This window comes from Aeromonas sp. FL131, from assembly GCF_049860615.1.
Lineage (GTDB): Bacteria > Pseudomonadota > Gammaproteobacteria > Enterobacterales > Aeromonadaceae > Aeromonas > Aeromonas hydrophila.
In genome coordinates this window covers 2,932,173-2,988,772 of record NZ_CP187595.1, presented here as the reverse complement: position 1 = coordinate 2,988,772, position 56,600 = coordinate 2,932,173, and the positions used below count along the sequence as shown (strand labels likewise).

Annotated in this window: 45 protein-coding genes, 2 tRNA genes and 3 pseudogenes (2 of these 50 cut by a window edge); 19 read left to right on the top strand and 31 right to left on the bottom strand. The window is 63.7% G+C overall.

The window, feature by feature from the left end; all coding sequences use genetic code 11:
- Positions 1 to 628 (bottom strand): annotated as a pseudogene (locus ACPW75_RS13715) (RidA family protein) (its annotated part extends 341 nt beyond the left edge of the window); the annotation flags it as partial.
- 825 nt (positions 629 to 1,453) lie between these two features.
- On the opposite strand from ACPW75_RS13715, the gene hchA reads away from it, so the two are divergent.
- Positions 1,454 to 2,317 (top strand): glyoxalase III HchA, encoded by an 864-nt coding sequence (hchA, locus tag ACPW75_RS13710; RefSeq protein WP_077096077.1) that lies wholly within the window; start codon positions 1,454 to 1,456, stop codon positions 2,315 to 2,317.
- A gap of 239 nt (positions 2,318 to 2,556) precedes the next feature.
- Here the strand turns inward: hchA and ACPW75_RS13705 are convergent, their stop codons facing one another.
- Both ACPW75_RS13705 and ACPW75_RS13700 read right to left on the bottom strand, forming a co-directional pair.
- On the bottom strand, positions 2,557 to 3,660 hold the full coding sequence (locus ACPW75_RS13705; RefSeq protein WP_077096078.1) for an anhydro-N-acetylmuramic acid kinase: 1,104 nt from the start codon (positions 3,658 to 3,660) through the stop codon (positions 2,557 to 2,559).
- 248 nt (positions 3,661 to 3,908) lie between these two features.
- The gene (locus ACPW75_RS13700) at positions 3,909 to 5,219 is read right to left on the bottom strand and encodes a peptidoglycan DD-metalloendopeptidase family protein (RefSeq protein WP_077096079.1); all 1,311 of its coding nucleotides are present in this window, start codon (positions 5,217 to 5,219) and stop codon (positions 3,909 to 3,911) included.
- Positions 5,220 to 5,333: 114 nt separating this feature from the next.
- On the opposite strand from ACPW75_RS13700, the gene tyrS reads away from it, so the two are divergent.
- On the top strand, positions 5,334 to 6,533 hold the full coding sequence (tyrS, locus tag ACPW75_RS13695; protein ID WP_005303305.1) for a tyrosine--tRNA ligase: 1,200 nt from the start codon (positions 5,334 to 5,336) through the stop codon (positions 6,531 to 6,533).
- Between the two features lie 78 nt (positions 6,534 to 6,611).
- On the opposite strand, the gene ygjK is transcribed toward tyrS, so the two are convergent.
- The 4 genes from ygjK to ACPW75_RS13675 form a co-directional block, all read right to left on the bottom strand.
- Entirely contained in the window at positions 6,612 to 9,092 is a 2,481-nt protein-coding gene (gene ygjK, locus ACPW75_RS13690) for an alpha-glucosidase (protein ID WP_252410851.1), read from the bottom strand.
- A gap of 183 nt (positions 9,093 to 9,275) precedes the next feature.
- Positions 9,276 to 10,088: a helix-turn-helix transcriptional regulator gene (locus ACPW75_RS13685; protein ID WP_252410850.1), complete on the bottom strand. Its 813-nt coding sequence runs from the start codon at positions 10,086 to 10,088 to the stop codon at positions 9,276 to 9,278.
- Between the two features lie 11 nt (positions 10,089 to 10,099).
- Complete coding sequence (locus tag ACPW75_RS13680; RefSeq protein ID WP_024944127.1) at positions 10,100 to 10,636, bottom strand: YbhB/YbcL family Raf kinase inhibitor-like protein; 537 nt, start codon at positions 10,634 to 10,636, stop codon at positions 10,100 to 10,102.
- 214 nt (positions 10,637 to 10,850) lie between these two features.
- Entirely contained in the window at positions 10,851 to 12,107 is a 1,257-nt protein-coding gene (locus ACPW75_RS13675; RefSeq protein ID WP_029304166.1) for an adenylosuccinate synthetase, read from the bottom strand.
- Positions 12,108 to 12,294: 187 nt separating this feature from the next.
- On the opposite strand from ACPW75_RS13675, the gene ACPW75_RS13670 reads away from it, so the two are divergent.
- On the top strand, positions 12,295 to 13,203 hold the full coding sequence (locus ACPW75_RS13670; RefSeq protein WP_011706900.1) for a LysR family transcriptional regulator: 909 nt from the start codon (positions 12,295 to 12,297) through the stop codon (positions 13,201 to 13,203).
- Between the two features lie 70 nt (positions 13,204 to 13,273).
- On the opposite strand, the gene ACPW75_RS13665 is transcribed toward ACPW75_RS13670, so the two are convergent.
- Both ACPW75_RS13665 and ACPW75_RS13660 read right to left on the bottom strand, forming a co-directional pair.
- Positions 13,274 to 14,662 carry a TAXI family TRAP transporter solute-binding subunit gene (locus ACPW75_RS13665; protein ID WP_077096082.1) on the bottom strand — a complete coding sequence of 463 codons (1,389 nt, stop codon included), beginning with the start codon at positions 14,660 to 14,662 and terminating at the stop codon, positions 13,274 to 13,276.
- 261 nt (positions 14,663 to 14,923) lie between these two features.
- Positions 14,924 to 16,060, bottom strand: a complete 1,137-nt coding sequence (locus tag ACPW75_RS13660; protein ID WP_039215611.1) for a MalY/PatB family protein — start codon at positions 16,058 to 16,060, stop codon at positions 14,924 to 14,926.
- A gap of 161 nt (positions 16,061 to 16,221) precedes the next feature.
- Here ACPW75_RS13660 and ACPW75_RS13655 point away from each other — a divergent pair, with 161 nt between their 5' ends.
- Positions 16,222 to 17,394 carry an MFS transporter gene (locus ACPW75_RS13655; RefSeq protein WP_005303290.1) on the top strand — a complete coding sequence of 391 codons (1,173 nt, stop codon included), beginning with the start codon at positions 16,222 to 16,224 and terminating at the stop codon, positions 17,392 to 17,394.
- Positions 17,395 to 17,458: 64 nt separating this feature from the next.
- Here ACPW75_RS13655 and ACPW75_RS13650 read toward each other — a convergent pair whose 3' ends face one another.
- Together ACPW75_RS13650 and ACPW75_RS13645 are read right to left on the bottom strand one after the other, a co-directional pair.
- Positions 17,459 to 18,343 (bottom strand): LysR family transcriptional regulator, encoded by an 885-nt coding sequence (locus ACPW75_RS13650; protein ID WP_077096083.1) that lies wholly within the window; start codon positions 18,341 to 18,343, stop codon positions 17,459 to 17,461.
- 99 nt (positions 18,344 to 18,442) lie between these two features.
- Complete coding sequence (locus ACPW75_RS13645; RefSeq protein WP_016351568.1) at positions 18,443 to 19,198, bottom strand: YciK family oxidoreductase; 756 nt, start codon at positions 19,196 to 19,198, stop codon at positions 18,443 to 18,445.
- A gap of 233 nt (positions 19,199 to 19,431) precedes the next feature.
- Here ACPW75_RS13645 and sohB point away from each other — a divergent pair, with 233 nt between their 5' ends.
- On the top strand, positions 19,432 to 20,439 hold the full coding sequence (sohB, locus tag ACPW75_RS13640) for a protease SohB (RefSeq protein WP_077096084.1): 1,008 nt from the start codon (positions 19,432 to 19,434) through the stop codon (positions 20,437 to 20,439).
- Between the two features lie 85 nt (positions 20,440 to 20,524).
- Here the strand turns inward: sohB and astB are convergent, their stop codons facing one another.
- Positions 20,525 to 21,862 carry an N-succinylarginine dihydrolase gene (gene astB, locus ACPW75_RS13635; RefSeq protein WP_077096085.1) on the bottom strand — a complete coding sequence of 446 codons (1,338 nt, stop codon included), beginning with the start codon at positions 21,860 to 21,862 and terminating at the stop codon, positions 20,525 to 20,527.
- Between the two features lie 361 nt (positions 21,863 to 22,223).
- Between astB and topA the strand changes: the two genes are divergently transcribed.
- Together topA and ACPW75_RS13625 are read left to right on the top strand one after the other, a co-directional pair.
- A complete protein-coding gene (gene topA / locus ACPW75_RS13630) occupies positions 22,224 to 24,845 on the top strand; it encodes a type I DNA topoisomerase (RefSeq protein ID WP_077096086.1) in 2,622 nt (873 codons plus the stop codon).
- Positions 24,846 to 24,959: 114 nt separating this feature from the next.
- Entirely contained in the window at positions 24,960 to 25,127 is a 168-nt protein-coding gene (locus ACPW75_RS13625) for a hypothetical protein (protein WP_005303277.1), read from the top strand.
- A gap of 15 nt (positions 25,128 to 25,142) precedes the next feature.
- Here the strand turns inward: ACPW75_RS13625 and ACPW75_RS13620 are convergent, their stop codons facing one another.
- The 11 genes from ACPW75_RS13620 to ACPW75_RS13570 all read right to left on the bottom strand — a co-directional run bounded on the left by ACPW75_RS13620 (position 25,143) and on the right by ACPW75_RS13570 (position 41,640).
- Complete coding sequence (locus tag ACPW75_RS13620) at positions 25,143 to 25,499, bottom strand: MGMT family protein (RefSeq protein ID WP_024944134.1); 357 nt, start codon at positions 25,497 to 25,499, stop codon at positions 25,143 to 25,145.
- A 67-nt stretch (positions 25,500 to 25,566) separates the two neighbouring features.
- The gene (locus ACPW75_RS13615; RefSeq protein ID WP_077096088.1) at positions 25,567 to 27,120 is read right to left on the bottom strand and encodes a methyl-accepting chemotaxis protein; all 1,554 of its coding nucleotides are present in this window, start codon (positions 27,118 to 27,120) and stop codon (positions 25,567 to 25,569) included.
- Positions 27,121 to 27,336: 216 nt separating this feature from the next.
- Complete coding sequence (locus ACPW75_RS13610; RefSeq protein WP_029299458.1) at positions 27,337 to 29,205, bottom strand: beta-N-acetylhexosaminidase; 1,869 nt, start codon at positions 29,203 to 29,205, stop codon at positions 27,337 to 27,339.
- A gap of 160 nt (positions 29,206 to 29,365) precedes the next feature.
- Positions 29,366 to 30,238 (bottom strand): BadF/BadG/BcrA/BcrD ATPase family protein, encoded by an 873-nt coding sequence (locus tag ACPW75_RS13605; RefSeq protein WP_043163593.1) that lies wholly within the window; start codon positions 30,236 to 30,238, stop codon positions 29,366 to 29,368.
- Positions 30,231 to 31,964: a glycoside hydrolase family 9 protein gene (locus ACPW75_RS13600; RefSeq protein WP_077096089.1), complete on the bottom strand. Its 1,734-nt coding sequence runs from the start codon at positions 31,962 to 31,964 to the stop codon at positions 30,231 to 30,233. Before ACPW75_RS13600 ends, ACPW75_RS13605 begins: the two co-directional genes overlap by 8 nt.
- A gap of 102 nt (positions 31,965 to 32,066) precedes the next feature.
- Complete coding sequence (locus tag ACPW75_RS13595; RefSeq protein ID WP_077096090.1) at positions 32,067 to 33,059, bottom strand: ABC transporter ATP-binding protein; 993 nt, start codon at positions 33,057 to 33,059, stop codon at positions 32,067 to 32,069.
- Between the two features lie 11 nt (positions 33,060 to 33,070).
- Positions 33,071 to 34,093: an ABC transporter ATP-binding protein gene (locus ACPW75_RS13590; RefSeq protein ID WP_077096091.1), complete on the bottom strand. Its 1,023-nt coding sequence runs from the start codon at positions 34,091 to 34,093 to the stop codon at positions 33,071 to 33,073.
- On the bottom strand, positions 34,090 to 35,010 hold the full coding sequence (locus ACPW75_RS13585; protein ID WP_011706884.1) for an ABC transporter permease: 921 nt from the start codon (positions 35,008 to 35,010) through the stop codon (positions 34,090 to 34,092). Before ACPW75_RS13585 ends, ACPW75_RS13590 begins: the two co-directional genes overlap by 4 nt.
- A gap of 1 nt (position 35,011) precedes the next feature.
- On the bottom strand, positions 35,012 to 35,995 hold the full coding sequence (locus tag ACPW75_RS13580) for an ABC transporter permease (RefSeq protein ID WP_011706883.1): 984 nt from the start codon (positions 35,993 to 35,995) through the stop codon (positions 35,012 to 35,014).
- A gap of 119 nt (positions 35,996 to 36,114) precedes the next feature.
- Positions 36,115 to 37,800 carry an ABC transporter substrate-binding protein gene (locus ACPW75_RS13575; protein ID WP_011706882.1) on the bottom strand — a complete coding sequence of 562 codons (1,686 nt, stop codon included), beginning with the start codon at positions 37,798 to 37,800 and terminating at the stop codon, positions 36,115 to 36,117.
- A 402-nt stretch (positions 37,801 to 38,202) separates the two neighbouring features.
- Entirely contained in the window at positions 38,203 to 41,640 is a 3,438-nt protein-coding gene (locus ACPW75_RS13570; protein WP_264098422.1) for an ATP-binding protein, read from the bottom strand.
- 249 nt (positions 41,641 to 41,889) lie between these two features.
- Here ACPW75_RS13570 and ACPW75_RS13565 point away from each other — a divergent pair.
- Together ACPW75_RS13565 and ACPW75_RS13560 are read left to right on the top strand one after the other, a co-directional pair.
- Positions 41,890 to 41,965: transfer RNA gene (locus ACPW75_RS13565), tRNA-Gly, on the top strand.
- Between the two features lie 55 nt (positions 41,966 to 42,020).
- Positions 42,021 to 42,094 (top strand) — tRNA-Cys (locus ACPW75_RS13560).
- 63 nt (positions 42,095 to 42,157) lie between these two features.
- On the opposite strand, the gene ACPW75_RS13555 is transcribed toward ACPW75_RS13560, so the two are convergent.
- A complete protein-coding gene (locus tag ACPW75_RS13555; protein WP_011706880.1) occupies positions 42,158 to 42,451 on the bottom strand; it encodes a hypothetical protein in 294 nt (97 codons plus the stop codon).
- Between the two features lie 214 nt (positions 42,452 to 42,665).
- Between ACPW75_RS13555 and ACPW75_RS13550 the strand changes: the two genes are divergently transcribed.
- The 9 genes and pseudogenes from ACPW75_RS13550 to ACPW75_RS13510 form a co-directional block, all read left to right on the top strand.
- A complete protein-coding gene (locus ACPW75_RS13550; protein ID WP_011706879.1) occupies positions 42,666 to 42,866 on the top strand; it encodes a YbfA family protein in 201 nt (66 codons plus the stop codon).
- A gap of 358 nt (positions 42,867 to 43,224) precedes the next feature.
- A complete protein-coding gene (locus ACPW75_RS13545) occupies positions 43,225 to 43,488 on the top strand; it encodes a BufA1 family periplasmic bufferin-type metallophore (RefSeq protein ID WP_016351554.1) in 264 nt (87 codons plus the stop codon).
- A 71-nt stretch (positions 43,489 to 43,559) separates the two neighbouring features.
- Positions 43,560 to 44,408 (top strand): DUF692 domain-containing protein, encoded by an 849-nt coding sequence (locus ACPW75_RS13540; protein WP_077098201.1) that lies wholly within the window; start codon positions 43,560 to 43,562, stop codon positions 44,406 to 44,408.
- Positions 44,401 to 45,156, top strand: a complete 756-nt coding sequence (locus tag ACPW75_RS13535; protein WP_077098199.1) for a DNA-binding domain-containing protein — start codon at positions 44,401 to 44,403, stop codon at positions 45,154 to 45,156. Before ACPW75_RS13540 ends, ACPW75_RS13535 begins: the two co-directional genes overlap by 8 nt.
- A 5-nt stretch (positions 45,157 to 45,161) precedes the next feature.
- Positions 45,162 to 45,605, top strand: a complete 444-nt coding sequence (locus ACPW75_RS13530) for a DoxX family protein (protein ID WP_077098197.1) — start codon at positions 45,162 to 45,164, stop codon at positions 45,603 to 45,605.
- A 78-nt stretch (positions 45,606 to 45,683) separates the two neighbouring features.
- Positions 45,684 to 46,145: a GNAT family N-acetyltransferase gene (locus ACPW75_RS13525; protein WP_077098195.1), complete on the top strand. Its 462-nt coding sequence runs from the start codon at positions 45,684 to 45,686 to the stop codon at positions 46,143 to 46,145.
- Positions 46,146 to 46,338: 193 nt separating this feature from the next.
- Complete coding sequence (locus tag ACPW75_RS13520; protein WP_179101542.1) at positions 46,339 to 47,634, top strand: methyl-accepting chemotaxis protein; 1,296 nt, start codon at positions 46,339 to 46,341, stop codon at positions 47,632 to 47,634.
- Positions 47,635 to 47,762: 128 nt separating this feature from the next.
- Positions 47,763 to 48,383 carry a DUF3332 domain-containing protein gene (locus ACPW75_RS13515; protein WP_077098193.1) on the top strand — a complete coding sequence of 207 codons (621 nt, stop codon included), beginning with the start codon at positions 47,763 to 47,765 and terminating at the stop codon, positions 48,381 to 48,383.
- A gap of 87 nt (positions 48,384 to 48,470) precedes the next feature.
- A pseudogene (locus ACPW75_RS13510) lies at positions 48,471 to 48,809 on the top strand (metal-dependent phosphohydrolase); the annotation flags it as partial.
- Positions 48,810 to 48,837: 28 nt separating this feature from the next.
- Here ACPW75_RS13510 and ACPW75_RS13505 read toward each other — a convergent pair.
- Positions 48,838 to 49,755: an IS5 family transposase gene (locus ACPW75_RS13505; protein WP_024946304.1), complete on the bottom strand. Its 918-nt coding sequence runs from the start codon at positions 49,753 to 49,755 to the stop codon at positions 48,838 to 48,840.
- A gap of 78 nt (positions 49,756 to 49,833) precedes the next feature.
- Between ACPW75_RS13505 and ACPW75_RS13500 the strand changes: the two are divergent.
- Positions 49,834 to 50,904 (top strand): annotated as a pseudogene (locus ACPW75_RS13500) (HD-GYP domain-containing protein); the annotation flags it as partial.
- Between the two features lie 70 nt (positions 50,905 to 50,974).
- Here the strand turns inward: ACPW75_RS13500 and ACPW75_RS13495 are convergent.
- The 6 genes from ACPW75_RS13495 to ACPW75_RS13470 form a co-directional block, all read right to left on the bottom strand.
- Positions 50,975 to 52,033, bottom strand: a complete 1,059-nt coding sequence (locus tag ACPW75_RS13495) for an FUSC family protein (protein ID WP_077097296.1) — start codon at positions 52,031 to 52,033, stop codon at positions 50,975 to 50,977.
- Positions 52,034 to 52,097: 64 nt separating this feature from the next.
- Positions 52,098 to 53,843: a bifunctional molybdopterin-guanine dinucleotide biosynthesis adaptor protein MobB/molybdopterin molybdotransferase MoeA gene (locus ACPW75_RS13490; RefSeq protein ID WP_077097294.1), complete on the bottom strand. Its 1,746-nt coding sequence runs from the start codon at positions 53,841 to 53,843 to the stop codon at positions 52,098 to 52,100.
- Entirely contained in the window at positions 53,840 to 54,478 is a 639-nt protein-coding gene (mobA, locus tag ACPW75_RS13485) for a molybdenum cofactor guanylyltransferase MobA (RefSeq protein WP_077097292.1), read from the bottom strand. The genes ACPW75_RS13490 and mobA overlap by 4 nt, the downstream gene beginning before the upstream one ends.
- On the bottom strand, positions 54,450 to 55,145 hold the full coding sequence (locus ACPW75_RS13480; protein ID WP_005303221.1) for an energy-coupling factor ABC transporter ATP-binding protein: 696 nt from the start codon (positions 55,143 to 55,145) through the stop codon (positions 54,450 to 54,452). The genes mobA and ACPW75_RS13480 overlap by 29 nt, the downstream gene beginning before the upstream one ends.
- Positions 55,146 to 55,260: 115 nt before the next feature.
- Positions 55,261 to 55,962 carry an ABC transporter permease gene (locus tag ACPW75_RS13475; protein WP_016351543.1) on the bottom strand — a complete coding sequence of 234 codons (702 nt, stop codon included), beginning with the start codon at positions 55,960 to 55,962 and terminating at the stop codon, positions 55,261 to 55,263.
- 67 nt (positions 55,963 to 56,029) lie between these two features.
- Positions 56,030 to 56,600 carry the 3' portion of a substrate-binding domain-containing protein gene (locus ACPW75_RS13470; protein WP_042065688.1) on the bottom strand. 272 nt of this gene lie beyond the right edge of the window, so 571 of the gene's 843 nt are visible here — the last part of the coding sequence; its start codon lies off the right edge, out of view; the stop codon is at positions 56,030 to 56,032.

Below are 56,600 nucleotides of genomic sequence, written 5' to 3'. Positions count from 1 at the left end.
ACGGCACATCGATGCTCTCCAGCACGTGCTTGATGTTGCGCAGGCACTGCTCCGCCTGCTGCTGGATGCCACCGGCGACCAGCTGGCCCGATGCGGCATCGACCGGCAGCTGGGCACCGATATTGTTGTAGTGGGAGAAGGCGACGGTATGGGTCGAGAGCGGATCCTGCGGCGCCTTGTCGCTGTTGCGGGAGAGCTTCAGCAAGGGGCAGGGAGCCTGCGGGAAGGTGCCTTCACCGTTGGAGATGAGCGCGTCCATCTGCACGGCGGCGCCGAGCGGCAGACCGGCCACCGCCAGCACGGTACGGGTCGGCAGCAGGCGCGGGAAGAACTCGCGATAGACGGCGTTGACCGCGTCGAGATCGGCAATCTCTTTGAGAAACACCGTGATTTTGACCACGTCATCCATCACATGATCGATGCTCTCGACGATGGCCTTGATATTGGTGAGGCACTGTCTGGCCTGCGCCTTGATATCCCCTGCGACCAGCGCGCCCGTTTTCGGGTCGACCGGCAGCTGGGCGGAGATATTGTTGTAGTGGGAGAACGCCACGCTCTGGGTGCTGGGGCTCAGATCCTGCGGTGCATTGGCGGTATTTCTGGCTGACTTGATGATGGTACCACTCATGGCGATACTCCTTTTTCGTTTTTGATGTAGGGTCAGGCCGCGTTGCTCTTCCCTGGCCAATGTGCCACGCAGGGCGATACCCATGATGGCGGCAACAGTTGCCCGTTCCCGCCGCAGGGCGACGGGGGCAGGGGACCATGGTCATCACTGTGTAAAGCCTTGTGCCGGTGCCGCCGGCGCGTGCAAACGGATAAGGGAGAAATAAATCGGCTTGATGATTCAGACGGGAGGATTCTAGGGGGCGTTCGCCAGCGGATGCAAACCGGGATCCGGTTTCTATGAGGTGGCTCAACAGAGTGAAATATATTCACTTTGCTATTCAATGCATGACCAGAATGGCCAGTAAAGGTGATGGGGCTCCCACTTTTTGCCATGCAGACGGCTGATGGCACCTTTATTGGCGTCGATTCAGGTTACCAGCTGTAAATCCCAGGTTAATGATTCTGACCAACTTGCAGGATATTATCCCGGTTTTGCATAGCTATTTATTTTTCGGCCTGGTGAAGGGCTTTTCATAAGGCCAAAAATATGCCTGAAGTGAGCCGCAAGAGAGCCATTGAAATAACATTCAGCCCATCTGCATGGTAATAAGCTGGGGTGGCAGGAGCGGATGGAAATGAGGGGCGCTGTTCACTGCCGGATGCGGCAACCAGGCGGGCAGGACGCCACCCGGCATATGCCATATATTTTCAGCGCTGCGAACATGGCCTTAGTGCGCGGGCGTCGTGCGTCAGCGCCCTGTCAGAGGGAAGGGCGCTGCGCATTTACCCGGCCCCTGGCAGCCAATACTGTGAGAGCGAGTCAACCCATGATGGAGAGAGTCCCATGACCGAGAAGCTGATTGACGACAAGCAACCGACCCCGGATCCGGCAGAGCAGAATGCCTTTTTCCCTTCCCCCTATTCATTGAGCCAGTTCACTTCGCGCAAGTCGGATCTGGCGGGGGCCGACTATCCCGCCCCCTATCGCGGTGGCCGCTGGAAGATCCTGCTGATCGGGGCCGATGAGCGCTATCTGCCCACCGACAACGGCACCCTGTTCTCTACCGGCAACCATCCGGTGGAAACTCTGCTGCCCATGTATCACCTCGACAAGGCGGGCTTTGCCTTTGAAGTGGCCACCCTGTCGGGCAATCCGGTCAAGTTCGAGTGGTGGGCCATGCCGACGGAGGATGAGGCGGTGGTGGGGCTCTATGGCAAATACCAGGGGCAGTTCCGCCAGCCCGCCAAACTGGCGGATCTGCTGGCCCAGGTGCAGGCCCCCGACTCGGACTACCTCGGTGTGTTCATTCCCGGCGGGCACGGCGCCCTGCTGGGACTGCCCGAGAGCGCCGAGGTCAAGGCGCTGCTGGAGTGGGCGATGGCCCACGAGCGTTTCATCATCACCCTCTGCCACGGGCCGGCGGCCTTGCTGGCGGTAGCCAATCCGCACACCTTCGCCGGCTACCGGATCTGCGCCTTCCCCGATGCGCTGGATGAGCAGACGCCGGCGATCGGCTACATGCCGGGTCGGCTCACCTGGAAGTTTGGCGAGCGGCTCAAGGGGATGGGGTTTGAGATCGTCAACAGCGGCATTTCGGGGGAGGTGTGCCGGGATCGCAATCTGCTGACCGGTGACAGCCCGCTGGCCGGCAATCCGCTCGGCAAGCTGGCCGCCACTACCCTGCTGGAGGCGGTGAGCCGCCAATAGCGTCACGCCCCTCGCAAGAGGAACTGGCAGATCAGGCAGGAAATCAGGCAGGAAATCAGGCAGGAAATCAGGCAGGAAATAAAGCAGGGCCGTCGCGTGACGGCCCTGCTTTATTGGGTCTGGACCAGGTCTGGCTCAGGCGGGATAGAGGGCACCCAGCACGGTGGGGCGGCTGGCACCGGCGTATGGGAGGGCAGGTTGCCCTCCTTGTTCAGGGAGCGCCTTGGGGCAGGCCTGACTCAGGCAGGATAAAGGGCACCCAGTATCGCCGGGCGGCTGGCACCGGTGACAGCCGGCAGGTTGCCGGGTTGACGGTGAATAAAGCGCTGCGCCAGCCAGGCAAACGCCGCGCCCTCCATCCAGTCGGGGGCGATCCCCAGCTCGGCCGTGTTGGCGATGCGCCAGCCGGGCAGCAGGCTGACCAGTTCCGCCAGCAGCGGGGCGTTGTGGGCGCCGCCGCCGCAGACATACAGCTCGGGCCGGCTCTGCGCATCAGCCAGTACGGGCAGCTGGCGGGCGATGCTGTGGCAGGTGAGCGCCTGCAGGGTGCGTTGCACATCCGCCGGGGCATGGGAGTGGCCGGCCAGCTCGCCATCGAGCCAGTCGAGGGTGAACATCTCCCGCCCGGTGCTCTTGGGGTGGGGGGCGGTAAAGTAGGGGTGAGCCAGCAACTGCTCCAGCAGTGCAGGGATAAGCTGGCCGCTGGCCGCCCACTGGCCGCCGGCATCGTAGCCGGCTCCCTTGGGGTGATGACGGCGATACCAGCCGTCGAGCAGGGTGTTGGCCGGGCCGGTATCAAAGCCATAGACGCCGTCCGCCTGGCCCGGCAGCACCGAAATATTGGCGATGCCGCCGAGGTTCAGCACCACCCGCAGGGCGCCGGAGTGGGCAAAGAAGGCCTGATGGAAGGCGGGCACCAGCGGCGCCCCCTGGCCGCCGAGGGCCATGTCCATGGTGCGAAAGTCGGCCACCACATCGATGCCGGTCAGCGCCGCCAGCAGGGCCGCGTTGCCGATCTGCAGGGTAAAGCCGAGCTGGGGGCGGTGGCGGATGGTCTGGCCGTGGCTGCCGAGGGCGCGAATATCTTTGGGAGTCAGCCCCGCTTTGGCCAGCAGGGCGTGGGTGGCGGCGGCAAACTCGCGGGCGACCAGGTTGTCGGCCACCCCCATGCGGTCGATCTCGTTGTCGCCCGGGGTGCAGAGGGCGTGCAGCTCGTGCGCGGTGGGCCAAGGGTGGCTGAGAGCCGCCTCGACCCGCAGTTCATCCCCCTCGATCAGCACCAGCACGGCGTCGATACCATCCATGCTGGTACCGGACATCAAGCCTATATAGCGTTCAGTCATGGGGCTTCCTTACTTGCAGCGCGGGAAAACGTACGTGAGAGAGGGAGCGGCCTCGATCCCATGCCGTATTCTGGTACCGGACATCAAGCCTATATAGCGTTCAGTCATGGGGCTTCCTTACTTGCAGGTCGGGAAAAAGTACGTGAGAGAGGGAGCGGCCTCGATCCCATGCCGTATTCTGGTGCCGGACATCAAGCCTATATAACGCTCGCTCATGACTGCTCCTTGTGGGTCTCTGGCATGGTGGCTCAGCTGCCGCCGTTGGCCCGCTTGTTCTGGGCCAGCTGCAGCTCCGGGCTGTCCAGCTTGGCCAGCTGGGGCATGGCCTGCGCCTTGAAGTTGGCCAGCGCCCGTCCGCTGAGAGACTCCGCCTGGGGGAGGTTGAGGGTACGCGGGTTCTTGTGCACGCCGCCCACCACGAACTCATAGTGCAGATGTGGGCCGGTGACCCGGCCGGTGCCGCCGAGCAGGCCGATGGTCTGGCCCTGCTTGACTCGCTGCCCCTTGTTGACGGTGCGCTTGGAGAGGTGCAGGTACTTGGTCACGTAGTTGCCAGCGTGCTTGATGAAGACGTAGTTGCCGTTGAACTGGTTGTAGCCGGCGGCCACCACGCTGCCGCCGCCCGCCGCCATGATGGGGGTCCCCACCGGCGCCACGTAGTCGATGCCGTTGTGGGGGCGCACCTTGCCGGTGACCGGGTGCAGCCGGCGCGGATTGAAGTTGGAGCTGATGTATTTGAAGTTGACCGGCGCGCGCAGGAAGCTCTTGCGCATCGCCTTGCCATCCGGGGTGTAGTAGTTGCCGTCCTCGTTCAGCACGGCGCGATAGGTGGCACCCTGGTTGACGAACTCGGCGGCCAGGATGTCGCCGGAGGCAACCCGCTCGTCATCCTGATACTTCTCTTCGTAGACCACCCGGAAGCTGTCGCCCGGCTGCAAGTCCTGGGCGAAGTCGATGTCCCAGCCGAAGATGGCGGCGAGATCCATGATCTGATCCTCGGTCATGCCGGCGTCGACGGCGGCGCCCCAGAAGCTGGAGCGGATCTCGCCCTTGGCCACCTGTTCGCGGGTGTCGAGTTCGAGCTTGACCGGTCTGGCCACGAAGCTGTCGGCCTTGCGGCTCACCTTGAGCGCCTGCTCCAGGCTGTGGGGGTAGTAGAGGCTGTGCAGCTCGCCGTCCTTGGTGAGCTTGAAGGTGAGCTCCTGGCCTGGCTTGAGCAGGCGCAGGGTATCCGTGCCCTCGAGCTGGTCGATGAGGTGCAGATCCGTGGTGCTGAGGCCGAGGCGCTGGAAGATGACCCCCATGTTGTCGCCGCTGCGTACCTTCACCTGTTTGGTGATGTAGCTCGGCTTGGGCGGGGCGACGGGCTTGGCTTCGGCCAGCAGCGCCTCCTCGTCGACCTGCTGCTCCATGGCCAGCTCGTTGCCGTTGTCATCGACCCGGGTAGCGACCGCCTGTTCGCTGGGCCAGGCCGCCAGCATCATCACCATGATGCTCAGGATCAGCACCATTTTTCGGTGCCAGTGAGGGAGAGAGTTGAAGGCGTGCCAAATGACCATGAGAAGCAGACGAAGTTGAGCCGGGAAGAATGTCGGAGTTTACCGCCTTTCCAATTGGCCCGCCATTCCAGTAATATGTCTGGCCCTGTGGAATCGTGATTGGAGAGTCAAAAAATGTCCCAGCTCGAGGTGGCGCTAGCCGAGATCAAGCGCGGAGCGGAAGAAATTCTGGTGGAAGAAGAACTGGTCGCCAAATTGAAGGAAGGGCGCCCGCTGCGCATCAAGTTGGGGATGGACCCGACGGCTCCCGACATTCATCTGGGTCATACCGTGATCCTCAACAAGCTGAAGACCTTCCAGGATCTGGGCCATGAAGTGATCCTGCTGATCGGTGACTTCACCGCCATGGTGGGTGACCCCTCCGGCAAGAACGCCACCCGTCCGCCGCTCTCCGAAGAGGCCATCAAGCACAACGCCCTCACCTATGCCGAGCAGGCGTTCAAGATCCTCGATCCCGCCAAGACCCGCATCGAGTACAACTCGACCTGGCTGAGCGAGCTGGGCGCGACCGGCATGATCAAGCTGGCGGCCAAGCAGACCGTGGCCCGCATGATGGAGCGCGACGACTTCAAAAAGCGCTACAGCAACGGCCAGTCCATCGCCATTCACGAATTTCTCTATCCGCTGCTGCAAGGCTATGACTCGGTCGCGCTGAAGGCGGACGTCGAGCTCGGCGGTACCGATCAGAAGTTCAACCTGCTGATGGGCCGCGAGCTGCAAAAAGATGCCGGCATGGCGACCCAGTGCGTGCTGATGATGCCGCTCTTGGTGGGCCTGGACGGCGTCAAGAAAATGTCCAAGTCCGCTGCCAACTACATCGGCGTGCACGATGCCCCGGGCGAGATGTTCGGCAAGATCATGTCCATCACCGACGATCTGATGTGGAACTACTACGAACTGCTCTCCTTCCGTCCGCTGGCTGAAATCGAAGAGTTCAAGGCAGGTATCGCTGCCGGCACCCTCAACCCGCGCGACGTGAAGATCTGGCTGGCCAAAGAGATCATCGCCCGTTATCACGACGAGGCGGCGGCCGAAGCGGCCCACGAAGATTTCACCCAGCGCTTCTCCAAGAACGCCATTCCGGACGAAATGCCGGAAGTCGAGCTGGCTTTGGAAGGCGAAGGTCTGGCCATTGCCAACCTGCTCAAAGACGCCGATCTGGTGGCCACCACCTCCGAAGCGCTGCGGATGATCAAGCAGGGCGCGGTGAAGGTTGATGGCGAGAAGCTGGACGATGGCAAGGCACTCATCGGTGCTGGCACCGCCGTCTACCAGGTCGGCAAGCGCAAGTTTGCCCGGGTGACCGTCAAGTAAGTCGCCACCACCGGCGCCGCCATAAGAAAGGCCTCCCTTGCGGAGGCCTTTTTGTTTGCTCATTCCTGCAAAGAGGGATCAACCCTCGGTTTTCAGGAAGTTGCGATAGAGCATGTAGAGGTGGGCCGAGCTCCAGCTGAAGTTGCTGGCCCCCTGCATGGCGCCGGTCTCCGGGTTGTAGTTTTCGCGGATGGGGCCGCTGCCCGCCAGCCCCTCGGCGTTGGCAAACAGCTTGTTGACGAGCTGTTGGGCATCGCTGCGATAGCCGTAGTTCTCCAGCCCCTTCACCCCGAAGTAGAACTGATCCAGCCAGACCCGGCCGCGCCAGTAGATGTCGGGGTCGTAGGCCGGGTTGGTCAGTGCCGCCGTGCCGAGCGGCACCTTGGTGTTGAACTCCTGGGCATTGAGCATCACCTCGCGTACCCGCGCCGCCTTCTCCTTGTCCGCCACCTCGGCCCAGAGCGGGCTCCACCCTTCCGGGCCACGGCCGCGGGCGGTCAACAGCTTGCCGACGCAGCCGTTGGCGTCGGGCAGATCCCCCTGGGCTATCTGGCGGTCGTAATAGAAGCCGGAGGCCTCATCGAACAGGCAGCTGTTGATATAGCCGGCCAGCTGGGTTGCCCCTTCGCGATAGCGGCTCGCCTCGTCCGGCTTGCCGAGCAGTTCGGCCATGTCGGCCAGGATGCGTTTCTCCTTGGCGAGGAAGGCGTTGAGCTCCACCGACTCCTGATCGATGGAGAAGCCGATGAGGCTGCCGTCGTCCTGATGGTTTTCGAAGAAGAAGACGTTCCAGTCCTGGCGCGCCTTGGCCATGTCGCCGCCATAGGTCTTGTCGGCATAGCGCTTGAGCTGATCCGGCTCGATAAAGCCGAAGCGGGCGGCGTTGTCCATGCCGGACTCCCAGCCGGCGCCGTGCTGGGCGCCGATATCCATGTCGGCGTAGCCGCCAACGCTCAATATCTGCTGATAGAGCGCCATGCCGGCGCAGCCATACCAGCCATCTCCCTCATCGGTACAGCTCGACAGATCCAGCCCGACCGGTGCTCCCGTCGGGTATTGCACCTTGAAGGTGATGTTGCCGAACTCGTCGTTGTGCTCGACGTGGCGGGTGGCGCCATATTCGATGATGCCGTTGCGGTTGTTGTCCCGCGCCCGATACCACCAGTCGTGATAGGCCTGGATCTTCGGATACATCTCGGCGATGAAGGCCTTGTCCTGGGTGGCGCTGTAGATCTCCCAGATGGCCCAGGCGGAGAGAGGCGGCTTGGTGTCGCGCTCGTTCCAGTTGCCGCCGTCGCCACCGCGATCGGCGAGCTTGTTGTAGAAGACGGCGTCGATCACCATGCCGGCATCCTGTGGCCGGACCGGGTCATCGGCCTGGATCTGGTAGTCATACATGGCGCGCACGTTGTTCTTGGCTACCTCGGGGTTGAAGTGGGCCATGGCGTAGGCGTGCTTCCAGCTGTCCCAGGCCCAGACCCCGTCGAACCAGCGGGCGGTGTTGGAGGGGGTCACTCCGTCGTGCAGGATGGCACCGGCCGGTGAGCGCCAGTTGCCGTTGAGGGTCTCCATCGCCTTGACCGCGATGCGCCGTTCCGATTCCGGGATCCCCTGATTGGAGAGGCCGCGCGCCAGGTAATCCTCCCAGCGGCGGATGGAGTCGCCGAAATGGCTGGCGGGGTCGGCCAGCAGCGCCTGGCGGCTCTGCTCGAAGCGGTCGGCGTCAGCACGGCTGTGGACATAGCTCTGCAGGGTGTAGATATCCTGCTGGCCCTTGGCGGCCAGGGTGAGGCTGGCCTCGCTCACGTAGCCGAGCCCCTGCTCGTCGAGGGTGGTGCGACTGGGCAGGGTGCGATCGATGCGGTAGCTGGCGCTGCCGCTTTGCATGATGTTCCAGGTGCTGCGCAGTTTGCCGAACTGGAATGCCACGCCGCGCTCGGTCTGGCTGATGGTGCGGGTCCAGGCGGGGTACTGCTCGGCGACCGTCTTGTTGGCATCCCACTGGTTGAGCAGCTCCCCCTGCCAGTTGAGCTTGAGGGTGAGGGGGGTGTCAGTGTGGTTGATGAGACGGGTACGAACCAGTGCAGTGCGGGCATCGCCGTAGCGCAGCTCCAGCTCTAGGGTGAAGGGGTCAAATTCGAAGCGCTGCACCAGCGCCCCCGGGATGGCGTACAGCGCCTGCTTGTTGGCGCTGGTGAGTGGGAAGGCGCGGCCGCTCTCGTCGCTCAGGGTCAGCTTGTCCAATTCGCTGGCGAAGAACAGGCTGTACTCCTCGGCGATGACCATGGGGCCGGTAAAGCCACCCCATTCGCTGTCGCTGGCGGGCAGCAGGAAGCCGTGCCAGGCGCCGAGATCGAGCAGCGGGTTGTATTTGAGGTTGGAGTAGCTGTCAAAGTCACGGAACTGGAGCGGGGTGCCGCTGCGGTCGATCACGTTCTGATACTGGTTCGCCAGGGTGGCGCTGGGGGCGGCCGGGCTGCTGGAGTCATTGCCGTTGCAGGCTGTGAGGCCGAACAGGGCAACGCTCAGGGTGACGGATAGTAAACTTTTACGAAACATCTCTCGCTCCAATGACAGTTTTTGTAGGTTAAGGAAGGTGTTTTTTAGTGTTTATTTTAGTGAAAGCGTTTGCGAGAGCCATTATAGGGTGATTTTGACGGGATTATTGGCGCTGCGTCACAGTGCAGGAGGGGCTGGTGTGAGCCGGATCACCCGGTTACACGAGGTTACATAATTCGATATTTAGTAACTTTTTACTTGTCTGGCGGCAGTCAGCGAGAGGGAGGAGGGGCAGGTACGCAGGTATTGATAGGGGGTCAGGCCGAACTCCTGCTTGAAGCGGGCGGCAAAGCGGCTGGGGGAGTCGTAGCCACAGGCGAGGGCCGTCTCCAGCGGCGCCAGACCCTGCTGCAGCAAGGTGAGGGCGTGGCTCATGCGCACCTGAGTCAGCAGCTGGCGAAAGCTGCGTCCCTCGGCGGCCAGCTTGCGCGCCATGGAGGCACGGCTCATGGCGAAGTGCGGTGCGACCCCCTCCAGGGTGTGATCGGCGCCCGGCTCCACCCCGAGGTAGCGGGCCAGCCGCTCGCCGAGGGTCATGGTGTGGGCGGGAAACAGCAGATCGAGCCCGCCAGCGGCCTGCAGCTCGGCATAAAAACCCTGCAGCAGTTGGGCCTGGGTGGCCTCATTGAGCCGCCGATCCGCCATGGAGCAGACCAGCTCGAAACAGAAGGCCAGTGCCGGACTGACCGTCAGGCGCGGCTCTCTGAGCGGGCCGGCCTGGGCGGCGCTGAGCCATTCGACGGGGGGCGGGGTCAGCAGGGTCAGCGCGCGGGAGCGAAACTTGCCCTGCTCCGGCTGGTTGACGAAGGTGAGCTGGTGACCGGCCGGGATCAGCAGCCAGCTCGCCTGATCGAACGCCAGACGCTTCTCCTGCCACCACAACTGCTTGTGACCCTGCTCCACCCAGATGATGGTGGGGGCATAGATGAGCACCCGGTGCAGCGGCTGCTGGCGGATCCCGAGATAGTGGTGCAGTTGCAGCAGTGGCGTGCTCATCCGGCTGGCTCCTAGGGGGTGACGAAGGTGGCGGTCAGGGTGGCCTTGCCAAGGGCCATGCTGTTGAGCATGTAGCCTACCATGGCGGGCGGGGTGTCTGCCTTCACCTCCAGGGGCTGGGGCAGGGCCCAGGCGGTGAACTGGTAGCGGTGCATGCCGTGGCCGGCGGGCGGGCAGGGGCCGCCGTAACCCTGGCTGCCAAAGTCGGTCTTAAGCTCCAGCCCCTGCTTGAGCTTGCCGGAGGCGTTGCTCGGTAGCTCGCTCTGACTGGCCGGCAGGTTCACCACCAGCCAGTGCCACCAGCCGCTGCCGGTGGGGGCGTCGGGGTCATAGGCGGTGATGGCGACGCTCTTGGTGCCGGCCGGCAGATCCTGCCAGCTCAGCTGGGGCGAGCGGTTGTCGCCGCTGCAGCCAAAGCCGTTGAAGCTGAAGGCCTTGTCCATCAGCTGGCCTTCGTGGATGTCGCTGCTCTTTAGGGTCATGGCACTGGCGGGCAGGGCCGCCACGCACAGCAGGGAGAGCAGGGTGGTACGCTTGGCAATCTTCATGGTGAGGCTCCTCGGTGGATGATGGGATCAGTCTAGCGAAGAGGGGGAGAAGGTGAGTGACCAAACCGCTCAAAGTGACCTGCTTACTGCCATGACATGAGTCGTTGTGTTGATTGATGGTGAGCGCTGCGAAAGAGTGGTGGCGCGTCCGGGCATAAAAAAACCGGCATCATGGATGCCGGTTTTTTACTGTGCTGACAGCTGATTACGCGACTTAGCGCAGGATCATCTCGTCACGGCCCGGGCCGACGGAGACCATCGGCACCGGTACGCCCAGCAGCTCTTCGATGCGCAGTACGTACTGCTGAGCCGCTTTGGGCAGCTCGGCGAAGGTACGGCAGCCGGTGATGTCTTCGCTCCAGCTTTCCATCACTTCGTAAACCGGCTTCAGACCGGCAGTTTGCGGCCAGATCGGGTTCTCGGTGTGGGCACCTTCGTAGGCGACGCAGATCTTCAGATCCGGCAGACCGGTCAGGCAGTCCAGCTTGGTCAGCGCCACTTCGTTGGCAGCCTGCAGCTCGACACCGTTCTTGGTGGCAACGGCGTCGAAGTAGCCGACGTCACGGGGACGACCGGTGGTGGCGCCGAACTCGTTGGCGATCTTGCGGAACTCGTCCTGGTTCTCCATGGCGGTCAGCAGGGTGCCGGTACCGACGGAGGTGCTGAACGCCTTGGCGACAGCGATGATGCGCTCGGGACGCAGACCCGGCAGGCCGCCACCGATGCCGGCATAGGCGCCGGAAACGTGGGAGGAGGTCACCCAGGGGTATTCGCCGTAGATCAGGTCACGGCCGGCGCCCAGCTGGGCTTCGAACAGCAGGGTCTTACCTTCGGCCTGCAGCGCTTTGAGCGGCATGCTGACGTTGCAGACGGAGTCGATCCAGGGGGCGGACACTTCCAGCAGCCAGTCGGCCATCTCCTGGGCGGTCTGGTTGAATTCGAAGGTCGGGTAGAGCGCTTTGAGCTGCGGCAGTTTCCAGTCGAGGAAGAATTGAATGCGCTCGACCAGTACTTCCGGCTGTTTCAGCCAGCCCACCAGGATCGCTTTCTTCATGACGCGATCGCCATAGGCGGGAGCGATGCCCTGACGGGTGGAACCGTAGGCGCCGTCGCCCAGGCGCTGCTCTTCCAGGGTATCTTCCATGGCGTGCAGCGGCAGGCAGAGGGTGGCGCGATCAGAGATGGCCAGCTTGGGAGTGACGCCGGAGGCTTTCACTTCGTCCAGCTCGACGGTCAGTTTCTCGGGGCTGATCACCATGCCAGGGCCGAGCACGACCAGGCAATCCGGGTTGAACACACCGCTCGGAACCTGGTGCAGCTTGAAGGTGCCAAGGTCGTTGACGACGGTATGGCCGGCGTTGTTGCCGCCCTGGAAGCGAATGCTGGCGCCTGCTTGGCCTGCCAGATAATCCACGATGCGGCCTTTGCCTTCATCACCCCAGTTGGCACCTACGACTACGATAGACGACATGACTCTTTCTCCTAAGACGTTAGGCGATCATCCTAGGAGGCTCAGGAGGATTAGAAAAATTAATTATCTTTATAATTCCGATAAGAGAGTCATATAATTACGGTGAATTTATCGGCAAACCGCCCCGCTGCCATGCCGGCATCCCTGTCAGGGGCCCGTGCGGCCGTGGCGGCACAAGAGGATCCCCATGCTGGATATTCACTGGCTGCACACCTTCGTCACCCTGGCCCGGCTGCAGCACTTCGGCCAGACCGCTACCGAACTGCACATGACCCAGCCCAATGTGAGCCTGCACCTCAAGAATCTGGAGCAGGCCACCCGGGTCAAACTCATCGAGCGCAGCCCGTTTCGGCTGACCCAGGCCGGCGAGCGGCTGCTGCAAAGCGCCGAGCGCGCCATCGCCGAGCTGCAGCTCTGCCAGTCCGACCTCAACGCCCTCAACCAGCTGAGTCAGGGGACGCTGGCCATCGCCGCCAGCGACATCATCTCGCGCCTGCTGCTCATTCAGCCCTTTCAGCGCTTCAAACAGGAGTTTCCCGGCATCGATCTCACCCTGTTCAATACCACCTCGGATCAGGCGGCGGAGCTGGTCAAGGCGGGCAAGGCGGATCTGGGCTTCGTGATGGCGCAAAAGCGCAGCGAGCCGCTGTTCTACACCGAGCTGCAGCAGGTGACCTGGTGCGCGCTGGGCCACGGTCTCGCCCGCTGGCAGGCGCGGGCGAAGGCGGGGGAGAGCGATCCCCTCGACGAGCCGACCCTGATCCTGCTGGGGCATGACACCCGCACCCGGGCGCTCATTGACCCCTCTTTGCCGCTGCTCGGTCTGCCCAGCTGCCGCATCATGGAGGTGGGCAGCGTGGATGCCCAGCTCGACTGGGCCGAGGCGGGTTTCGGGGTGGCCATAGTGCCGGACTTCTCCATTCACCCGCGGCTCAAGCTGACTGCCCCGGTGACCCGGCTCACCGACTTTCCCGGCACTAGCTTAGGGTACGTGGTGCGCCAGAACCAGGTGCTGTCGCGGGCCATCAAACAACTGCTGCACTGGGTGGAGCAGGAGATCCAGCGCCCGCAGCCGTTGCCGGACGCCAGGGCTTGAGCCCACCCAATATCGAAACAAAAAGAGGCCACCCTTGGGTGGCCTCTGTCGTTGTGGCTGTTTGACGGTCTTACTTGGCTGGCACGCCGTTGCCGGTCGGTGAGGCGGCGCTTGGTGTGGCCGGTGCCGGTGCTGTCGATGCCGGTTCGGCGGGGGCCGGCGAGGCGGGTTGTTCCCCGCTCATCACGGCAGAGGGGCTTGGCGCGGCCGTGCCCGTCAGCTTGCCGCCCTGCTCCACGGCGGCCCCTTCGAGCACGCTACTTGCGCCCGGCTCGGTAGTTGTGGCTGCCGAGGGGGTTGGCAGCAGGGCGCCAGGGGTCTGCCCGGACGAGGTGGCGGGCGTACCTTCCGGGGAGGGGGCGCCCGTCTCGCCGGCAGGTTGTTTCGCATCCTCACCGGCGGGGTGTTCCACTTCGGTGGGCTGCGCCGCTGAGGTTGCCAGGGCCTCCGAGGTGGCCGGAGCCGGGTTCAGGGCTTCGGGCTGCAGGGTGGGGGCGGCATCCGCCATGCCGGCGTGGCGCGGCACTTCCGCCTCGCCCTGCATCCCCTCCAGAGTGAGGGCGGTGAGGGCCGGATGGAGGCGAGTGAACTGCTTGAGTCGCCCGCTCAACACGTCGCGCACGGTGCGCACCTCGTCCTCCGGCAGGCTGGCCAGCGCCACCAGCTCGGCGGTGACGGCGAAGGTGTTGACGCCGCTCGGCTGGCCCGGGTAGAGGTTGGCGCCGATGCGGCTGCGCTGATAGTAGGGATGCTGTTTGAGCAGCGCGTCGACCTGCTCCCCTTCGATGGGGATGAGGCGTGCCTTGCAGCGGCCGGTGAGATCGCCGATGGCCTGGTTGGGGTGGCCTGCCACCACGAAGGCGGCGTCCAGAGTGCCGTCACAGAGCCCCTCCAGCCGGTTGTTGGCCGCGGCGGGGATGACGGGGGCAAAGCTCTTGGCCTGCCAGCCCATGGCATCGAGCAGGGCCTGGCTGGTGATGTGCTCGCCGGAGCCCGGGTTGCCCAGATCGACCCGTTTTCCCTCGATGTCGGCCAGGGTGTTGATGTTGCTGTTGGCGCTGGCGAGCAGGGTCAGCGACTCCTGATGAAGCCGATAGAGGCTGCGCAGCTGGTCGTCGGGCGCCTGATCCATGAAGGGGCCGGTGCTGTGGGCGGCATGGTGCACCACATCGGACTGCACCAGCGCCAGCTGCACTTTCCCTTGATGCAGCGCCTTCAGGTTAGCAAGGGAGCCGGAGGTGCTCTGCACCGAGCAGTGCAGGCCATGGCTGGCCGTCTCTTCATTGAGCAGCCGGCAAATGGCGCCACCGGTCGGGTAGTAGACGCCGTTGAGCGGCCCAGTACCGATGGTGAGATAGGCAGGCGTGGCTGCCTGCAGGGGCAGCGCCAGGGCCGCCGCCAGCCATGGCAGGGTGCGGCGAAGCAGAGTCGGCAGAGGGTGCAAGGCTGGTTGGGGCATAGTGAACCGGATCAATGGCTGATAAAAGGGATGGGGCTGGCCCATCCCGGTTGGCATTCGCCGCGCCAGCTGCTGGTGGCGGCACTGTACCGTACTTGGCGCCATCGACATCCCGGGTTGCGGGGCCGTGGCGGCATGTCGCCAAAATATACCCTATTGCGATCGGATACGGATCTGGCTGACTTCAATATATTGCGGGGCCGGCTGCTGCCGGCCCCGCCACGGCCCATATGGCGAGGCCATGGGGGAGAAAGCGCGTGATCAGCGCGCCAGAATGGCCTTCTCCATGCGGGCCAGCGCCTCGACGAGGCGAGCTCGGGTGCAGCCGAAGTTGAGCCGCACGAACTGGCCGTCACCAAACTGGGCACCGGGGGAGAGCCCCACCCCGGCCTGTTCGAAGAAGGCGATGGGGTCGTCCAGCCCGAGTGCGCTCATGTCGATCCAGGCGAGGTAGGTGGCCTGGTGGCGCGCCAGCTTGATACCGGGCCAGCGGGCGACCGCCTGTTCGATCAGGGCCAGGTTGGCGGCCAGGTAGTCGAGCTGTTCGCTGAGCCACTGTTCGCCGCCTTCGTAGGCCGCCTCTGCCGCCACGAAGCCCAGCAGGTTGACGTCGGCACTGATGCCGCGCATCGCCTGCTGCAGCTTGAGGCGCAGACGGGCATTGGGCACCACCGCGAAGGAGCAGCAGAGCCCGGCGATATTGAAGGTCTTGCTCGGGGCCATCATCACCGCCGAGCGCTCGGCCGCCGCCGGGCTGATGGCGCCGTAGGGGATGTGGCGGGCGTCCTTGTCCAGCAGCAGGTCGCAGTGAATTTCATCGGAGCAGATCACCAGGTTGTGGCGCTCGGCGATGGCGTCGATGGCCAGCAGCTCCTCGCGGGTGAACACGGTGCCGCCCGGGTTGTGCGGGTTGCACAGCAGCAGCAGATCCGCCGCCGGCGCCTGGCGCTCCAGCTCCTCGATATCCAGCACCCAGCGACCGGCCTCTTCCACCATGGGCACGGTGAGCAGCGGCCGGTCGTTGAAGCCCGGCGCCTGCAGGAAGGGGTAGTAGACCGGCTTGGGGGTGATGATGCCGCGCCCGTGCTGGCTCCAGGCCTTGCAGGCGAGGTTGAGACCGGGCACCACCCCAGGCAGGAAGACGATCCACTCGGGCTGGATGGTCCAGCCATAGCGGCTGGCCAGCCGCGCGATGATGAGTTCGATCAGCCGGGGAGAGGGGCGCGAGTAGCCGAAGATGCCGTGGGCTACCCGTTGGGTGAGGGCCTCGATGACGGCAGGGGGGGAGACGAAGTCGGTGTCGGCAACCCACATGGGCAGCACGTCCTGTCCCTTGTACTTGTCCCATTTCAGGCTCATGGTGCCGCTGCGATCTATTTCCCGGTCAAAATCAAACATGTGAAATCCTTATGCTGGCCAGTGGGCTTTCACTGTACGGGGTCGGGGACGGGGTCGCAAGCCTTGAGGTGGCTCTTGATAATGACATAAAATAAGCGACGCCATTTCATGCACTTGCCGAATTTTGGCCAGTTTTCTTCCCTCCAATCAGTGGTAATTCTATGCGCTTGCTGACCGCCGCTCGCAACAGGACGGATCCCGTCTCTCTCTCTTTTCTGGCCGTGACCTTTATGACCGGGGTGGCGGTGGCACTGCAGGTGCCCACCTTGAGCCTGTTCCTGGCCGAGGAGGTGCAGGTGCGCCCCTTCCTGGTGGGGCTCTTCTATACCGTCAACGCGGTGATCGGCATCCTCATCAGCCAGTGGCTGGGCCATCGCTCCGACAACAAGGGGGATCGCAAGCGGCTGATCCTGCGCTGCTGCTTCGCCGGCGTGGTGCTCTCCCTGCTGTTTGCCTGGAACCGGCAGTACTGGTTGCTGGTGAGCCTGGGGGTGTTGCTGGCGAGCCTGGCGGCGACCGCCAGCCCCCAGCTGTTCGCGCTGGCACGGGAATACGCCGACAGCCGCAACAAGCGGGCCGACATGTTCAGCTCGGTGCTGCGGGCCCAGTTCTCGCTGGCCTGGGTGATTGGGCCGCCCATCGCCTTCGCGCTGGCCATCGGCTACGGCTTCGAGGTGATGTACCTCGCCTCCGCAGTGGCCTATCTGCTCTGCGCCTTCGTGGTGTGGCGCTGGCTGCCCTCGCTGCCGTTGCCGGTGATGGACAGCGAGGTGGAGCGGGTCAGCAGCTGGCGGGATCCGTCGGTGCGGGCGCTCTTCATCGCCTCCACCCTGATGTGGACCTGCAACAGCATGTACCTCATCAACATGCCGCTCTACATCACCCGCGAGCTGGGGCTGGAGGAGAAGCTGGCCGGGGTGCTGATGGGCACGGCGGCGGCCCTCGAAATCCCCTTCATGCTGCTGGCGGGCCATTACACCCAGCGCTTTGGCAAGCGCCCCATGATGCTGCTGGCGGTGCTGGCCGGAGTCGGCTTCTACGTGGGGCTGGTGACCCTGTCGAGCCAGCATGCCCTCATTGCGCTGCAACTGCTCAACGCCATCTTCATCGGCATCGTCGCCGGCATCGGCATGTCCTACTTCCAGGATCTGATGCCGGGTCGCGCCGGGGTGGCGACCACCTTGTTCGCCAACAGCATCCGCACCGGTTCCATCATGGCGGGGGCTATCGCCGGGACTGTGGCGGAGATCTGGAGCTTCCACGGGGTCTTCATGGTGGCCATGGGCCTGGCGCTGCTGGCATTGGCCGCCTGCTGGCGGGTGCCGAACGTCTGAAAGCGGAGGGGGTGAGGCGAGCGGGTCGGCCCGCCTCAATGTCTGATGGCGGCGGGGAGGCGCTCTAGCGGTCGTTGTCGTTCTGGTATTCGTTGCGCAGGCAGCGCAGCAGCAGCTCGGTGGCCGGGCCCAGGGCGTCGGCCGACGGAGTCAGCAGATAGGTATAGAGGTGGCGCTCGTTGCCGCTCGCCAGATCCAGCGGCACCAGGGCGCCGCTTGTCAGCTCTTCCTGCACCAGGTGGCGCGGCAGCCAGGCGTAGCCGAGGCCGAGCTTGAGCATGGCGATCACCTCGTGGTAGTGGGTCGCCTTCCAGCCGGTGTCGTCCGCGTCGTTCCAGTCCACCGAGCGGTGAATGGGGGGATGCAGGCTGATCTGGTTGTGGCTGGCCAGCTCCTCGGCGGCGATGGCGCCCCCCTGGGTGGCGAGCGGGTGCTCGGCCGAGCAGAGCGGCAGCAGGCACACCTCGTCCAGCGGCAGGCCGGTGCGATCGTGGGGCAGGTGCTCGGAGAGCATCAGATCCCCCACCTGCAGGGCGTTGAAGTGGCAGTGGATGCGCTCGTGCAGATTGACCCGGCAACCCCGGCTGCGGGGATAGAAGTGGGCCAGCGCCCGATAGAGTCGATCGCGCGGCTGCAACACCGACACATAGAGGTTGATCTGCGGCTCCCACTGCCGCTCCAGGTTGTTGGCCAGATTCTCCAGCTCTTCTACCTGCTGGCTGAGCTGACGGGCCCGCTTGAGGAAGATCTCACCCGCCGGCGTCAATACCGCCTTGCGCCCTCTCACCTCCAGCAGAGCCACACCCAGACTCTGCTGCAGCTTGGCTACCGCATGATTGAGAGAGGATTGGCTCTTGTTCAGTGCCTCGGCGGCCTGGGCGTAGCCGCCACAGTCCACCACGGCCTGAAAGATCCGCCATTGCTCAAACGTGCTCTTGGGACGAAACATATCTCAACCTGATAAGGGAGCGGATGTTGCAACAGGGTGCCGACGGCACCCTATTGAATGTAACCCCATGCGGCGCAGGGTTGCGGTTATTTTGTTGATTTATTTGGGCTGGGCCACAAAGGTCTGGCCGGTTTTGCCCCGGCTGTCCGCGCCCATCAGATAGAGATAGAGCGGCATCAGGTCGGCCGGGGTCTTGAGGTTCATCGGATCTTCGGCCGGGAAGGCGCTGGCCCGCATCTTGGTGCGGGTGCCGCCCGGGTTGAGGGTGTTGACCCGCACACCGGTATTTTCCAGCTCGTCCGCCAGCACTTCCATCATCCCTTCGATGGCGAACTTGGAGATGGCATAGGTGCCCCAGTAGGCGCGGCCCTTGCGGCCCACGCTGGAGGAGGTGTAGACGATGGAGGCATCGCCCTGCTCCTTGGCAGTCTGGCGGATGAGCGGCAGCAGCGCCTGGGTCAGCAGGAATTCGGATTTGACGTTGACCTGCATCACCTCGTCCCACTCCTGCTCCTGGATGTGTTCGAACGGTGACAGGGTGCCGAGCAGGCCGGCGTTGAACAGCACGCCGTCGAGGCGGCCGAACTGCTGGGCGAAGGTCTCGGCCATGCCAAGGTAGTGGCTCTTGGTTGCCCCTTTCAGATCCACCGGCACGATGGCGGGCAGCGGGTGGCCGGCCGCCTCAATCTGGTCGTAGACCGCCTCCAGCTTGGCGCTGGTGCGGCCGAGCAGGATCACGGTGGCGCCGTGGGCCGCATAGGTGAGCGCCGCTTCGCGGCCGATGCCGTCACCGGCACCCGTGACCAGAATGACCTTGTCCTTGAGCAGATCCCGGGGGGCCTGATAGTTGAACATGACAACTCCTGTTAACAATTCGTGGCAGATGCGCGCGGCAAATAGAGGGGCAAGTGTACTGATCCCGCACGGCGTTTGACCAGTATGAGATGGCAAAAATGTGAATAAATCAGAGGGGTTGTGATTGTCGATTGGCATTTTTGACGGGTTGACGCAGAGTTTTTGCGCACACCGGGCAAACTCCCTAGAATGTGAAAAAATCGTCCCCCCGGGGCACACCAGTGGAGCATCAAGTGGCATTTTTGACCGAATACGGCCTGTTCCTGGCCAAGACCCTCACCCTACTGCTCGCCATCGGCGCCGTCATCCTGATGGTGGTGAGCAGCCGCCAGCCCAAATCCCGCAAGGGGGAGCTGGTAGTGACCGATCTCTCCAGCGAGCTGGAGCAGGGACGTCACCAGTTGCAGGCTGCGCTGGCCGGCAAGGCGGAGCGCAAGCAGCTGGAGAAGGCGCGCAAGGCCGAACACAAGGCGCGGGCCAAGAGCGAAGATGCCCGCAGCCGGCTGTTCGTCATCGATTTTCACGGCAGCATGGATGCCAAGGAGGTGGCCTCCCTGCGTGAAGAGGTGAGCGCCGTGATAGGGGTTGCCCAGCCGGGCGACGAGGTGCTGCTGCGGCTCGAATCCGGCGGCGGCGTGGTACACGGCTACGGCCTGGCTGCTTCCCAGTTGCAGCGACTGCGGGATCGTGACATCAAGCTGACCGTGGCCATCGACAAGGTGGCGGCGAGCGGCGGCTACATGATGGCCTGCGTGGCGGATCAGATCCTGGCGGCGCCGTTCGCCATCGTCGGCTCCATCGGGGTGATCGCCCAGCTGCCGAACTTCAACAAGCTGCTCAAAAAGCACGACATCGAGTTCGAGATGCACACCGCCGGTCAGTACAAGCGCACCATCACCATGTTCGGCGAGAACGACGATCAGGGGCGCGAGAAATTTCGCGAGGAGCTGGGCGCCATCCACGAGCGCTTCAAGGCATTCGTGGCCGAGCACAGACCCAACCTCGACATCGACAGCGTCACCACCGGCGAGCACTGGCTGGCGAGCCAGGCCAAGCAGCTCGGGCTGGTGGACAGCCTCTGCACCAGCGATGACTATCTGCTGGCCCAGGCCAGCCAGCACAAGGTGGTCGGCATTCGCTACAGCAAGCCAAAAAGCCTGACCCAGAAGCTCGGTCAGCAGGCCGCCGTGGCGCTGGAGTCCGGTCTTGGTCGGTTGTGGCAGCAGGGCCCCTGGCACTGAGTCAGGGCAACGTAAAACCAAATAAAAAAGCCGGGCACTTGCCCGGCTTTTTCATGGGGTCGGCGCTGCAGGCCGATGGCGCGTCTCAGCGCTGGAACGGGTAGACGGAGCCGAGCTTGAGGATCTGGGTCAGCTCGTCCAGCGCGGTGCGGGACTCCATGACCAGCGCCGGATCCCGTAGGTCATCCAGTGCCAGGCTGTCGCGGTAGTGGCGATCGACCCAGCCATCGAGGCGGGCAAACTGGCTGTCGGTGATGAGGCAGGCCGGGTTGACCGCGGCCAGTTCGGTGTCGTTCATGGCCACTCGCAGCCGCAGGCAGGCGGGGCCGCCGCCGTTGCGCATGCTCTGCTTCACGTCCATGTAGTGCACCCCCTTGATCGGGGTCCCCAGGGTCACCAGCTTGGCCAGATAGGCGGACACCGCCGGGTTGTCGCGACATTCGGTGGGGGCAATGATCGCCATCTCGCCGGAAGGCAGGGTGAGGATTTGGGTGTTGAACAGATAGGACTTCACCGCATCCTGCACCGACACCTCGGCAGTCGGCACCTCGATAAAGTGCAGCTCGCCGTCGCCGAACTTGGTGCGCACCTCGGCCAGCGCCGAGGCGGTATTGAGAAACGCCTGCTGGTGGAAGAACAGCACGTTCTGGTTGCCCACCGCGATGACATCGTTGTGGAACACCCCCTGATCGATGCCGTCCGGGTTCTGCTGGATGAAGACCGCGCTCTCGTCCCCCAGGCCGTGTAGGCGGGCGATGGCCTGGCTGGCTTCCAGGGTCTGGCGGGCCGGGTAGCGTTTGGGGGCGGGCTGGGAGACGTCGAAGGCGCTGCGGCCATAGACGAACAGCTCGACCCCGGACTCGCCATAGGCGCGGCACAGCCGGGTGTGATTGGCGGCCCCCTCGTCACCGAAGTGGTCGTTCTCCGGCAGGTGCTGATGGTGATAGAAGTGGCGGTCGTTGTTGAACACGGCGCGCAGGATGCGGCCGGTCACCTCGGGTTCGAGGGAACGGTGAAACTTGTTGGTCAGGTTGGCGGGGGTGAAGTGGATGCGGCCATCCTGGGTATCGGCACTCGGGGAGACGGTGGCGGCGTTGGCGGTCCACATGCTGGAGGCCGAATAGCAGGCGGCCAGCACGGCGGGGGCCTGCTTGGCGGCCTGGGCTAGCACGCTGGCATCGTTGCCGGTAAAGCCCAGGCGGCGCAGGGTGGCGAGATCCGGTCGCTCCTGGGGGGCCAGCACTCCCTGGGTCATGCCGAGCTCGGTCAGTGCCTTCATCTTGCGCAGACCCTGCTTGGCCGCCTCCTTCGGATTGGACGCCTCCTTGGCATTGTTCTGGGAGGCGACGTTGCCATAGGACAAGCCGGCATAGTTGTGAGTCGGGCCGACCAGGCCGTCGAAGTTGACCTCGAAGTGCTTCATTGAGTACATCCTTTCGATTTTTATATGGGTAGCGGTTCCTTCCGCGCACAATGCTGCGGGATGCAGCCATTATAAGGAGATTTTGTCTTTTGTAACAAGCTGATAACGAAACTGGTTTGTTATGTTACAAGAGCGGTTGGTTATGTCGTTTCAAATATAAAAAGAGGGTGGATATAGCATAAAAATAAAAAAGCGGTTGCTTCCCGCGGCTCGGCTTCGCATTAATAAATAAAGAAACAAAGTGGTTCGGGCTGCCGGGCAAATTTGCTCACAAGATTGCTTTTTCCCGTCAAATCTCTTATACAGCCCCACAAAACCGCACACCAACCCCGTCGGGTGCAATGAGGATAATAGTTACAGCATGGGCAAATCACTGGTCATAGTGGAGTCTCCGGCCAAGGCCAAGACCATCAACAAATATTTGGGCAAGGACTACGTGGTGAAATCCAGCGTCGGTCATGTGCGCGATCTGCCCACCAGCGGCAGCGCCAGCAACGAGCCCAAAAAACCTGTCATTCGCGGCATCAAGCTGAGCGAAGCAGAGAAGGCTGCCAAGGATCGCAATACCCTGTTCTCACGGATGGGGATCAATCCGACCGCAGGCTGGCAGGCCAACTACCAGATTTTGCCCGGCAAGGAAAAAGTGGTCAGCGAGTTGCAGAGTCTGGCCGAGAAGGCCGACACCATCTATCTCGCAACCGACTTGGATAGAGAGGGAGAGGCGATCGCCTGGCACCTGCGCGAGATCATCGGCGGCGACGATAGCCGCTACAAGCGCGTGGTGTTCAACGAGATCACCAAGACCGCCATCCAGGAGGCGTTTGCCCAGCCATCCGAGCTGAACATTCACCGCGTCAATGCCCAGCAGGCCCGTCGTTTCCTCGACCGGGTGGTAGGCTACATGGTCTCTCCGCTGCTCTGGAAGAAGCTGGCCCGCGGCCTCTCCGCCGGTCGGGTACAGTCCGTCGCAGTGCGCCTCATCGTCGATAAAGAGCGTGAGATCAAGGCGTTCGTACCGGTCGAGTTCTGGGATCTCAACGCCGATCTGCTGACCGCCGACAAGAGCGATCTGCGGATGGAAGTGGTCAGCCGCAACGGCGCCGACTTCAAGCCGGTGACCCAGGCCGAGACCTTCGCCGCCGTGGCCGCCCTGGAAGGGGTCGACTACAAGGTGGTGAACCGGGAAGACAAGCCGACCGGCTCCAAGCCGTCCGCCCCCTTCATCACCTCCACCCTGCAGCAGGCAGCCTCTACCCGGCTGAGCTTCGGGGTCAAGAAGACCATGATGATGGCCCAGCGTCTCTATGAAGCGGGTTACATCACCTACATGCGTACCGACTCCACCAACCTCAGCAAAGAGGCGGTCGAGGCGGTGCGGGAATACATCGGCGAGCAGTATGGTGCCGCCTACCTGCCGAGCGATCCAAACCTGTACGGCGCCAAGGCCAATGCCCAGGAGGCCCACGAGGCGATCCGCCCCTCCAGCGTGCTGGTGACCGCCGAGATGCTGGAAGGGATGGAGCCCGACGCCATGCGGCTCTATGACCTCATCTGGCGTCAGTTTGTCGCCTGTCAGATGACGCCGGCCCAGTACGACTCCTCCACCCTGACCGTCAAGGCGGGTGAGTTCGAGCTCAAGGCGCGCGGTCGCACCCTGCGCTTCGCCGGTTGGACCAAGGCGCTGCCGCCGATGGGCCGCAAGGGCGAAGACAGCCAGCTGCCGGCGGTGACCGTCGGCGAGATCCTCAAACTCGTCAAGCTGGATCCGCGCCAGCACTTCACCAAGCCGCCCGCCCGCTTCACCGAAGCGGCGCTGGTACGCGAGCTGGAGAAGCGCGGCATCGGCCGTCCGTCTACCTACGCTTCCATCATCTCCACCATCGTCGACCGTGGTTATGTGCGGGTCGAGAGCCGCCGTTTCTTCGCCGAGAAGATGGGTGAGATCGTCACCGACCGGCTGGTGGAAAACTTCGTCGAGCTGATGAACTACGAGTTCACCGCCAAGATGGAAGACAAGCTCGATGGCATCGCCGAAGGGAGCCTGGAGTGGAAGAAGGTGCTGGATGCCTTCTACGCCGAGTTCACCCAGGAGCTGGAGAAAGCGGACAAGGCGCCGGAAGAGGGGGGCATGCGTGCCAACCAGATGGTGCTGACCGACATCGACTGCCCGGATTGCGGCCGCAAGATGGGCATCCGTACCGCCACCACCGGGGTGTTCCTCGGCTGTTCCGGCTACGCCTTGCCGCCCAAAGAGCGCTGCAAGAAGACCATCAACCTGGTCTCCGCCGACGAGTTCGTCTCCGCCACCGACGGTGAAGAGGCCGAAACCGAGGCGCTGCGTGCCAAGCACCGCTGTGGCGTGTGTGGCACCGCCATGGATGCCTACATCATCGACGACAGCCGCAAGCTGCACGTCTGTGGTCGCAACCCGGATTGCGATGGCTACGAAATCGAAAAAGGCCAGTTCAAGCTCAAGGGCTACGAAGGGCCGAGCATCGAGTGTGACCGCTGCGGCTCCGAGATGCAGCTCAAGAACGGCCGCTTCGGCAAGTACATGGGTTGCACCAACGACACCTGCAAGAACACCCGCAAGATCCTGAAAAACGGTGATATCGCACCGCCGAAGGAAGACCCGGTCCCGCTGCCGGAGCTCAAGTGCACCCAGTCCGACGCCCACTTCGTGCTGCGTGACGGGGCGGCCGGCCTGTTCCTGGCTGCCAGCAACTTCCCGAAATCCCGCGAGACCCGTGCGCCGCTGGTGGAAGAGCTCAAGCGCTTCAAGGAGCGTCTGTCGCCCAAGCACCAGTATCTGGCCGATGCCCCGGCGTCAGATCCTGACGGAAACCCCGCCATCGTGCGCTTCAGTCGCAAGACCAAGGAGCAGTACGTGATGACCGAGGTCAACGGCAAGGCGACCGGCTGGACGGCGCACTACGACAACGGCAAGTGGCAGGAGAGCCTGGCCAAGTCGAAGAAGGCGTGATTGAGCGCAGTTCACACTCTGATGAAAGAGGCCCCTCGCAGGGGCCTTTTTGTTTTCGGATGGCGGTATACTGAAACCGCTGCAAGGATGGCAGCGCTGGACACGGAGGTTGTGATGGAGATTAACGAGATCCGGCCGGGAATGACCTGTCTGACCCGGGAAGGAACCGCCTATGTGCTGGAAGTAGACAAGCAGAGTCTGCTGGTGCTGCTGCAGCGGGAGTACGAAACCATCCCGGTGCAGGTGCGCAGCGACGAGATCCTGGCCCCCATCACCCGGTGAGGCGGGCCGCCATCGTCAAAAGGGCAGGAGAAACAGCAGCTCGGCGAGGTCGGGCTGCCACTGCCACTCCCGCATCCTGACCCGCCCGCCAATCACGGGCACCCCCTCTTCCTGCAGCAATCCCGCCTGTTTATCGAAGCCTGCCGACCCCTTGGGCAGTGAAATGGTGCCCGCCGCGCCCAGCACCCGGTGCCAGGGCAGCACCTTGTCGGTCTCCCGCAGCACCTTGCCCACCAGCCTGGCCCGACCGGGCAGCCCAGCAAGATCCGCCACCTGGCCGTAACTCACCACGCGACCGGCCGGGATCAGGGCGAGGATCGCCTCGATGCGGGCAACCTTGTTCAGCGGGGCAGGGGTCGATTCCATTCTCATCCGGATCACTCGTCAATAACGACAGAAGCGCCATTGTGGCGCTTCTGTCGGGTGGCTGGCAAATGTGTCAACCGAAGGTCTGGCTGAGCCCCTTGAGCTGCTTGGCCCGCTCCAGCAGCTCCTGACTGGAGTCGTCGACCTCCTGCATCTTCTGGCTGTTGGCGTGGGAGTACTCGGAGATCTGGTTGATGCTGCGACTGATGTCCTCCACCACCGTCTGCTGCTGCTCGGCGGCGGCGGCGATCTGGGTGGAGAACTCGGTGACCAGCTCGATCTCCTGCAGCACGGTATGCAGGCTGCTGGAGCCCTGGCGAGTCATCTCGGCGCATTCGCGGGTCTGCTGCAGGTTCTCCTGCATCATCCCCTTCCAGCGGCCCAGGGTGTGCTGGATCTGCTGGATGCTGCCCTGGATCTGCTCGGTCGCCTTGTGGGTGCGGGTCGACAGGGTACGCACCTCGTCGGCTACCACCGCAAAGCCGCGCCCCTGCTCGCCGGCCCGGGCCGCCTCGATGGCGGCGTTCAGCGCCAGCAGGTTGGTCTGGTCGGCGATGCCCTGGATTTCCCCCATCACGCTGCCGATCCGCTCCGACTCGCTGGCCAGCTCCACCGCCGAGTTGAAGGCGAGCTCCGCCTGTCTGGCGAGCTGCTCGATGCGCTGCTCGGTCTGGGCCAGCTGCTTGTCCGTGTGCTGGCAGCGGCTGCGGGCCTCGCTGACCTGACCGTTGGAGTCCTGGATGTTGCGGGCAATCTCGTGGGCCGTGCTGGCCATCTGGGTCATGGCGGCGGCCATCTGCTGGGTCTGGGCATCCTGCTCGTTGATGTCGAGGCAGGCCTGATGGGAGGCCAGTTTCAGGTTGGTGGCCAGGGTCTGCAGCGGATTGGTCGCATCGTTGACCCGGCCCAGCACGGTGCGGATGCGGGCCTGCAGCATCTTGATGTGAAAGTCGGCGATGGCGCCGGGGCCGTCACCTGAGTAGACCAGCCGGGTCAGGCTGTCATATTCGCGGCCCAGCTGCTGCAGATAGAGCGGCAGGGCAAAGAGCTCGCGCCAGTAGGCACCGCCGATGAGCAGCAGGGGCAGCAACATCAGCAGGGCGGTCGTCGGGCCCTGACTGCTGGCGGCCCAGCCCAGCAGGCCGAGCAGCAACAGCGCGAGCAGCGGCAGGCGGGCACGGGTGAGGGAGGGGAGGCGGCTGCTGGTGCCGCGCTCCGCCTTGAGCAGGGCCTGGTAGGTCTGGCTGGCGATGCGCTTGAGCTGGGGATCCGGCTTGCAGCGCACCGACTGGTAGCCGCTGATCCGGTTGCCCTCGTAGATGGGGGTCACATAGGCATCGACCCAGTAGTAGCGGCCATCCTTGCAGCGGTTCTTCACCATGCCGCGCCAGGGTTTGCCCTCCTTGAGGCGGGCCCAGAGATCGGCGAAGGCGGCCTTGGGCATGTCGGGGTGGCGTACCAGGTTGTGATTGTGGCCGACCAGCTCCTCGACGGGGTAGCCGGCGATGCGGCAGAAGGCGGGGTTGGCGTAGGTGATCACCCCGCGCAGATCCGTGGTGGAAACCAGTTGTTCGTCGGCAGGAAACTCCACTTCGCTGTCCAGGGTATGGACGTCTCTGCGGGCCATAGGAATACGCTCCGATGTTCTTGTTGATAACTTTGTCGTTGTTATTGTGGCAGATCTGGAGGTGGCTGCAGGCTCGCGCCAGCAGGCGGCAGACCGGCTTCATAGGGGGCTGAATTTTGCCAACAATGGCGGATGAATGGTAGGGGCAAGTTGATGTTTTGTTGGCGAATCGTAAAAAAAAGGCGGCCATCGGGCCGCCAAGGAAAAAAGATAACACTACCTCTGTGGTACCCGGTAACGCACCTGAAGCTGGTCGAGGATCTGCAGCTGGCCCGGCAGACGGGCGGCGAAGTGCTCCCACGCCTTGCGGGCGGGATCGCTCCAGGCCACCTCGGCGGTCGCCAGCATGCGCGGGAACAACATATAGTCGAGGCGATCGCGAGAGGTGATCAGCTCCGACCATAAGGGGCTCAACACCCCCAGGATGTTATCGTTGGCATGGAAATCGGCTGGGGCCGGGTCACATGCGTAGACCTGCGCCAGATTGAGGGTACCCGCCCAGTAGAGGCCGGGTTCATGGATGTCCTGGCTCCAGGCCAGATCCAGATAGAGGTGCTGGGCCGGTGCCATCACCACCGGATAACCGGCGGTGGCCGCGTCGAGCCCGGCCTGGAAGCTGGTCCAGGCGAAGATGGTGGCGTCCCGGCTCACCTTGTCGCCGTGCAAAATCTCCTCCCAGCCCAGCATCCGCTTGCCCTTGCCGGCCAGGTACTGCTGGCAGTGGCGCAGCAGGTGGCCCTGCAGCTCGCGGCAATCCTGATACCCCTGCTGCTTCATCAGCTGCTGGCAGGCGGGACTGTCGGTCCAGACCCCGGCGGGTACCTCGTCCCCTCCCATGTGCACCAGCGGCCCAGGGAACAGTTCGCACACCTCGTCCATCACGGCTTCTAGGAAGCGGTAGGTGCCGGGCAGCGCCGGGTTGAGCACGTTGTCGTCAAAATATTGCACCGACAGGTAGCGGGAGCGGTCGGCCTCCTCCACCAGCAGTTCGGGCAGCGCCTTGATGGCGGCGTGGCAGTGACCCGGGATGTCAATTTCCGGAATGATGGTGATGCCGAGCCCGGCGCCGTAGGCCACCAGCTCGCGCACCTCGCTCTGGGTGTAGTAGCCGCCGTAGGGCTCGGGGCCACCACTGAGCTGGGGCCCCACCGGCAGGGCGTGGCCGCGCCAGGCGGCCAGCTCGGTCAGCTGGGGGAAGGCCTTGATCTCGAGTCGCCACCCCTCGTCATCGGTCAGGTGCCAGTGGAAGCGGTTGAACTTGTAGAGGCTCATCAGTTTGAGCAGGCGCTTGAGGGTGGCGAGGGAGTGAAAGTGGCGGGCACAGTCGAGAAAGATGCCGCGAAAACCGAAGCGCGGTGCATCGCTGAGCTCGATGCAGGGCAGGCTCTCGCCGTGCTGCAGATACCACTGGGCCAGGCTGACGAGGCCGTGACGCCAGCCCGCCTCGCCGCTGGCGGCAATCACTATCTCCTCCGGGGTGATGGTCAGCCGGTAGGCCTCCGGGCCCAGCCCGCTTTCAACCAGCCGGATCTCGGCGTCGTGATCCTGCGCCAGCGCGAGCCCGGTCAGTTCGTTGAAGTGGGCCAGCAGCGGGCCGAGCAGGGGGCTCGGGCCGCTGACGTGGGCGCGCTCCGCCAGCCGGAAGTTGCCCTCCAGCAGCAACAGCCGATCCGGCTGGGGCACGATGCCGGCGAGGGGCTCCACCTCGGGTAGATCCGGCGCCGCAGCGGCGGATTGCGGCAGGCCCAGCTCCTCGCCGGTCAGTTCCACCGGCATCAGCTGGGGGCCGCCGTTGGCCTGGGGCAGGCTCAGGAAGAAGCCGCGCGGCATGTCGGAGAGGCGCTTGATGGGGGTGTTGCGACAGCAGAAGCACAGCTCGCTGGCCCCCGTTTGCGGGATCAAGACCTTGTAGCTGCCGCTCTGGCGCTCCAGCTCCCCCCCCTCTACCGAGCCGGGGTCGATGTGGCGGGCCAGGCAGAAGTGGAGTTTCCAGGGGGCATCCGGCAGTTGGCTCAGGCTGAAGCGAAACCAGACGTCGTCACCGTCGCGTCGGTCGACCTGGGTGTGGATCAGGGGTGCAGACATGAAAATTCCTCTGATGGAGTGAAGGGGACGAACAGCCAGACAGCGTCCTTGTGGTATTGGTCAACCCCGGCCGGGAGCCGAAGGGCTGACATGGGCACCCCCCGCAGCGGGCAGACCGGGGTCAGGCCCGCACTTTGGGGTGGAGTGGATGGGGACAGGTTCAGGGATGCAGACACGGGTAGGCCTCCGAGCGGGCAAACAGGATGGCCCCCTCCAGCGCGTCGGCAGCGGGGCTGACCAGTGGCAGGTGCGCTAGGCGGGGGGCTAGGCGCATGCCGATGCCGCCGAGCAGGGCTATCCGGTCGGCGCCCAGCTGGCGCATCCCCTCCAGCAGGGTAGCCAGCTGTTGGCAGGTCTCATCCAGCAGCTGGCAGGCGAGCTCGTCGCCGTCGCTGGCGGCATCGAACACCCAGGGGGCGAAGCGGCCGTAGTCGGCGGGAATGGCGCGGGCGGCCCAGCGCACCACCTCGGCCTGATCCCGCTTGAAGTGATCGAGCAAGCGGATGGCCAGCGTGCTGGGGGGCAGGATGCCGTCGTGGCAGAGCAGGGATTGCTGGATGGCGCGCAGCCCCAGCCAGGCGCCGCTGCCCAGATCCGAGATGGGAAAACCGCGGCCGGAGCAGGTGTGCAGCTGGCCGTGGCGATAGATGAGCCCGGCCGAGCCGGTGCCGGCGATGAGAATGGCCCCCTCTTCGCCGCCAAAGGCGCCCAGGCAGGCACCGAAGGCGTCGGAGGTGAGCCGCACGCTTGCAAAGGGGAAGGGCATGGTCAGCATGGCGTGATAGCAGTCGGCCAGCTCGGCGGAGGCGAGCGCCAGCCCGACCCCCATCCGTTGCTGGGCATCCTCAGCCAGGCCGGCCTCGATACGGGCCTGCTCGATGGCGGCCAGCACGTTGCCGTGAGCGAGCGCGATGCCGAGCTCCAGATTGGAGCCGGCGGCGCGCCCCTCGCCGAGCAGCTTGCCGGCCCGATCCCGAATGCGGGCACGGGTGTGGGTGCCGCCGCCATCGACCCCGACCCAGTACTCAATCATGTCGACCTCCATTTCCCTGCGCATTCTGCCAAGTGATGGCCAGGGCGAACCAGGCGGCGTGGGGGATCCACTGCTCGCCCCAGCGCCAGTTCTGATCCAGCCGATCCTTGTACGCCTCTGGAATGAATGCGATCTCCGCCTCGTCATCGAAGCCGGCGGTGATGCCGTTGCAGATCCCCCCCAGCGCATTGGGATAACCGGCGGTGTAGGCGGGGTTGTTGCTGCCATGGCCCGCCAGCATGCAGGCATTGAAGGGATTCTGTCCCAGGATCCAGTCGAGCTGGTGCTGGCCGAAGGTGAGTAGCGGCTTGCACTGGCGCGGCAGCTGGGCCGCGGCGGCAAATGCCATGGCGGCCAGCGACGCCAGCCGGGCGTTCTCTCCCTGCCACCAGTAGCCCGACTCGTTGTGATGGGGCATGAAAAAGCTCACCCGAGGCGCCTCATCGACCCCCTTCACATACTGGCGGGCGAGGGCGAACGGGTTGCCGGGGCGGGCGCAAAGCGCCAGCTCGGCGGCCAGCGCTTGTTCGATGACGCGCTGGGCCGTCCCCTGGCGCGCCGGATCCGGTTCGATGGCGAGATATTCCAGCAGCGCCAGCACCGGCAGGCCCGCCTCGGCGGCGTGGTAGTAGGGGCGCGAGCCATCCTCGTTGGCCGACCAGTAGTGGCCGAGCTCCGGGTGCGGGCGCTGGCGGGCGCACAGCTTGTCGGCCCGCACTCTGGCCTCTGCCAGCCATTCGGGGCCCAAGGTGCGGGTCAGTTCGATGGCGGCCAGCAGGGCGCAGTAGTCGTCGATGATGTTCTCGACCCCGTCATCCAGATAGGCCAGGTTGTGTTCACGCAGGTGCAGGTAGCCGCGGCGGGCCGCCTCGGCGTAACGGCTGGCATCAACGTCGCCGCTGACGCTCTCGCGGGCGGCGCGGGCGAGCGCCGCGATGGCCATGCCGCCCCCTTGGCGAAAACCGGCCTGCCAGTGGGCGGACTTGAGCCCCTGCTGGGTGGCGTAGGCGCACAGCTCACGCTGGGCGGGATCCTTGCTCCACTTGTCGAACAGGGTCATGTAGAAGAAGCCCGACTCATCCTGCATCCGGCAGAGAAAGTCGGCGCCGTGCAGCGCCTCGTCGTTGAGCCGCTTGCAGAGGTTGACCCCGTCGATGTCCTGGCGCGGGGCCAAGAGCTCGCGGCACTTGAGCAGGGCCCAGACCACCATGGGGGTCTGCTGGGGGTTGAGGTAGTTGGCGTAGGAGAGGTGGCTCAGGTACTTGCTCACATCCCCGCTGGCGTCATACCAGCCGCCGTGCACGTCTTTGCGCTGGTCGCTGCCAAACAGGCGGGCACTGCGGTCGGCCCGATCGAAGGTGCCGCTGGCGCGCTGCCCCTTGAAGTAGTGAATGACGTCGGAGAGGCAGCGGCTCGCCAGCAGTTCCTGGCCGATGGTGAAGGGGGCGGTGCGCACGATGCGCTCCTTGGCGCCCGTCTGGATGAGGGCCTCCAGCCGGTAGTAGCCGGGCTCTTTGCAGGGGGAGAAGTCGGCGCGCCAGTAGTGGCGGCCCTGCCAGCCCTCGACCTGACCGGCCGGCTGCAGCGGGACTTCCAGCAGGATGCGCTCGTCATCCTGGCGCAGCAGCCTGAGGTGGCCGCGGATATCGAGGTCGGTGTCGCTCTGCAACAGGGCGATCTTCTCCCCGTCGCACTGGTAACCCACCTGATTGATCAAGAGTTCCATCAACGTCTTACTCCTGTGGCTCGCCTGGCGTGGCGAGGCACATTGCGGGGCCCTGACGGCCCCGTGGCGAGGCGTGGCCGGACGCCGTGTCCGGCCAATCTGTCATTGGTAGAGGTAGCAGCGCACGAAGTGGTTGTCGGCGAGCTTGCTGATGGGGGGCAGGGTCTCCTTGCAGCGGGGCATCGCCTGATTGCAGCGCCCGGCAAACGGGCAGCCGCAGGACTCCGGCGTCCAGAGCGGGATCTCCCCCTTGCGGCCCCCCTCCAGCTCGGCGTGGATGCTCTTCTCGGGGTCCGGCACCGCCGAGATGAGCAGCTGGGTGTAGGGGTGCTGGGGGTGGTGCAGGATCTCGTCCACCTCGCCCCACTCCACCATGTGCCCCACGTACATCACCGCCAGATCTTCGGCCACGTAGCGGGCGGTGGCGATGTCGTGGGTGATGTAGAGCATGGAGACCCCGAGCTCATCCTTCATCTGCTCCATCAGGTTGAGGATACCGATGCGAATGGAGACGTCGAGCATGGAGGTGGGCTCGTCCGCCAGCACCACTTCGGCCTCCACCGCCAGGTTGCGGGCGATGTTGACCCGCTGGCGCTGGCCGCCGGAGAGCTGGTGCGGGTACTTGGCCGCGGTGGCCTTGGCGGGGGTGAGCCCCACCTTCTCCAGCAGGCCGTAGACCATGTCGGGCAGATCTTTCTTGTCGATCACCTTGCTGTGCAGCAGCAGGGGACGGGCGATGTGGTGGTAGATGGTGTGGGTCGGGTTCAGCGAACCGAACGGATCTTGCCACACCATCTGCACGCTCTGGCGGTAGTCGAGCAGGGCGGTGCCCTTGTTGAACTCCTCCAGATCGCGGCCACGATAGAGGATGCGGCCGCCAGAGAGCTTGTACATCTTGGCGATGATCTTGGCGATGGTGCTCTTGCCGGAGCCGGACTCCCCCACCACTGCCAGGGCGCGGCCCCGGTGCAGGTTGAAGGTGATGTCCGAGAGGGCCCGCATCTTGCCGCTCTTGATGGCGTTGGAGTTGACGGGGAAGTCCTTGTAGAGGTGCTGGACTTCGATGATGGGGGCGTCGGTTTGGGCGATTTGCATGACAGACATCCTTAACAGCCAGCGGCCTTGTCCAGATAGATCAGGGGATCTTGTTGCTCATCCTGCGCCTCATAGAGGTGGCAGGCGGTTTGTTGGCCGGGGCGGATCTCGGCCAGTTTGGTGTACTGCTGGCGGCAGCGCTCGTGCACCCTGGCGCAGCGGGCCTGAAAGCGGCAGCCCACCGGCACCTCCAGCAGGTTGAGCGGGGTGCCCGGGATCCCTTCCAGCACGGTTTTTGGGCCGTGCAGAGGCGGGAAGGAGTTGCCGAGCCCCTTGGTATAGGGGTGCAGCGGCGCGGTCAGGATCGCTTTGGCCGGCGCCACCTCCACCAGTTCACCGGCATACATGATGCCGATGCGATCGCAGAACTCGACCATCAGGGAGAGGTCGTGGGTGATGAACAGGATGGAGAAGTTGAACTTCTCTTTCAGCGCATAGACCTTCTGCAGGATCTCCCGCTGCACCACCACGTCGAGCGCCGTGGTCGGCTCGTCCATGATGAGCAGCTCAGGGTTGAGCGCCATGGCGATGGCGATCACCAGCCGCTGGCGCATGCCGCCGGAGAACTGGTGCGGGTAGTCCTTGAGCCGGCTCGGGTGGATGTCGACGATGGCGAGCAGCTCCTGGGCGCGCTTGATCGCCTCGTAGCGGGTCAGCCCCGGGTTGTGGGCCAGCAGCACGTCGCAGAACTGCTCCTCCATGCGCAGCACCGGGTTGAGCGCATTCATGGCGGACTGGAACACCACCGACACCTGCTGCCAGCGATAGGATCGCAGGCGTTCGTCGCCGTAGTGGAGGATGTTCTCCCCCTTGAACAGGATCTCGCCGGCGCTGATGTAGGCGGGCGGCTTGTGCAGCCGCGCCACCGAGAAGGCGACGGTGGATTTGCCGCAGCCAGACTCGCCGGCCAGGCCGAACACTTCACCGGGGGCGATGTCGAAGCTGACCGAGTTGACGGCGCGCACGTCGCCGTTCTCGGTGATGTAGTCGACGCAGAGGTTGCGTACCGACAGCAGGGGTTGTTGCGATCTCATGCTGTCTTCTCCTGTACGGCCGGCACCGGCGTGGTGACGGGGGCGGCGAGTTTCTTCCAGCGATTGAGCCCCTTGTGGGAGCGCAGCTGCGGGTTGGCGATTTCGTCGATGGCGAAGTTGAGCAGGGCCAGGCCGGCACCGAGCGTTGCGATGGCGAAGCAGGGGGCCAGGATCTCCCACCAGGCGCCGACCAGGATGGCGCTGGAGGTCTGGGCGTTGTAGAGCATGATGCCCCAGCTCACCACGGTGGGGTCGCCCAGGCCGAGGAACTCCAGGGTCGCCTCGGTGACGATGGCGTAGATGATGGAGCCGATGAAGCTCACCCCGATGATGGAGATGAGGTTAGGCAGAATTTCCACCAGGATGATGCGCCAGGCCGGCTCGCCCAGCACCTCGGCGGCGATGACGAACTCTTTTTCGCGCAGCGCCAGGGTCTGGGCCCGGATGACGCGCGCGCCATAGGCCCAGGAGGTAAAGCCTATGATGAGCGCGATCACCGTCGGTGACGCCTCCCCGATAAAGCTTGCCAGCACCAGCAGCAAGGGGAGGTTGGGGATCACCAGCACCACGTTCATCAGGAAGGTGAGGCACTCGTCTATGACGCCACCGAAGTAGCCAGCGGTGATGCCGACCGTGATGGCGAGGGCGCACACCAGAATGCCGGCACCGAACCCCACCATCAGGGAGATGCGGGCGCCGTTGGTGAACTGGGCCCAGATGTCGTGACCCATGCGGGTGGTGCCCATCACGTACTCGGCACTGGGCGGCTGGTGCGGGCGGGAGACCCGCTTGGTCGGCTCGTAGCTGGCCAGCAGCGGGGCGAACAGCGCCATCAGCACGAAGCTGACCACGATGAAGAGGCCGCAGGCGGCCTTCTTGTTGCCCAGCAGGATTTTCAGAATAGTCGGCATGCGCATCTTATTTGCCTCCGGTACGCAGACGGGGATCCAGGAAGACGTAGAGCACGTCGGCCAGGAAGTTGAAGCTGAGCATGGTGATGGTCATGATGAGCAGCTGCCCCTGAATGAGCGGGTAGTCGCGGGCCAGAATGCCCTGATAGAGGGTCAGACCCAGTCCCGGGTAGTTGAAGATCACCTCGGTGATGAGGGATCCGCCGATGACGAAGCCCAGCGCCATGGAGAGGGCGGTGACGCTCGGCAAGATGGCGTTGCGGGCGCCGTAGTTGAAGATCACCCGGTTGCTGGAGAGCCCCTTGGCCTTGGCCATGGTGATGTAGTCCTCGCCGAGCAGGTTGATCATGTTGTTGCGCATGGTGATGAGAAAGCCCCCCACCTGCACCATGGCCAGGGTGCCCACCGGCATGATGGCGTGGGTCAGGATGCTCTTGATGTGCTCCCAGCCCCAGTCAGGCTTGATCTCCGGGCTGTAGGCGTAGCCAATCGGCAGCCATTCCAGGCTCACCCCGAACAGGAAGAGCGCCAGCAGCGAGATGACCACCGGCGGAATGGCCTGCATCACCAGGGTGAGCGGGGAGAGGAAGCTGTCCATGCGCCCGCCCCGGTGCCAGGCGGCGAAGATACCGACGATGGAACCGATGGAGAAGCTCAGAATGGTGGAGGTGCCCACCAGGAACAGGGTCCAGCCGATGGCGCGGCCGAGCACGTCGGCGACCGGTTGGGGGTAGTAGCGCACCGAGGTGCCGAGATCCCAGGTGAAGACACTCTTCACATAGGTGAGAAATTGGGTGCCGATGGGGCCGTCCACGAACCCGAAGGTGGCCTTGAGGGCTTCCAGGGCGGCGGGTTCCATCATGGCGCCGGCCCGGGCAAACATGACGGAGACGGGATCTCCCGGCATGGCTCTGGGTAGCAGGAAGTTGATGGTGGCGGCCACCAGAAAGGCGACCAGATAGAAGGAAAAGCGTCTCAGTATGAATCCCATGATGATACCTTTTACTGCTGGTCCGCCCCGCGCCGGGCATAGTTACCCCAACCCCGGCAGTGCCGGGAAAAAGGGGGATGGGCGGGGAAGAGGGCCCCCCGCAGGGGGGCCGGGATTGATTAGCTGTTCGGCTTGAGTGACAACACGTGCAGCAGACGCTCCGGGGTGTCCGGGTGAACCTGCGGCTTGGCGACCGGGTTGTCGGCACTGAACCAGCCGTGGAAACGCTTGGTGCTGTATTCGTACCAGGTCGGGTTGTTGAACACCGGGATGATGGTCTGGTTGGCACCAACCCTGTCCTGGATCTCGAACATGATCTCCTTCTGCTTGGCGGCATCGGCGGTCTGGGTAAAGTCGTCGATCAGCTTGTCCAGCGCCGGATCCTTGTAGCGGGGCGCCGCAAAGCGGTTGCCGCGCTCACCCATGTTGCGGGAGTGGAAGGCCGTTTCGAAGTACTTGTGCGGGTTGGCACCGGCAAAGTAACCCTGCAGGGCGACGTCGAAGTCACCGGTGATGAGGTTTTCAGTCCAGACGGTGGCTTCCGGGGTGGCGGTCTTGGCGTTCAGACCCAGTGCCTGCAGCCCTTCCACGCCGATCTGTGCGGTGTTGACCCAGTCGGTCCAGCCGTTCGGTACCAGCACCTTGAACTCGATCTTCTGACAGGTGGGGGTGTCGAGGAACTTGTCGCCGTCACAATCCTTGTAGCCGGCCTGCTTCAGCAGGGCCTTGGCGCCTTCCAGATCGAACTTGTTGTACTTGCCGTACTTCTTGTCCACTTCCGGGTTGTTCCAGGAGTCAAAGGCTTTGCCCAGACCTGACGGGTACTCGTTGACGGTCGGGTAGCCGTAGCCCGCGATATCCACCATGGACTGGCGATCCATCGCCATGGAGAAGGCGCGACGGAAGTTGATGTCGTTGAAGGCTTCGTGGTTGCCCGGTTTCTTGGCCTGGAAGTTGACGTTGAACGCCACCGTGCCGGAGGCCGGGAACCAGTACTTGTTGTTCTTCGGATCGTTGCCGACGTAGAGGCGCTCGATGTCCGGCACGAAGGAGCCGAACCAGTCCACGTCACCCTTCATCACGGCGGCCAGTACCTGGTCGTTGGTGGCCATCTGCGGCATGCGCAGGCAGTCGATGGAGAGGTTGGCGTTGTCCCAGTAGTGCGGGTTGCGGCACTGGGTGTAGAGCTGGGCGGAGAAGTTGTCCACTTCGGTGAAGGGACCGGTGCCGACCGGCTTGTCGTTGGTGAAGGCGACCGGATCTTTCACCGACTTCCACTGGTGCTCAGGCACGATGGGGACCAGTACCAGATCGTTCACCACGTTGGTGTTGACGTCGGTCAGCTCGAACTTGACCTTGTTGGGGGCCAGCTTCTCGACGCTCTTGATCTGGGTCCAGATTGAGCGCTCGTCCAGCGCCTTGTTGGCCTTGACCAGATTGAAGGAGAACAGGATGTCATCGGCGGTAAACGGCTGACCGTCCGACCACTTCACGCCGTCACGCAGATCGAAGGTGACGGACTTGAGGTCCTTGCTGAACTCGTAGTGGGTGGCCAGACGATAGACGGGTTTGCCACCCTGCATATCGTTGAAGATCACCAGCGGTTCATAGATGAAGTGACGGGTGGTGTGCAACAGACCCGCTTGCAGGAAGGGGTTGAAGTTCTTGACCCACGCGGTCTCCTGTTGTGCGACCAGGGTCAGCACCGTCTTGTTGTCGGCCGCCATGGCGTTGCCGGCAGCGCCGGCAAGCATCATGGTGCCCAGCATTACAGCAGTAGAGATTTTGGATACTTTGGCAAGCATATTATTTCCTTTCTTATTTATATTCCTTGTTTGGATTTGAGCACCGACTTCGCATGCTGGGGAGGTCGGCCCTCAATGTTGGCCAGGTTTTGCACCCTTGTAGTTGTGTCATCCAACGTCCCTAGCAAAGCAGAGTTAACAGGAAAACAACAACTGTTCAGAACGTCGATATCGTAAAAATCGACGCCCTCACGTCAATTTCGTCAAAATCGCTTTTAACTCGATTTAAATCATTAGGTTATGTTAATTGCTTTAGCGTAATAAGTCCCTGTCAATCGACCTTCCATGACAATTGTGTGAATTGGATCGGCTCTCGTTTTGACGTATGGCGAAGGCTTAATTCTGCACAAAAAAAAACCGCCCCGGCAAGTGTGAGCCAGGGCGCAGATTGGGCGGTGGATATCAGGGTTTGCGGTTGGCGAGCTGGCGCAGGGTCTGGGCGCTGTGGTGCAGCTGCTGGCGCTGGACCTCGTTGAGCGGGCCGTGATTGAGCACGTACTCGACGGTGGCGACCACCGTCTTCCAGCGCGGCGCCTTGGGCAGGGTATCCAGGCTCAGGTACTTGTCGAGGGTACGGGTCTGCGGGCTGGAGCGGTCCATGTAGACCCGCCACAGCTTGCTCTTCTCCGCCAGCACTATCTTGCCCTTGCCGGTGCTCTGCTGCCAGGCATCCAGGGTGAGCCGCATGGTGTCCACCAGAGCGCGGCGCAGGGGCTCGTCATCCTGCTGGCGGATGAGGTCGTCGGCGAGCGAGCGGAACTCCCCGCCCAGCCGGCTCAGCTCGCCCAGCAGCTGGCCATCCTCGATGATGGCCTGGCGTGACAGGCTCTTGAGGGCGTTCTCCAGTGCCATTACCCGGTTCTCGTCCTGCCGCAGCTCGGTGCTGAGGGTGAGGGCGAAGGCGGCCTGGCCCCCCAGGCTGATGGGCAGGGCGCGGGCATTGAGTTCGTCTTTCTGGCCGGCCACCAGAAACGCCAGCTGCTGCTCCCCCCGATCGTGCAGATCGGGCCACTGGCTGGTCAGCGGGCTGGCCAGCCAGTCGTCCAGCGGTTGCCCCTCCATGGCTTCCGGCTCCTGGCCCAGCAGGCGGGCCAGTGCCCGCGAGGCGAACAGCACTGTGCCCTGACCATCGATGAACACCATGGGGTCGGCCCCTTCGCCGAGCAGGGCCAGCAGTCGCTCCTGATCCTGATGCAGCTGCTCCTGCAGCAGCAGACGGTGCTCTATCTCCTGCTTGAGCAAGCGGTTCTCCACCAGCGAGGCGCGCCCGGCGCTCGCTTCCAGCAGGGCCCTGACCCGGGCGAACAGCTCCTCCTTGCAGAAGGGCTTCACCAGATAGTCGTTGGCGCCGGCGTTGAAGCCCTCCTCGATGTCCTTGGGCTGGTTGAGGGCGGTGAGCAGCAGTACCGGCAGCTTCTCCTTCGGGTGCTGCTGGCGCAGCCGGCGGCAGACGTCGAAACCGGAGAGGGTGGGCATCATCACGTCCAGCAGGATGAGGTCGACCGGCTCCTGAGCCAGCTTGGCCAGCGCATCGTGGCCGTCGCTGCTGGGTAGGATGCGATAACCGCAGGGCTGCAGCAGGTGGCGCAGTATGTGCAAATTGATGGGCTCGTCGTCCACCACCAGGATGAGGGGGGCATCCTCGGGGGGAGGCGGGAGGTCATCGCTCTCCCAGTCCGGCAGGATCAGCGGCTGCTGGCGCACCAGCTGGTGTTCGATCTGGCGGCTGTCGAGGGTCAGGCTGCCCGCCTTGCCGCTGGCGAGCGGCAGGGTGAAGGCGAAGGTGGAGCCGACGCTCGGCTCGCTCTCCACGAACAGCTCGCCCCCCATCAGGTGCACCAGCTGGCGGGTGATGGAGAGGCCGAGGCCGGCCCCCTGCTTGCTGACCTCCGGGCTCATCTGCACCAGCGGTTCGAAGATGTGCTCCAGGTGATCCGGGGCTATGCCGATGCCGGTGTCGGTCACCTTGATACGCAGGAAATTGCCCTCCACCAGGGCGCTCAGTACCACCTTGCCCTGCGGCGTGTATTTGATGGCGTTGCCCACCAGGTTGTAGAGCACCTGTTCGAGCCGCTGTTCGTCGGCCAGTACCGGCGGCAGCTCCACCGGGCTGATGTCCACCAGGGTGAGCGGCTTGGCCTGCACCAGGTGCTGGCAGAGATCCAGCACCAGCCGGATGACTCCCTTGGAGGAGACCGGCTGGGGGTGGATCTCCAGCTGGCCGTAGCGCATCTGGTGGTAGTCGAGCAGATCGTCCACCAGCCGGGCCAGTCCGTCGGCGCTCTTGATGATGAGCCCCAGCTGTTTTTGCTGCCCTTCGGTCAAGTCCTGCTGGCTGGCGAGCATGGATTCGGCCATCCCCTTGATGCCGTGAATGGGGGTGCGCAGCTCGTGAGAGGTGTTGGCCAGCAGCTCATCCTTGAGCTTGTCCGCCTGCTGCAGACTGAGGTTCTGCTTGTGGGTCAGCTTGACCTGCTGCTGCAGCTCCTGGGTCTGGCGTTCGATGAGTTCGATCTTGTCCTTCACCGAGCGCTGCATGTGGCGAAACGCCTGGGCGAGCCGGTCGATGTCATCGTCGGTGCGTTCGATGGCGATGGGGTGATCCAGCGCACCGTCGGCCACCTGTTCGGCGGCGGCGGTGAGGGAGCGCAGCGGCGCCGTGATGGAGTGGGAGAGCCAGCGGGAGAAGAGGATCAGCAGCAGCAATGAGCCGGCCCCCAGCAGGATCACCAGTGTCTCCAGCTGGCGGATGGGGCGATAGGCCTCGCTGGTGGAGATCTCGGCGATGAAGGCCCACTCGGTGTCGAACACCTTCACCTGGGTGTAGGCGGCCAGCACCTCGTCATCGTGGTAGGAGCGAAACAGCCCGACCCCCTGCTCGCCGGAGAGTGCCTTGACCACCAGCGGGGTCTGCAGCGGCCGGAAGTTGGGGCGAAAGCTGTTCTCCACGCTGAATTCAGGCGCCAGCCAGGCGTTGGCGCGCATCCGCTTGTCCGGGCCGATGAGGATGGTCTCGCCGGTCTCGCCGAGCCCTTCCCGCTCCGCCATGATCTGGTTGAGCTTGTCAGGCAGCAGCTCGAAGATCACCACGCCGCGCACATAGTCGTACTGCATAACCGGGGCCGCCATGTAGGCGACCACCTGGCCGGTCAGCTCGTTGCGGCCAAAATCGGTGAACTCGAAGATCTGCTGCGGCTTCTGGCCACCGTCGAGGCGCCGCTTGATCTTGGCGAAGGTGCTGCCAAGTCCGCTCGACTGGTAGGGGCCGGAGAGCAGGTTGGTGGCGAAGTTGGCGTGCTTGGTGACCGAATAGACCACGTCGCCGTTGAGATCGATGAGAAAGATGTCGCTGTAGTTGGACTTGCGCACCATGTCGGCGTAGCCGCGGTGAAAGCGCTGGTGCACCCGGCCGTACATCTCGTCCGCCAGGATCAGGGCGCTGATGGAGGGTTCGATGTCGCTGGTGCTGTCGGGTTTTTGCAGCTGATCCCAGGAGCCCGGCACATAGCGGGCCTGGGCACGGGCGCGGGCCTCCTGCGGTGTGGTGCCGAGTTTCTCGAAGGCACCGGTGAAGCCATAGAAGCGACCGATACTGTTGCCGGCAAAATCCTGCTGGGAGAAGTTGATGATCTGCTCTTTGAGGTTGCCGAAATAGTCTTCCAGCTGGTTCTTCTTGATGTTGCGAACGGAAACCAGATGGTTGGAAGTCTGGGTGGTGAGATCCTTGCCGTGGCTATAGAGGAAAAACAGGGTGACGACCAGGAAGGGCACCATGGCTAGCATGAAAAATGCCAGCATCAGCTGCGGCCTGAGCCCACGGGGCTTGAAGATCCATTTCATCGGGTGATTTTCAATTGAGAATCCGGTTACTAACCGCAGCAAGTCTCTGACTAAAGGCTAATCATTTCAATGACTTTATCTCAAATTCGCCTGTGGGGTCACAGCCTGGTGCGGATTTTTTGGGCAAGCCGTCTAAACCCTGAGCAAACAGCACGGGAAAGGGCTCAAAGTGCGAAAAAAGGGTTGTGCCCGCGCTCGGGGTACGTATAATGCGCCTCGTTGTCAGGCAACTGGCAGCAAGCAGTACAGGCGGGAATAGCTCAGTTGGTAGAGCACGACCTTGCCAAGGTCGGGGTCGCGAGTTCGAGTCTCGTTTCCCGCTCCAATCTTCCATGGCACCAATCATGGATATCACTTTCAAGGCAATGCCTTGTCAGCATGGCGCGTTAGCAAAGCGGTTATGCAGCGGATTGCAAATCCGTTTAGTCCGGTTCGACTCCGGAACGTGCCTCCATCTTCTTCCTGTTTCATCCCATAACGCATTTCCATCACGCCAGCCCGGTGTGGATGACTCTGCTCAATATCCTTGCTGCAACAACAGCTGCTCACAGCCTTGCTGCTGCCACTCCCGCTCCAGATAGCGGTTGACCTGCGTCAGGTCCTGTCCCCGGTATTGAAACTGCACTTCGGCCGAGTGTTCGGTCACATCCATCATCTTCTGTTTCAACTGGCCGCATTGCCACATGCTGACGGTGGGCGCACCCTTGTAGGCCAGCGTGATGCTGTCGGCCTGGTTGAGCTGCCAATCCTGCCATTCCGACCAGAGCAGCAGGCCCAGTATCCCTATGATCGCCATTTCTGCGGGTTTCATCGCACCGACTCCATCTTGAGTGCCAACTCATTAAATCTGGTCGACGGGAGCTGCTTTGCCAGCTTTTGTTGCCTGTAAGTTAATGGATGTAACCCAATTTCACTTTAAGGCTTTTAAGGGATCTTTTTGCAAAAAAATGGGAATCTTGGTGTAGTAATCCTACAAATTGTGGAGTAATCTTTGCTCAGTGGTCTTACCAGTAAGGAGTTCTATCATGTTTCATCCCTATTCCCTGACTCAGATAATTCTTCGTCGCATCTATGTGCTGCTGGTGGGTATGCTGGCCTTCCCCGTGATGCTGTTTCGCAGCGATCGGGCCCGTTTCTACAGCTATCTGCACCGGATCTGGAACAAGACCAGCACCAAGCCGGTATGGCTCAAGATGAGCGAGCGTGGCGAGCGGATCTTCTACTAAGTCAGGTTTCAATTGAAAAAGACAGCTGCGGCTGTCTTTTTTGTCATTAAGTATCGGCCGCCGATGCCCGCACGGTTGTATCGTGCCAATCAAACCCCGCCCTCTGGCGGGGTTTTTTATTGCCTGCATCCCTGGGATTGGCGGCGGCAGGGTGGCGCAGTGCACATCTTCATGGTGAAAGAGCATTTGAAAGATGAATGAAATAACCCTTTAAAAACAGTCTGTTGCCAATTGTGCTTTTTATAGATGTGCCGATTTTGCATTTTTTTTGAAATCAATTCGCCGGCGCTCCGGTTCTATGGAGGGCATCCGGTCGTGACCGATCGGGCACACCACACACAATCAGAAGGAACAGAAAATGAACGTTAAAAAGAGCACAGCCATCGCCTCCGCCATGACCGGTCTGCTGGCCCTCGGCGCCCAGTTCGTCGCCGCCCCTGCCATGGCGGCCGATGAGAAGGAGAAGTGCTACGGGGTGGTGAAGGCGAGCAAGAACGACTGCGCGACCAAGACCAGCTCCTGCGCCGGTACCGCCAAGATGGATGCCCAAGGTGACGCCTTCGTGGTGGTGCCAAAGGGGCTGTGCGAGAAGCTGGCAGGCGGCTCGCTGCAACCCAAGTAAGGCTGGGTGCCACGGTGTTGCCTCAGGGGCACCGTGGCCTTCTTTTGGCTGGTTTGCAGCGAGGCTTTGCGATGAACCCCTTAATTGGTATTGGATTGCGCACGCCCCATTACGACGAGATATTGCGCACCCTGCCGGCGGTTGGCTGGCTGGAGGTGCACAGCGAAAATTACTTTGAACGTCACAGCCGGGGTTTTCAGGTGCTGAGCGAGCTGGCCAGGCACTATCCCGTCAGCCTGCACGGCGTCGGCATGTCCTTGGGCTCGGCCGATGGGCTCGACCTTGATCACCTCGCCAGCCTCTCGGCGCTGGCCCGCGCCATCAAACCGGTGCGCATCTCGGAGCACCTCAGCTGGGGCAGCATTGGGGGGCGCCACTTCAACGATCTGCTGCCGGTCCCTTATACCCGGGAGAGCCTGCTCAACATGAGCGACAAGATCATGCAGGTGCAGGAGGCGCTCGGCTGCCGGCTGCTGATCGAGAACCCCTCTTCATACCTGCAACTGGCGGGGGAGATGCCGGAGTGGGAGTTTCTGGCGGAGCTGCAGCGGCGCAGCGACTGCGCCATCCTGCTCGATCTCAACAACCTCTATGTCAGTGCCTTCAACCATGGCTTTGCGTGCAGCGACTATCTGGCTGCCATCGACATCGCTACGGTAGGCGAAATTCACCTGGCCGGTTTTACCGATCAGTCCCTGCCGCAGGGGCACCTCTATATCGACACCCACAGCGCGCCGGTGAGCGAACCTGTGTGGGCCCTCTATGACGAGATCTGCCGCCAGCGCGCCATTCCCACCCTGATCGAGTGGGACCTCGAGATCCCGCCGCCCCCCGTGCTGTTGGCAGAGGCCGAGCGCGCGAGCGCCATGCTGGACGCCGCCATGGCCACCCATCTTGTGCCGGAGGCCGCCCATGTCTGAGCTGGCTCGCCGGCAGCAGCAGTTTGCCGAGGGGCTGCTTGGCCAGAGCGAGGCCATCCTGCCCCACATCCACTCCCGTCTCTTTACGGCGGATGCCGTGCTGCAGGTCTATCGCAACCACTTCATCCTGAGCCTTGGCGAGGTACTGGCGGGCAGCTATCCAGCCGTCAAAGCCATGGTGGGGGAGGCGTTTTTCGACGCCGCTGCGCGCGGCTTCGTGCTGGCAGAGCCCCTCTACGAAGGGAGCGTGATGCACTACGGCGCTGGCTTTGGCGACTGGCTTGCCCGGCTGCCGACCACCGCAAATCTGCCCTGGCTGGGGGAGCTGGCCCGCTTCGAGTGGGCACTGGAGCGCACCAGTTTGCTGGCAGCCGAGGAGCGCCACTGGCCGGCCGAGCGGGTAGCCGCCTTGCCGCCAGCGGCCTGGCAGACGCTGGTGCTGAGCCCGGCCTGCGATCTGTGTCTGTTCGACAGTCCGCACCCGGTTGATGCCCTCTGGCAGATGGCCCTGCACGAGGGCGAGACAGTGCAGGATCTGGCGGCTCCCGCCTGGCTCGCCCTCAAGAAACAGCCCGATTGTCGGGTATTGCCGCTGAGCCTGAGCGAAGGAGAGTGGCGTCTGCTGGATGGCTGCCGCCAGGGCATTGCTCTGTCGGCCCTGCTGGAGCAGGACTGGCAGGCTGCAGAGTCTCTGACCCGCCTCGTCACCCTGGGCCTGCTGGTCGATGTGACCTCAACGCTGGAGTAAATACGATGACAAATCACAAGCGGACACTGATGCAACCGGTGGGCCCCGCCGTTCCCTGGTGGCTGAGCGGCGCCCTGTTGCTGCTGGCCAGGTGCTGGGTGGCGGTGGCCTTCTTTCGTTCCGGCTGGCTCAAGCTGAGCGCCTGGGACAGCACCCTTTATCTGTTCGAGTTCGAGTATCAGGTGCCCCTGCTGCCCTGGCAGTGGGCGGCCAGGCTTGGCACGGCCACCGAGCTGTTGCTGCCGGTGCTGCTGCTGGTCGGGCTCTTTACCCGACCGGTCGCCGCCCTGTTGTTTGCCTTCAACATGGTGGCGGTGATCTCTTATCCCACTCTCTGGGCCGGCGGCTTTTACGATCACCAGCTGTGGGGCTGGATGCTGCTGACCCTGGTCGTCTGGGGCGCGGGGCCGCTGGCCTGGGACCAGTGGCGCCTTGCCAGGCGGGCGTGAAGTATCCACACTGGCGCTTTGATCAGGCGCATGCGGGGAGCCTGTTCACCTCAACGAGCGTCAAAAGGAGAAGCGCCGATGATCATCCGTCAGGCAACGCAGACAGACATTCCCGCGCTGGTGACCCTGCGCATGGCGCTGTTTTGCGAGGTGGGGGAGCTGAGCGAACCGCTGGCCGACCTGGATCTCTGGCAGGCGACCAGCCGTTACTTCAGCACGGCGCAGGCCGAGGAGAGCGCCCGCTCCTGGGTGGCGGAAGTGGATGGCGAGGTGGTGGCGAGTGCGACCCTGGCCCTCTTCGTGCGCCCGCCCTATCCCGGCAACCTGGCGGGAAGGGAGGGTTATCTGCTCAACATGTATACCCTGCCGGCCCACCGCCGGCAGGGGTTGGCCGGCGCCCTGCTGGGTCAGATGGCGGACTATGCCAGAGCGCAGCAACTGGGCCGGGTCTGGCTGCACGCCAGCGACGAGGGACGCCCGCTCTATGAGCGGATCGGTTTTGTGGCCAATCCGGCTTATCTGGAGTGGCAGCCCGGGTGATCCCTCGCCGGGCCTTGCACTTATCAGACGCAGGCGGCACTGCGAGCCCCTCGCCGGCTGTGGCAAAATGTCGGCCAAATTCTGATCGCACCACGGTGCTCAACTAAGATCAGCCTCAACAGGTTCGTGACGGTTCACCCAGCACCGAGTCTTGTGCCCTTTTCCACCTTGTCAGTACAGAGGTATGACATCCATGTTCAACAACAAGCTGAAGGCGCAGTTGCAGGCCTGCCAGGCGCAGCTGGCCGAATCCCAGGGCTTCGTGGAGGCGGTCAAGGAAGGGATCGCAACCATCATGTTCACCCCGGATGGCGAGATCCTGGAGGCCAACCAGCCATTCTTGAACCTGATGGGTTACAGCGCGATGGAGTTGCAGGGGCAGCACCACCGGATGTTTTGCAGCCCGGAGCTGGCTCGCTCTGCCGATTACCAGCAGTTCTGGGCCCAGCTCAAGCAGGGCCGGGTCAAGTCCGGCATTTTCTCGCGCCTCAACAAGCGGGGCGAGGTGGTCTGGCTGGAGGCAAGCTACTTCCCGGTCAAGTCGCAGGGGCGGGTGACCCAGGTGATCAAGATCGCCAGCGATATTACTGACAAGCATCAACAACTGCTGAGCCAGCAGGCGATCACCAAGGCGCTGGAACGCTCGCTGGCGATGATCGAGTTCACCCCCAATGGCGACATCATTTCGGCCAATCCCAACTTCCTGGGCTGTGTCGGCTACACACTGGCCGAGATAAAGGGGCGCAATCACCGCATGTTCTGTGATGACGCCTTCTATGAAGAGCACCCCCGCTTCTGGGAGGAGCTGGCACAGGGCCAGTTCAAGTCCGGGCTCTTCTTGCGGCGCAACAGCCACGGCGAGGCGATCTGGCTGGAGGCAACCTACAACCCCATTCGCGACGAGAGCGGCAAGGTGAGCCGGGTCATCAAGTTTGCCAGCGACATCACCGAGCGGGTCACCAAGAGCCACGCGGTGCGCGATGCCGCCCAGGTGGCTCATGCCACGGCGCAGGAGACCCTGCGCAGTGCCGAGCAGGGGGCGGATCTGCTGCGCTCTGTGGTGGACACCTCGTCGCTCATCAGCGAGCAGGTGGACAAGACCATCCTGCTCATCAACCAGCTCAACGAGCAGTCCAGGAGCATCGAGGCCATCGTCTCCACCATCAGCAGCATTGCCGATCAGACCAATCTACTGGCCCTCAATGCGGCCATCGAGGCGGCCCGTGCCGGGGATCAGGGGCGCGGTTTCGCAGTGGTGGCCGATGAGGTACGCCAGCTGGCGGCGCGTACGTCGCTCTCTACCGACGAGATAGCCAAGGTGGTGCAGAAGAACCGTGAGCTGACCGCTAGGGTGACCGATGACATGGCCAGGGTGGCCGGCAGCGCCGAGCTCGGCAAGCAGCAGATCGACAAGGTCAACGAGGTGATGGCGGAGATCCGGGAGGAGGCCAACAACGTCTCGGCGACCGTCTCCAGCCTCTCCATCTGATACCGGTCAGGGTGCCTGTCTCGCCAGAAGCGGGCTGTCACCCTGACCGTCATTTCGACAGGCTGTATGAATGGTGAGCAGTCGATATCCCAGTCTGAACCCCCGCTGTATCGCGCCCTGCTTGTGAATTGCCCGCTGGCGGCGGCCTGTTTAGGCTTGCCGCCTCATTATTTCTGGAGCAAGCGAAGACGATGGCAACGAGAAGAAAGGGCAGGGCACTGGCGCTGCTGGCGGGCATGGTGGCAAGCGTGGGGCTGAGCGGCTGCATGGGGCAGATGGGGCTCTCCTCCATGGTGACCAAGGGCAACCTCAGCGTGGTGGACAACCGTTACGGTCGGGCCGGGGTCTTCGTCCTGCTCTCGCCGGTCTACGGCCTGGCGGCCACCGCCGATCTGTTCGTGTTCAACACCATCGAATTCTGGTCTGGCAAGAACCCCATCACCGGCAAGTCGCCTGCGCTGGTGGATCAGAAGCTGGACGCCCTGATCAAGGTCAATCAGCACCTGGATCCGTCCCTCAACAAGGTGCCGCTGGCCATGCTGCCGCAAGGGGTGCGCGAGGTGGAGGTGAGCTACCCGGACGAGCGCACCGCCCAGATGGAGGTGCACTACCTGGACGGGCGCAGCAGCCTGATGCGTGGCGAGAAGCGCGGCGCGTTGCTGGACATCTACTTCGACGGCCGGCTGGTGTCGACCCTGACGCCGGCCCAGCTGGAGGAAAAAGCCCGGACTGGCAGCGCCGAGGTGTAAATTCATCTGAATCCAGATCTATTCCTCTCTGGATAAGGTATATCTAGTCAGCAGGCAAGATCGCCATGATGTCCAAGGGAGCAGGCTATGACGGTGAATGGATTGCGGTTGGCAGAGTTGATTGGTTCCCTCAGTCATGCACTCGACATGACCGAGGGGCAACCAAGAGGGCACTGCATTCGCTGTTGCTGGATAGGTTCCCGGCTGGCCGAGCGGTTGGCGCTGGATGCCCGGCAGCGCCATGATCTCTATTACATGCTGCTGCTCAAGGATCTGGGGTGCAGCAGCAATGCGGCCCGTATCTGCGAGCTCTATCTCACCGACGATCTTCACTTCAAACGCGACTTCAAGCTGGTGGATGGCTCCCTCTCCGAGGTGGTCAACTTCGTGCTGGGCCAGGCGTTGTTGATCAAATCCGTCGCTGGATGGCCGTTCCCCAACCCGTTGATACCACTCAATTCACTGGCTGGCGAACAGGCATACCAAGCCCTATCAGCTTGTTCATCACCTTCACGCCAGCCAGGATTTCGCCCACCTGGGCGTTGTAGTTCCGCAGGCTCAGCGTTGGCCCGATGAGTTGCTTGAACCGGTACATGGCGGTCTCGGCTATCGAGCGCTGGTGATAGCCGGAGTCTTTCTTCCATTGCTTCAGTTCACCGGCCTTGAGCGCCGTCACCGCCTCGTTGCGGGGATGGTCTTCCTCCCACGGTGCCGCATTTTTTCTCGGCGGTATGGTGGCTTTCGCCCCCTTCTTCTTCAGTAGCGCATGACAGGCCTTGGTGTCATACGCACCATCGGCGCTGACCTGTTTTATCTTGCGTCGTAAGGGGTTGAGCAACGTCGGTAACACCTCGTTATCCGCCACCGTCTCCAGGCTGACTTCGGCAGCGATGACCGCATGGGTTGTGGCATCCACCGCCAAGTGGAGCTTGCGCCACACTCGTCGCTTCTCCTTGCCGTGTTTGCGAATTTTCCATTCGCCTTCGCCATAGACCTTGAGGCCGGTGGCATCAATGACCAAGTGAGCCACCGGGCCTTGGCTGGGGAGGCGGTACTTGATGTCGACGGTCTTGGCGCGCTTGCTGATACAGCTATAGTCCGGCGACTGCAAAGGCACCGCCATCAGTTGGAACAACGAGTTAATGAAGCCTTCTAGCGCCCGCAGCGGCAACTTGAACAAGCCTTTTAGCATCAGGGCCGTCTCAATGGCGGTGTCACTGTAGTGGAAACCTCTCCCTCGGCGGCCATGGTGGACCAGGCAATGCCACTGCTTAATGGCTTGTTCGTCCATCCAGATGGTCAACGAACCGCGTTGCACCAAGGCTTGGTTGTACTGCTGCCAGTTGCTGATCTTGTGCTTGGACTTGCCCATCTGATGCTCTCGGAGACTGCGCTACAGGATCAGATCACCGAGATGACAGATAGTTCCCCGATTTGAGCAACAAGGCCGCTGGGCCATACCGGCCTGCAGGCGGACCTGCTGGGGCGTTTTCGCAGCCTGTTCCATATCTTTCGCAACGGCGATCAGATAGCCAACGAACTGATCCAGACCCGTTGTCATCGGGGGGCGGACATTGCTCGCCAGCTGCGGTTCAGTGAAGAGGTCGCCGCCGGCATCCTCTCTCTGGACGAGCACTGGAACGGCAAAGGTCGACCGTTGCAACTGGCCGGTGACGCGATTCCGCTCTTCTCCCGCATTGCCCTGCTCTGCCAGGTGGTGGATGTGTTTCACGCCGCAGCTGGCCCAGATGCAGCCCTCAAAGAGCTGCGTGAGCGCAGTGGCAGCTGGTTTGATCCTCAATTGGTTAGCGAGTTTGAAGCGTTGGCGGATGACGACTTCTGGCAAGGACTGGCGGATCCCGGTTTGGCTGAGTGGGTGTTTGTTCACCCGGCCGGGCAGGGGGAAGTCGCTCTGGATGAAGATTATCTGGACGAGATCGCGGCGGCGTTCGGCCAAGTGGTGGACTCCAAAAGTCCCTACACCGCCGGTCATAGTGGCCGGGTGGCGCTCTATACCGACATCCTCGCTACCCAGATGGGCCTGTCCGAGCAGCGGCGACGCTGGCTCAAGCGCGGCGCCCTGCTCCATGACGTGGGAAAGCTGGGGGTGAGCAACGCCATTCTCGACAAGCCGGGCAAGCTGGATGCGCAGGAGTGGGCCGCCGTGCAGATGCATGCCGCCTATACCGAGGAGATCCTGAGTCGCATCGGGGCGTTCGAGGAGCTGGCGCAAGTGGCAGGGGCGCACCATGAGCGCCTCGATGGCAAGGGTTACCCCAAAGGATTGAAAGGGGACGAGATAGCCTTGGAGACCCGCATCATCACCACGGCCGACATTTTTGATGCCATCACTGCCAAACGGCCCTATCGCGGTGCCATCCCGGTGCCCCAGGCGCTGGAGATGATGGCCGAGACGTTGGGGTCAGCGATTGATCCGGACTGCTTTGCTGCCCTGCAGGCGGGGATCCAGGATTTTTCCCTCTACCTCCCGCTCGAGCAGCCGCTGGCAAACGCCAGTTAATGTTGGCGCCATATTGGGCCTCAAGTCATTGGCCTTTTAACGAAAACGCCCCGCAAAGCGGGGCGTTTTGCTATGGGTGGCTCTGACTGCGGGGCGGGTGCATCACCAGGCCCAGCAGCCGGCGCAGGTGGGTGAGCTGTTCGGTGAGCTGCAGGTTGAGCCACAGATAGCCGCTGATGGCGGCCTCGCCGCCGGCGTCGATCCGCACTCTACCGGCCGCCTCCTGCAGACGGCTGATGGCCAGCTCCGAGCCCTGCAGCTCGCCGCTTTTGAGCATCAGCGCCAGCTCGCTCATCAGCACCTCGGTCGCCTGCTGGCAGGCACGCAGCTCCGGGGTGCTCTGCATCAGAAAGTGGCTCTGGCGATCGCGCCAGTAGGTATTGGCCAGCATCTCCAGGGTGCAGAGGGTGTTGCGCATGGTGGTCTGGATCGCTTCGAACAGGGCGCTGCCAAGGCGGGTCTCCTTGACGGCCGGGGTGAGCAGGGGGCGCAGACTCACCATCTTGGAGAGCAATCTGGCGTGGCTGTGGGCGAGCCGTGGCCGTTCCAGCACGTTGGGGGAGAGGTGGGTGTGATAGAGCCGCTGGGCCTGCTGCAGGGTGTCGTGCATCTGCAGCCGCCAGTGGCTGTAGGCGCGCTGGGGATAGATGCTGCAAAACAGCAGCGCCAGCAATGAGCCCAGGATCACGTCGGCACTGCGCCACAGGGCGGTTTCGATGTCGCCGGGCATGGCCCCCATGGTGACGCCGAGGGTGATGCCGATGAGCAGCCCCACGTAGGGGCGCTTGCCGAGTGCCAGATAGCCGCACAGAAACATGATGCAGCCGCACCACAGCAGCATCAGCGGCAGGGAGTAGAGCTCGAGATAGAGCGCCACCACCCCGCAGCTGGCGCCGAAGATGGTGCCGACCACCCGCTGCAGGGCGCGCGACAGCACATTGCCCCAGAACGAGATGGGGCCCATCACCACCACCAGGGTGATGAGGGGCCAGGTGCTTTCCGGCAGCTTGAGCTCGCGGGTCAGCAGAAAGGTGAGCATGAAGGCGAGCGCGATGCGTAGGCCGTGGACGATGCGGTAGTGACCGTAGATCAACAGATCGAGTCGGGAGAGGGGGGCATTCAGGCGCAAGGGACAAGCCTCGGATTTCATGGGGGCAGCCACCCCGCCACGCCCGGCGGGGTGGACACCGGTATCAGGCCACTCGTCCCTGGAGTGGGTGGATCCAGACCCGCTCGCCGACCGCGATGGCTGGCTGGGCGGGGACGATTTCAATCAGGCAGTTGGCATCGCTCATGGAGCTGAGGATGCCGGAGCCCTGCGGCCCGGTGGTGCGAACCCGCAGCACGCCACTGGCATCCTGATGGAAGATGCCGCGCAGGAACTCGGTGCGTCCCGGCCGGCTCTTCATCTGCTGCTCGGCCAGCGCCGACAGGCGCAGCGGCTGCCACACCCGGCCCTGCAGGCGGGCGATGGCGGGCTCGACGAATTGCAGGAAGCAGATCATGGCGGCCACCGGGTTGCCGGGCAGGCCGAAGAAAGGGGTCTGCCCCAGCTTGCCGAAGGCGAGTGGACGGCCCGGCCGCATCTGGATGCGCCAGAAGGCGATCTGGCCAAGTTCGGCCAGCACCTGCTTGATGAAGTCGGCATTGCCCACCGACACCCCGCCCGAGCTCAGCACCAGGTCTGCGTCGGCCGCGGCCTGTGCCAGCTGTTGGCGCAGGATGACGGGATCATCGGGGATGATGCCAAGGTCCATCACCTCGCAGCCGGCCCCGGCGATGAGCGCCATCAGGGTGAAGCGGTTGCTGTCGAAGATGTGGCCGGGTGCGAGCGTCTCGCCCGGTGCCTGCACCTCGTCGCCGGTGCTGAACAGCGCCACCTTGAGCGGTGCGCGCACGCTGAGCCGGGCTTGACCAAGGGATGCTGCAAGCCCGAGCTGAGGGGCACCGAGGCGGGTGCCGGCCGCGATGGCGACCGCGCCCAGCGCCAGATCTTCCCCGGCTTGGCGCACGTTCTGCCCCGCCTTGACGGGGGCGCTGACGCTGACCCACTCACCCTCAATCTGAGTCTCTTCGCGCATCACCACGGTGTCGACGCCGGGGGGGAGCGGGGCGCCCGTCATGATCTGCACCGCCTCGCCCGCCAGTACCGGCTCGCTGCGCGGCTGGCCCGCCAGCACTTCTCCCACCAGTTGCCAGCGGCCGGCGGCGAGATCGTCGCTGCGCAGGCCAATGCCGTCCATCGCCGAGTTGGCGTGGGGCGGCACATTGATGGGGCTGACGAGATCCTCCGCCAGCACGGCGCCGTGGCAGCGGGCGAGCGGCAGGTCGATGCTGCGGGTGGCAGGCTCGAGTGCGTCAAGAATGGCCTGGCGCGCCCCTTCGACCGACAGGAAACCGGCCCCCGGTGCCTGCTCTTGCTGCCGGCTCTGCGCCAGGTAGGCGCAGACGAAGTCGGCGATGGCCTCCAGATCATTGATGTCGAGCCGGGGCAGGGCGGTCTCTGGGGGCTGGTCGCTGGCCACGGCGATGATGTCGCGATCGTCTGGGAACAGCAGCGGCTTGCCGATGGCGGCGCGGTGCAGCTCGATTTTCGGGAAGTGCTCGTGCTTGAACCCTTCCACCAGCAGCAGGTCGAGGCTGCGCTGATCGAAGCTGGCCAGCAGCTCGCGAAAATCGGCCTCACCCAGATCGGTCTCGATGATGCGGGCGTGACGGCGGCGGGAGGCCACCATCATCTGGCAGGCACCGGCCTGGCGCAGGCGGTGGCTGTCTTTGCCCGGCTGGTCGATGTCAAAGTCGTGGTGGGCGTGCTTGAGCACCCCGAGGCGCAGGCCGCGGCTCACCAGCAGGGGGATGAGCTGCTCGAGCAGAGTGGTCTTGCCGGTGCCGCTCCAGGCGGCAAAGCCGAGCAGGGGCAGGGTGGGGGCCGGGGTCATGAGGTGGCTCCTTGTCCGGTCGTGGCGTCTGGCAGGCGCGTCTCGTAGGCGGCCAGCTCGTCCGGGCTGTTGAGATTGATGAAGGCATCCGGCTGGTCGGCAAAGCTCACCACCGCCATCTGGTGGCGGGCAAACCAGATATCGATTTTGCGCTCTCCCTCGGCCAGCGCGGCGGACAGGGAGGGGAGCAGGGATTTGTGCAGCAGGGCGACCACGGGTTGCAGCCAGTCACCGTCATGGGCCACCACCAGCTCGGTCGCCGGGGTCAGGGCGGCGCGAAAGCGCGCCATCAGATCGCGGGGCAGGGCGGGGCCGTCGCAGGGCACGAACAGCACCCAGTCGTGGCGGGCGGCGGCAAGGCCTGCCTGCATGCCGGCCAGTGGGCCGAGATAGTCGGGGTTGTCGTCACCGATGACCGGGGCCAGCGCCTGGTAGCGGGCCTGGCTGCGGTTGGCGTTGATCAGGATCTCGTCCACCTGGGGCCTCAGTCGGTCAAGCACGTGGTCGATGAGCGGGCGGCCCGCCAACTCGACCCAGCCCTTGTCGGCGCCCCCCATGCGGGTGGCACGGCCGCCGGCCAGCACCACGGCGGAGACGGGAAAGCGGTCAGTACGAGGTTCGCTGTTTGAGGTCATGTCGCTCGATGATTTTCAAAGGAGTGGGTTCGTGCAGCCGGCCCCGGGCGAGGGTCCATTGCCGCTCGCACAGGTCGGTCAGATCGTTGCTCTGGTGGCTGATGATGACCAGGCCGCTGCCCTGTTCCCGCAGATCTTGCGCCATGGCGGCCATCAGGGCAACCGAATGTGCATCCAGATTGGCGGTGGGCTCGTCCATCAGCAAAAAGGCGGGCTGCAGTGCCCAGGCGCGGGCCATGGCCAGCCGCTGACGCTCGCCGCCAGACAAAATGCTGATGTGCTCGCGTGCCAGGCTCTCCAGTTCGACCCGGCGCAGTGCCTCGAACACCCGCACCTCGTCGGCGGCGCGATGGCCGAGGGCCCAGGCCACGTTGTCGTGCACACTGCGATCAAACAGGTAGGGGGTCTGGTGCAGGTAGGTGACCCGGCCCGGCCCCGGATCGCGCTTGAGCCACTGACCGAGCTTGCCGCGCCAGCCAGAGGGGAGGTTGGTGTGGCCCCGGGTCGGGGTGAGCAGGCCGGCCAGGATCTTGAGCAATGTGGTCTTGCCCACCCCGTTCGCCCCGCGCAGCCAGATGGCGTCGCCGGCCGCGATGGAGAGCTGTTCAATCTGGAACAGGTCGCGCTCGCCAAAGCGCATCATCAGCTGGTGGGCGGTCAGGGCCATGGCGTACTCCGGTGGATGGACGGTGGGGGCATGGTCACTTCTTCACATAACCGTGACCACGACAGAGAGGGGGTCAGCAGCATTTGGCTAGGGATGACAGTGCGCTGCGCCATGGTCAGTTCTTCAGATAGCTGTGACCACGGCACGCGGTCAGCAACAGGTTGAGCAGCAGGGCCAGGGCCAGCAGCACTATGCCGAGCGCCACCCCCTGGGTGAAGGCCCCTTTCTGGGTCTCCAGCGCGATGGCAGTGGGGATGTTGCGGGTGAAGTGCAAAATGTTGCCCCCCACCATCATGGAGCAGCCCACCTCGGTGACGATGCGGCTGAAGGCGCCGATTACCGCCGCCAACAGGCCGAAGCGGCACTCGCGCATCAGCCCGAGCAGCGCCCTGGGCCAGGAGAGCCCCAGGGTGCGGGCGGTCTCCCAGGCGCGCCGATCGCTCTGCACGAACGCCGCGTGAGCCATGGTGGCGATCACCGGAAAGGCGATCAGCATCTGCCCCACCACCATGGCCTGCTGGGTGAACAGCATCTTCCAGTCGCCGAAGGGGCCGGCCCGCGACAGCAGCATGTAGAGCAAGAGGCCAATCACCACGGTCGGCACCGACTGCAGGGTATTGATGCAGGAGAGCCAGAGCCAGCGGGCCGGGATCGGCAGGTAGGCCAGCGCGAAGCCGAGCAGCAGGGCCGGCAGCAGCACCAGCCCGAGTGCGAGGCCCGATACCGAGAAGGAGACCCCCACCACCTGCCACAGCTCGGCATCGCCGCTGAACAGCAGCGCCAGCGCCGCCAGTGTGGTTTCGATCAGGGTCGGCACCGGGCGCCTCCGTCACTCAAGGTGGCGAGGGGCGCCAGGGGCAGCTCGAACAGGGTCGGCCTTGGCATCACTGCGGCTTGGCGTCGGCCACGAACAGCGGCTGGCCGGCCACCTTGAAGTCACCGATAAGCTGCTGGCCGTGCTGGGAGACCAGCCAGTTCTTCAGGGTACGGGCCCCTTCGGTGTTGAGATCCGGGTAGCGCTTGGGGTTGACCAGGATCACCTGGTAGGGGTTGAACAGGCGCTTGTCACCCTCCAGCAGCACGGCGAGATCCAGCTTGCTCTGGTAGGCGAGCCAGGTGCCGCGGTCGGTCAGGGTGTAAGCCCCCAGCTCCGAAGCCATGGTCAGGGTCGGCCCCATGCCCTGGCCGATGGACTTGTAGCCGGCGAACTCGGGCTTGACGTCGGCTGCCTGCCACAGGGTCTTCTCCTTGATGTGGGTGCCGGACTCGTCCCCGCGGGAGATAAAGGTCTGCCCCTGCTCCTTGATGGCCTGCAGCGCCTTGGCGGCGTCGTGCAGCTTGCCAAGACCGGCCGGATCTTTCGCCGGGCCGACGATGACGAAGTCGTTGTACATCAGGTGCTCAGGCTCGATGCCGAAGCCCGCCTCGACGAAGGCCTTCTCGGCAGAGGGGGCG

Excerpts from the sequence above, each read along its gene's own strand:
- ACPW75_RS13645 (WP_016351568.1), bottom strand. The coding sequence starts at position 19,198 with ATGTTCAACTATCAGGCCCCCCGGGATCTGCTCAAGGACAAGGTCATT.
- ACPW75_RS13685 (WP_252410850.1), bottom strand. The coding sequence starts at position 10,088 with ATGAGCACGCCACTGCTGCAACTGCACCACTATCTCGGGATCCGCCAG.
- ACPW75_RS13550 (WP_011706879.1), top strand. The coding sequence starts at position 42,666 with ATGTTTCATCCCTATTCCCTGACTCAGATAATTCTTCGTCGCATCTAT.
- ACPW75_RS13585 (WP_011706884.1), bottom strand. The coding sequence starts at position 35,010 with ATGCGCATGCCGACTATTCTGAAAATCCTGCTGGGCAACAAGAAGGCC.
- ACPW75_RS13610 (WP_029299458.1), bottom strand. The coding sequence starts at position 29,205 with ATGTCTGCACCCCTGATCCACACCCAGGTCGACCGACGCGACGGTGAC.
- ygjK (WP_252410851.1), bottom strand. The coding sequence starts at position 9,092 with ATGTTTCGTAAAAGTTTACTATCCGTCACCCTGAGCGTTGCCCTGTTC.
- ACPW75_RS13620 (WP_024944134.1), bottom strand. The coding sequence starts at position 25,499 with ATGAGAATGGAATCGACCCCTGCCCCGCTGAACAAGGTTGCCCGCATC.
- ACPW75_RS13570 (WP_264098422.1), bottom strand. The coding sequence starts at position 41,640 with ATGAAATGGATCTTCAAGCCCCGTGGGCTCAGGCCGCAGCTGATGCTG.
- ACPW75_RS13675 (WP_029304166.1), bottom strand. The coding sequence starts at position 12,107 with ATGTCGTCTATCGTAGTCGTAGGTGCCAACTGGGGTGATGAAGGCAAA.
- ACPW75_RS13530 (WP_077098197.1), top strand. The coding sequence starts at position 45,162 with ATGACAAATCACAAGCGGACACTGATGCAACCGGTGGGCCCCGCCGTT.
- ACPW75_RS13505 (WP_024946304.1), bottom strand. The coding sequence starts at position 49,755 with ATGGGCAAGTCCAAGCACAAGATCAGCAACTGGCAGCAGTACAACCAA.
- ACPW75_RS13615 (WP_077096088.1), bottom strand. The coding sequence starts at position 27,120 with ATGGCCCGCAGAGACGTCCATACCCTGGACAGCGAAGTGGAGTTTCCT.
- topA (WP_077096086.1), top strand. The coding sequence starts at position 22,224 with ATGGGCAAATCACTGGTCATAGTGGAGTCTCCGGCCAAGGCCAAGACC.
- ACPW75_RS13590 (WP_077096091.1), bottom strand. The coding sequence starts at position 34,093 with ATGAGATCGCAACAACCCCTGCTGTCGGTACGCAACCTCTGCGTCGAC.
- ACPW75_RS13575 (WP_011706882.1), bottom strand. The coding sequence starts at position 37,800 with ATGCTTGCCAAAGTATCCAAAATCTCTACTGCTGTAATGCTGGGCACC.
- ACPW75_RS13670 (WP_011706900.1), top strand. The coding sequence starts at position 12,295 with ATGCTGGATATTCACTGGCTGCACACCTTCGTCACCCTGGCCCGGCTG.
- ACPW75_RS13625 (WP_005303277.1), top strand. The coding sequence starts at position 24,960 with ATGGAGATTAACGAGATCCGGCCGGGAATGACCTGTCTGACCCGGGAA.
- ACPW75_RS13600 (WP_077096089.1), bottom strand. The coding sequence starts at position 31,964 with ATGGAACTCTTGATCAATCAGGTGGGTTACCAGTGCGACGGGGAGAAG.
- ACPW75_RS13520 (WP_179101542.1), top strand. The coding sequence starts at position 46,339 with ATGTTCAACAACAAGCTGAAGGCGCAGTTGCAGGCCTGCCAGGCGCAG.
- ACPW75_RS13555 (WP_011706880.1), bottom strand. The coding sequence starts at position 42,451 with ATGAAACCCGCAGAAATGGCGATCATAGGGATACTGGGCCTGCTGCTC.
- ACPW75_RS13665 (WP_077096082.1), bottom strand. The coding sequence starts at position 14,662 with ATGCCCCAACCAGCCTTGCACCCTCTGCCGACTCTGCTTCGCCGCACC.
- ACPW75_RS13650 (WP_077096083.1), bottom strand. The coding sequence starts at position 18,343 with ATGTTTCGTCCCAAGAGCACGTTTGAGCAATGGCGGATCTTTCAGGCC.
- ACPW75_RS13595 (WP_077096090.1), bottom strand. The coding sequence starts at position 33,059 with ATGCAAATCGCCCAAACCGACGCCCCCATCATCGAAGTCCAGCACCTC.
- ACPW75_RS13700 (WP_077096079.1), bottom strand. The coding sequence starts at position 5,219 with ATGGTCATTTGGCACGCCTTCAACTCTCTCCCTCACTGGCACCGAAAA.
- astB (WP_077096085.1), bottom strand. The coding sequence starts at position 21,862 with ATGAAGCACTTCGAGGTCAACTTCGACGGCCTGGTCGGCCCGACTCAC.
- ACPW75_RS13540 (WP_077098201.1), top strand. The coding sequence starts at position 43,560 with ATGAACCCCTTAATTGGTATTGGATTGCGCACGCCCCATTACGACGAG.
- mobA (WP_077097292.1), bottom strand. The coding sequence starts at position 54,478 with ATGACCTCAAACAGCGAACCTCGTACTGACCGCTTTCCCGTCTCCGCC.
- ACPW75_RS13580 (WP_011706883.1), bottom strand. The coding sequence starts at position 35,995 with ATGGGATTCATACTGAGACGCTTTTCCTTCTATCTGGTCGCCTTTCTG.
- ACPW75_RS13705 (WP_077096078.1), bottom strand. The coding sequence starts at position 3,660 with ATGACTGAACGCTATATAGGCTTGATGTCCGGTACCAGCATGGATGGT.
- ACPW75_RS13680 (WP_024944127.1), bottom strand. The coding sequence starts at position 10,636 with ATGAAGATTGCCAAGCGTACCACCCTGCTCTCCCTGCTGTGCGTGGCG.
- ACPW75_RS13545 (WP_016351554.1), top strand. The coding sequence starts at position 43,225 with ATGAACGTTAAAAAGAGCACAGCCATCGCCTCCGCCATGACCGGTCTG.
- tyrS (WP_005303305.1), top strand. The coding sequence starts at position 5,334 with ATGTCCCAGCTCGAGGTGGCGCTAGCCGAGATCAAGCGCGGAGCGGAA.
- ACPW75_RS13655 (WP_005303290.1), top strand. The coding sequence starts at position 16,222 with ATGCGCTTGCTGACCGCCGCTCGCAACAGGACGGATCCCGTCTCTCTC.
- ACPW75_RS13535 (WP_077098199.1), top strand. The coding sequence starts at position 44,401 with ATGTCTGAGCTGGCTCGCCGGCAGCAGCAGTTTGCCGAGGGGCTGCTT.
- ACPW75_RS13605 (WP_043163593.1), bottom strand. The coding sequence starts at position 30,238 with ATGATTGAGTACTGGGTCGGGGTCGATGGCGGCGGCACCCACACCCGT.
- ACPW75_RS13480 (WP_005303221.1), bottom strand. The coding sequence starts at position 55,145 with ATGGCCCTGACCGCCCACCAGCTGATGATGCGCTTTGGCGAGCGCGAC.
- ACPW75_RS13660 (WP_039215611.1), bottom strand. The coding sequence starts at position 16,060 with ATGTTTGATTTTGACCGGGAAATAGATCGCAGCGGCACCATGAGCCTG.
- ACPW75_RS13490 (WP_077097294.1), bottom strand. The coding sequence starts at position 53,843 with ATGACCCCGGCCCCCACCCTGCCCCTGCTCGGCTTTGCCGCCTGGAGC.
- ACPW75_RS13525 (WP_077098195.1), top strand. The coding sequence starts at position 45,684 with ATGATCATCCGTCAGGCAACGCAGACAGACATTCCCGCGCTGGTGACC.
- hchA (WP_077096077.1), top strand. The coding sequence starts at position 1,454 with ATGACCGAGAAGCTGATTGACGACAAGCAACCGACCCCGGATCCGGCA.